Genomic DNA, 57,671 nt, shown 5'->3' on the forward strand with positions numbered 1-57,671 from the left:
CCCATCCGCGCGGTCGTCACCTGCGCCGGCATCCTGCGCGCCTTCCGCATCGCCGGACGGCCGGGCGCCGCGCAGACCGCCGACTTCCGACGCGTCATCGAGGTAAACCTCCTCGGCACCTTCAACACCGTCCAGCTCGCCGCCGAGCGAATGGCCGCCAACGTCCCCGACGAGGAGGAACGCGGGGTCATCATCACCACCGCCTCCGTCGCCGCCTTCGACGGGCAGATCGGTCAGACCGCTTACGCCGCCGCCAAGGCAGGCATCGCGGGCATGACCCTGCCGCTCGCCCGCGACCTCGCCGAACACCTGATCCGCGTCGTATCCATCGCTCCCGGGCTGTTCGCCACCCCGATGCTCGCCGGCCTCCCGGACAAGGCACGCGCCGCGCTCGCCGCCCAAGTCCTCCACCCTGCACGGCTCGGAGATGCTGCCGAGTACGCGGCGCTCGTGGAGCACATCATCGCCAACCCCATGCTCAACGGCGAAACCATCCGCCTCGATGGGGCGATCCGCATGGCCCTCCGCTGATTCCCCCTCCGCGCTCGTACGCCGCCGGCCGCTGCTGTGCCGCCCGTACCCGGGCCACGTCGAGCCTGGGCGAGCGGCGGCCCTGCGTCCACCCGGTGACCGAAGCCACGATCTCAAGTCCGAGGAGGCCCTTGCCGAGGACCCGGTAGCGGACCAGGTCGATGCTGCGCGGGTGCTCGCGTACAGGTGTGGTCGACCTCCACGGCAACGCCCGACCGAACCGGGACAGTGCAAGGAAATCAGCACCGGCCCAGCACGGGGCGGGTTCCCCAGGGTGATCACAGGTGCCTCCAGGTCAGCACACAGTCAGCACGGGTAGAGCGAGAGCCCCGGATTACTCCGGGGCTCTAACGCTTTGAGCTGCATGTTTGCCGTCAGGAACGATCGCTGCTAACACGGCGTCTCAGATACCGTCCGCACATACGTGCCAGACTGCCAGATTCCACGTCACCAGAGGGAGCCACCGCCGACAATGGACAGCACCGCAGCCACCTCGCTGTCAGGGGTCTGGGACCAGGTCTTCGGCAGCCAGCCGGACCCCGATCTGTGGGTGGTGATCGCCGCCCTCGCCGCGGCCCTCGCCGTGACCGTCCCGCACGGCGTCTGGCGGCTCTCCCGCAACGCCATCACCATCGCGCACGAGGGCGGCCACGGTCTGGTCGCCCTGCTCACCGGCCGCAGTCTCAGCGGCATCCGGCTGCACTCCGACACCAGCGGTCTCACCGTCAGCCGCGGCAAGCCCACCGGCCTCGGCATGATCCTCACCGCCTCCGCCGGCTACACCGCTCCCCCGCTGCTCGGCCTCGGCGGCGCGGCGCTGCTCGGCGCGAACCACATCACCGCGCTGCTCTGGCTGGCCACGGCCCTGCTGGTGGCGATGCTGGTGATGATCCGCAACGCGTACGGCGCGCTCACGGTGCTCGTCACCGGCGGCACCTTCGTGGCGGTGTCCTGGTTCGCCGGCCCTCAGGTCCAGGCGGCGTTCGCGTACGTGGTGGTGTGGTTCCTGCTGGTCGGCGGCGTCCGCCCGGCCTTCGAACTCCAGGCCAAGCGAAGCCGCGGCGGCGCGGGCGACTCGGACGCGGACCAGTTGTCCCGCCTCACGCACGTACCGGCGGGCCTGTGGCTGTTCCTGTTCCACGCGGTGTCGCTGTGCTCCCTGATAGGCGGCGGCCGGTGGCTGTTGAACCTGTGACACCGCAGAGGCTGCTTTTCGGTGCGCGACGGCCTGCCGGAGCCGTTCCCCGGCGAAACCCGGCACCGCCAACCCCCACTAAAGTGGGCGCATGACCGTTAACCCCGCCCACACCGACCTCTGGCCCGCCCCGCACGCGAGCGGAGCCGTCGACGCGACGGTCCACGTCCCGGGGTCCAAGTCGGTCACCAACCGCGCGCTGGTGCTCGCGGCGCTCGCCTCGGAGCCCGGCTGGCTGCGCCGCCCGCTCCGCTCCCGCGACACGCTGCTGATGGCGGGCGGGCTGCGCGCGATGGGCGTGGGCATCGAGGAGACGGTGTCGTCCAGTTCCACGGTCGCCGTGGGCCCGGACGCCTCGGGCGAGGCCTGGCGTGTCATCCCCTCGGGCCTGCACGGCCCGGCCACCGTCGACGTCGGCAACGCCGGCACGGTGATGCGTTTCCTGCCCCCGGTCGCGGCCCTGGCCGACGGCCCGATCCGCTTCGACGGCGACCCGCGTTCCTACGAGCGCCCGCTGAACGGCGTGATCGACGCGCTGCGCCTGCTCGGCGCCCGGATCGACGACGACGGCCGCGGCGCACTCCCGCTGACCGTGCACGGCGGGGGCGCACTGGACGGCGGCCCGGTGGAGATCGACGCGTCCTCGTCCTCGCAGTTCGTCTCCGCCCTGCTCCTGTCGGGACCGCGCTTCAACCAGGGTGTGGAGGTCCGCCACATCGGCTCCTCGCTGCCCTCCCTGCCGCACATCCGGATGACGGTCGACATGCTGCGCGCGGTCGGCGCCCAGGTGGACACCCCGGAGTCGGGCGGCGAGCCCAACGTCTGGCGGGTCACGCCGGGCGCCCTGCTCGGCCGCGACCTCACCGTCGAGCCGGACCTGTCCAACGCGCAGCCGTTCCTGGCGGCGGCCCTGGTGACCGGCGGCAAGGTCGTGGTCCCCGACTGGCCCGCGCACACCACCCAGCCGGGGGACAGGCTGCGGGAGATCTTCACCGAGATGGGTGGCTCCTGCGAACTGACCGAGGCGGGCCTGGAGTTCACCGGTTCGGGTTCGGTCCACGGCCTCGACGTGGACCTGAGCGAGGTCGGCGAGCTGACCCCCGGCATCGCGGCGGTGGCGGCACTCGCCGACTCCCCCTCCACGCTCCGTGGTGTGTCCCACCTCCGCCTGCACGAGACGGACCGGCTGGCGGCGCTCACCAAGGAGATCAACGAACTCGGCGGCGACGTCACGGAGACCGCCGACGGCCTGCACATCCGGCCGCGCCGACTGCACGGCGGCGTCTTCCACACCTACGACGACCACCGTATGGCGACCGCGGGCGCGATCATCGGCCTGGCGGTGGAGGGCGTACAGATCGAGAACGTGGCGACGACGGCGAAGACCCTCCCGGACTTCCCCGATCTCTGGACCGGAATGCTCGGGAACTGACGGGCGGATCACGATCATGCGCCGTTACGGCAAGAACCCCGACGAGGACGACATCCCCACCCGCCCCAACCGCAAGGGCAACCGTCCGCGTACGAACATCCGCCCCAAGCACGAGGACGCCTCGGAGGGCATGGTCCTCACCGTCGACCGGGGACGGCTCACCTGCCTCGTCGAGGACCGTGTGGTGATGGCCGTGAAGGCCCGCGAACTGGGCCGCAAGGCGGCGGTGGTCGGTGACCGTGTCGCCATCATCGGTGACCTGTCCGGCGCCAAGGACACCCTCGCCCGCATCGTCCGCATCGAGCCGCGCACCTCGGTCCTGCGCCGCACGGCCGACGACGACGACCCCTACGAGCGCGTGGTCGTCGCCAACGCCGACCAGCTCGCCATCGTCACGGCCCTCGCCGACCCCGAGCCGCGCCCGCGCCTGATCGACCGCTGCCTGGTGGCGGCGTACGACGGCGGCCTGGAACCCCTCCTCGTCCTGACGAAGTCGGACCTCGCCCCGCCGGACAAACTCCTCGAGCTGTACGGCGACCTGGACATCCCCTACGTCGTCACCACCCGCGAGGAGTTCGAGGACGGCCACGCGGTGGACCGGGTGCGCGAGCAACTGAACAACAAAATCACGGCGTTCATCGGACACTCAGGCGTCGGCAAGACGACCCTGGTCAACGCGCTGGTCGCACGGGACCGGCGGCGCATCACGGGCCATGTCAACGCCGTGACGGGCCGCGGCCGGCACACCACGACCTCGGCACGCGCGATCCCGCTGCCGGAAGCCGCGGGCTGGGTCGTCGACACCCCGGGCCTACGGTCCTTCGGCCTCCACCACGTGAACCCCTCCCGCGTCATCAAGGCCTTCCCCGACCTCGAACCCGGCACCGAGGGCTGCCCACGCGCGTGCAGTCACGACGAGCCGGACTGCGCACTGGACCAGTGGGTGGCCGACGGGCACGCGGACCCCGCCCGCCTGTACTCCCTGCGCCGGCTGCTCGCGACACGGGAGCGGAACGAGGGCGACTGACATCGTCCTCTCCGCCGCCTGACCTCCGCGTTGTTTGCGTCCGTACCGCGCCGGAAAATGCATAATCGCACCGAGTACCACCGGAAAGCCGCTGACCTGAACCACACACACCAGACCAAGCAGTCGACGTTCGGACGTGGGAGGACAAGCCATGGCATGGCTGCTGGTCGTTGTGGCGGGACTGCTCGAAACGGGCTTCGCCGTCTGTCTCAAGCTCTCGCACGGTTTCACCAGACTCTGGCCCACGGTCGCGTTCTGCGTCTTCGCCCTGGGCAGCTTCGGCCTGCTGACCCTCTCCCTCAAGAAGCTGGACGTGGGCCCCGCGTACGCGGTCTGGACAGGCATCGGCGCGGCAGGCACGGCGATCTACGGAATGATCTTCCTGGGCGACCTCGTGTCGACCCTGAAGATCGTCTCGATCAGCTTCGTCATCATGGGAGTGATCGGCCTGCAACTGTCAGGCTCGGCGCAGTAGGCACCCTCCTTTCCGGAGCCCTCTCCTTTCCGGAGCCCTCTCCTTCCTGCCGCCCTCCTCCTCCGCCCTAGACGCTGAGGCGATGGACGGACGGCAGGGCGGCTTTCACCAGGTCGGTCAGCCCGCCCTCCCCCGGAGGCGCCGACACACAGGACAGCGAGAGCCGCACGACCAACTCGCAGGAGCGGGCCAGCTCGGCCGCGTCCACCCGTCTGGAGGCCACCCCCCTGGGGGTGGAGAGCGAGGCGACGGCCTTGTCACGGACGAGCGCCACGAGGTCGGCGGGCGAGGGCAGCGGACCGTCGGCCCGCCGCTGCGCGGGCACGGCGGAGGACGAGGGCACCGCCGAGAGCGTCAGCGAAGGCAGACGCTCACTCCAGCACCCGGTCAGCATCGCCCGGACCAGCACATTGCTCCGGGCCGCCGACGCGGTCCACTCGGCGGCGGCGACCAACCGCTCCCGCGCGTCCGCGTGCGCGCCCAACGCCCGCTCGACCCCGGCGAGATAGGCATCGGCCTCCCGCCGTACGAGGGCACGCGCCAGCCCTTCCTTGCTCCCGAACTCGTTGTAGAGCGTCTGGCGCGACACCCCGGCCACGGCGGCCACATCGACCATCCGCACCGCGGACCACGCACGACGCGCGAGCGCCGTATAGGCGGCGTCCAAAAGGGATTCCCGAGCAGCAGGCATCATCGCCTCCCAGCGGCGATCGGCTCCGCAGCTCAGGTTTGACGCGCACAGGTCCACTGTCAAGAGTGCGCGACACCCCCAGAAGCGCACACCGCACCGCACGCCCCCGCCCGACGGAGAGAACGAGCCCCTTCACCTGCCGGAACCGGCGAGAAGGTCGAGCCGCCTAGCCCGGCGAACCCGTCACGGATGGCAAGCCCCTCACAGCGGCACCCGCGATGTCACCGAAGGGGACGCGCCGGAACGTCCGCCCGCAGCGGCTGGCGCGTCAACACCGTTCCCCTCCCAAGGCAACCGATTCCGCGCCAGACCGAGGACGGATGCTCCGGTGCGGCCCCGACCCACCCCCGGCGGACCCGCGACGAGGCCCACCCAGCCGCTGCCCCCCACACCACGAAGTTCTCCGGGGCCCGCGCAGCCCTCCCCACGAAGGCTCTCCCGGGCCCGCGCAGCCCTCTCCACGAAGATCTCCCAGGCCGTGTAGCCCTCCCCAGGACGGGCGGATACGGTTCCCCCATGCCCGACTACCACGATGACCTTCGCCTGGCCCACGTCCTCGCCGACGCCGCCGACGCCGCGACGATGGCCCGGTTCAAGGCCCTCGACCTCAAGGTCGAGACCAAGCCGGACCTGACGCCGGTGAGCGAGGCGGACAAGGCCGCCGAGGAACTCATCCGCGGGCAGCTCCAGCGGGCACGCCCTCGCGACGCGATCCTCGGCGAGGAGTACGGCATCGAGGGCACGGGCCCCCGCCGCTGGGTGATCGACCCGATCGACGGCACCAAGAACTACGTACGCGGCGTCCCCGTCTGGGCCACCCTCATCTCCCTGATGGAGGCGGCCGAGGGCGGCTACCAGCCGGTCGTCGGCGTGGTCTCCGCCCCCGCGCTCGGCCGCCGCTGGTGGGCCGCGAAGGGCGCCGGCGCGTTCACCGGCCGCAGCCTCACCTCGGCCTCCCCGCTCCACGTCTCGAAGGTCTCGCGCCTCACGGACGCCTCCTTCGCGTACTCCTCCCTCAGCGGCTGGGAGGACCAGGGCCTCCTGGACGGCTTCCTCGACCTCACGAAGGCCGTCTGGCGCACCCGCGGCTACGGCGACTTCTGGCCGTACATGATGGTCGCCGAGGGCTCCGTCGACATCTGCGCCGAACCCGAGCTCTCCCTCTGGGACATGGCGGCGAACGCGATCATCGTGACGGAGGCGGGCGGCTCCTTCACCGGCCTCGACGGCCGCCCCGGCCCGCACAGCGGCAACGCGGCCGCGTCGAACGGCATCCTGCACGACGAAATGCTGGGTTACCTGAATCAGCGGTACTGAAGCGAGGCTCCTGAGTAACCCCCGGGCGCCCCGAACTAGCCGCACGCGCCCCCTTGTTGACCCTCCTTTTACCTGCGACTCTGAGAGCTCCCCCACTTGTGAACTTGTGAATCACTTCTCTTGACGCCCCGCCGGGGACCCCGACGCCAACGCCCACCGATCGGCACCCAGCCGAAGAACCGGCGCTCCGCCAGGGAACCCGGCACCGCCAGGACAAGCGATTCACCAAGGAGGTGGCTCCAGCCCATGCTCGTCCGCGACGCCATGAGCACGGTGGTCCTCACCATCGGCCCGGCACACACCCTCCGCCAGGCGGCCCGCCTGATGTCCGCGCGCCGCATCGGCGCGGCCGTAGTCCTCGACGAGGACTCGAGCGGACTAGGAATCCTCACTGAGCGCGACATCCTGAACTCGGTGGCCCTGGGCCAGAGCCCGGACACCGAGACCGCAGGCAGCCACACCACCACCGACGTCGTCTTCGCCGCCCCCGGCTGGACCCTGGAGGAAGCCGCGACAGCCATGTCGCAGGGCGGCTTCCGGCACCTGATCGTGCTCGACGGAACAGGCCCCGTCGGCATCGTCTCGGTCCGGGACATCATCCGCTGCTGGGCCCCGACCCGCCGACGCGCACCCGCGCAGGTCTGATCCCCGGACGAACGGGCCGGACCCCCTGAAACCCAGGGGGTCCGGCCCACCGCGGAAGCTACCGCCCGTCAGCCACGCAGCCCCTGAACCGCGGCCTCCAGCCGCTTCCCGAAGTCCCCGTCAGCCCGGCGGAAGTTGTCGATCGCCCGCTCGGCGATGTCGTCCCGGGAGACCTTGGCGATGAACCCCGCCAGGTTATCGATCAGCCGGACCTTCTCCTCCTCGGAGAACAGCCGGTAGAGATTCCCCGCCTGCACGAAGTCGTCGTCCTCGGTGTGAACAGGAGCCTCGTGGTTGCCGGTTCCACCGGCGACAGGGGTCGACACCCACAGCGGACGGCCGGTCTGGACGGGCCCGCCGAACGAGTTGGGCTCGTAGTTCTTCGTACCCCTGTGGCGCCCGTCGTACAGGAACCCGTCACGCGAGTTGGTACGCGCCTCGGTGGCGTGCGGCCGGTTCACCGGCAGGTGGTCGGCGTTGACGCCGACCCGATAGCGGTGGGCGTCGCCGTAGGCGAACAGCCGCCCCTGGAGCATCTTGTCGGGCGAGGGCCCGATACCCGGCACGAAGTGCGCCGGCGAGAAGATGCTCTGCTCGACCTCGGCGAAGATGTTCTCCGGGTTGCGGTTGAGCTCGAGCCTGCCGATCTCGACCGGCGGATAGTCCTCGTGCGGCCACACCTTGGTGAGGTCGAACGGGTTGAAGCGGTAGTTCGCCGCCTCGGCCGCCGGCATGATCTGCACCTGCACGGTCCAGGACGGGAAGTCACCGCGCTCGATCGCCTCACGCAGGTCGCGCTGGTGCGAGTCGGGGTCCACACCGGAGAGCCGGACGGCCTCCTCGGTGGTCAGGTTCCTGATGCCCTGGTCGGTCTTGAAGTGGTACTTGACCCAGAAGACCTCGCCGGCCTCGTTGTTCCACTGGTAGGTGTGCGAGCCGTACCCGTTCATGTGCCGCAGCGTCGCCGGAATGCCACGGTCGCCGAAGAGCCAGGTCACCTGGTGCGTGGACTCGGGCGAAAGCCCCCAGAAGTCCCACACGTTGTCGGCTTCCTGCGATCCGGTGTACGGGTCGCGCTTCTGCGTGTGGATGAAGTCGGGGAACTTGATGGCGTCCTTGATGAAGAACACCGGGGTGTTGTTGCCGACGAGGTCGTAGTTGCCCTCCTCGGTGTAGAACTTCAGCGCGAAGCCGCGGGGGTCACGGACCGCGTCCGCGGAACCGAGGTTGCCGGCCACGGTCGAGAACCGCAGAAAGGTCTCGGTCCGCTTGCCGACCTCGGAGAGGAACCCGGCCCGGGTCCACTGCGAGACGTCCCGGGTGAGCGTGAAGGTGCCGTACGCACCGGCGCCCCGCGCGTGCACGATCCGCTCCGGGATCCGCTCACGGTTGAAGTGCGCGAGCTTCTCCAGCAACGCCTGGTCCTGCACGAGGACGGGCCCGCCGATGCCCGCGGTCTCGCTGTTCTGGTTGTCCGCGACCGGCGCACCGGCCTCCGTCGTAAGCGGTCCCTGCGTCACGTGCGCCTCCTGCGTCATTCGGGCAAGTCCTGACCCTCGCCCAGTACCGCAGCCGATCCTACATTAGACAAAATCCAAGTCAAGCAGAGCTCCAAAGTCACACCTGTTCGGGATCTGTTCCCCTTACTGTTAGGCTGGTTCGCATGAGTGACCTGCTGGAACGACTACGCGGACGCGGATGGCGGATGACCGCACAGCGGCGCGTCGTGGCCGAGGTCCTGGACGGCGATCACGTCCACCTGACGGCCGACGAGGTGCACTCACGTGCCGTCGTCAAGCTGCCGGAGATCTCCCGGGCGACCGTCTACAACACGCTGGGCGAGCTGGTCTCCCTCGGCGAGGTGCTGGAGGTCGCGACCGACAAGCGCGCCAAGCGGTACGACCCGAACGCGCACCGCCCGCACCACCACCTGGTCTGCGCTAAGTGCGGCTCGATCCGCGACGTCCACCCGGACGGCAACCCGCTCACCGATCTCCCCGACTCGGAGCGCTTCGGCTTCACGGTCTCGGACGTCGAGGTGACCTATCGCGGCCTCTGCCCGAACTGCGCGGCGGCCTGACCGGCCCCACGCCGACAGCAAACACACCGAAGGCCCGGAACCATTGGTTCCGGGCCTTCGGCCTTCAGTAGCGGGGACAGGATTTGAACCTGCGACCTCTGGGTTATGAGCCCAGCGAGCTACCGAGCTGCTCCACCCCGCGCCGTTGAAATGAACAGTACGTCACCCCTGCGGACCAGCGCAAATCACTTCCAGCCCGTCCGGCGCTTGAGGACGAGGCCGTCCAAGGCCGAAGCGGAGGTCTGGGGGGGCAGCCCCCGGATACGGGACGGGAAGGGGCGGAAGGGGCGAAAGACCCACCCACCCCCGACCACCCCTCACGCGGACAACTCCTCCCGCAACGCATCCCGCAACCGAGCCGCCCGCTCGGAAACCTCCGCGGGCCCAAGGGAGACGGCACGGTCGGCCCACCGCTTTCCCTCGGCAAGCTCCCCCCCACGCGCGTACACGAGCGCGAGCCGGAGCGCCGCCCGCCCGTGCCCCGCGTCAGCGGCCCGCTCCCACCACACAGCCGCCTCCGGCTCGCTGCCTTCGCGAGCGAGCAACAGCCCGAGATTGAACGCCCCGTTCCGCGACCCGGCCTCCGCCGCCTCGCGGTACCACCGTGCCGCCTCCACCACATCGCCCCGCGCGGCGGCCAGCATCCCGACCCGCACCTGCGCCCGGCGGTGCCCCTGGGAGGCCGCCCGCTCGTACCACTCCTCGCACTCGCTCTTCTCCTGCGCGGACTCGCCCAGCTCATGCGCGGGCACCGGCGGCTGCCGGGCGTCGAGAACGGCGGCGAGCCGGTAGGCGGCCTCGGCGCTGCCGCCTCCCGCCGCGCACCTCAGGTGCCGCTCGGCGTCCCGCTCGTCCCCCTCACGCAGCCGCGCGATGGCGACCTGAAGCGCCGCCTCGGTGTGTCCGGCCGCGGCGGCACGCTCGTACCACCGCAGGGCCGCCTCGTCCTCGTCCTCGGTCCCCCGTCCGGCGTGCAGAATCCCCAGATTGAACGCGGCGTCGACGCTCCCGGCCTCCGCGGCCTTCGAGAACCACGGCTGGGCCCCGGCCGCGTCGCCGACCTGGAGCAGCAGAATGGCGAGCGCGTTCGCCGCCTCGCGATGACCGGCGTACGCCGCACGCCGGTACCACTGCTCGGCCTGCGCGGTCCGGCCCTGCTCGGCACAGAGCAGCCCGAGGTTGTACGCCCCGTTCACGTCACCGGCGTCCATCGCGGCCCGGTACCACCGCTCGGCGGTCTGCGTCTCGCCGCGCTCGGCGTGCAGCGCGCCCAGGGCATTGGCCGCGTTCCCGTCACCGTCCTGGGCGGCTCGCAGCCACCACACGGCGGCGCTGTCGGGGTCGCCCGCGTCCCGCAGCAGGAACCCCAACGCGCACGCGGCCCGCGCCTCACCGTCCTTGGCGGACGTCAGATACCAGCGGCCCGCCTCCTTGAGCTGGCCGCGCTTCTCCAGGATCGCCCCGAGGTGCAGCGCGGCCCGCCGGTGCCCGCGCGCGGCGGCCTGGCGGTACCACTGCTCGGCCTCTGCACCGCCGGCACCGATGACGCCGCCGTCCGCCCTGGCCCCGCCCGAGTCCACCACCTTGCGGTCAAGGGTTCGCGCCAACCGGTACGCGGCCTCGCGGTGCCCGCGCTCGGCGGCGGCCCGCATCCACTGCTCCGCGCCGACATCGGCACGGTGCTCCAGCAGGTCCGCCAGCGCGTACGCGCCCAGCGCGTGCCCCTGCTCGGCGGACTGGCGCAGCCAGTACTCGGCGGCGGGTTCGTCGCCGCGCTCGCGGTGGTAGCGGCCGAGGGCGTGCGCGGCGGCGGCGGAGCCCGCGACGGCGGCGATCCGCCACCAGCCGGCGGCGTCGTCGCCGTATCCGCGCTGGTGCAGGAGGACACCAAGGTTGTTGGCGGCCGCGCGGTCACCGGCGGCCGTGGCCGCGCGCAGTTGAGGCTCGGCTCCGTCGAGATCACCGCGGCGCAGCAGCATCGCTCCGAGGACACTCATGGCCTCGACTTCGCCGGCTTCCGCGGCGAGCCGTTGGCGTGCCTCCTCGGCAGCCTCGCCGGTTTCGTCCCGATCGGTAGGCTGCACAAAACGCCCTGTATCCAACAGAGTTGCCTTGTCCCCCATAACGTCCATCGTCGCACCACCTGCAACCTGGGTACACCTGGTATACCGCAGCCAGTGAGGTCACTTCAGCGTTTTGTCGACTTGCCCACAGAGAGACAAGTCAAACACGGATTTCCCAACTCCCCACGTTTGGAGCAGCAGTTCACGCGAGTCGCCAGGCCACACGGAAGCGGCGCGCCGCCACACCGTCACACACGCCGAAGGCCCGGATCCTTGATCAGGATCCGGGCCTTCGACTTTCAGTAGCGGGGACAGGATTTGAACCTGCGACCTCTGGGTTATGAGCCCAGCGAGCTACCGAGCTGCTCCACCCCGCGCCGTTGTGTTGCAACCGTACCACGGCGCGGGGTGGCTCCTGACTCAGCCGTCGGCCGGGCTCTCACTGCCGCTCGGGGACGGGCTCGCACTCCCACTGGGGCTCGCACTGCTGCCGCTGCCACCACTGGGCTCGTCCGCCTTGGCCTGCGCCTCCTCGGCCCGCTTCAACGCGGACTCAAGATCCTTTTGCGCTTCGCCGTACGCCTCCCAGTCGCCCTTCGTGAGAGCTTCCTGGCCCTCGTCGAAGGCCTTCTGGGCGTCGTTCAGCGCCTCTTGGACCGTCGGGTTGTTCGAGGCCGGCGGTGGCTCCGTGGTGTCCTCGGGTGGTGGCTCGGTGGTCGAACCCTCGGATCCCAGGACCTTGTTGAGCGCCGCGTCGAGCGTGTTCTCGAAGGCCGTTCTGCCCCCGTAGCTCACCAACACCTTGCGCAGCAGCGGGTACTTGAGTCCACCGCCGCGTACGTAGACGGGCTCCACATAGAGCAGTCCTCCGTCGAGTGGCACCGTCAGCAGGTTGCCGTACTCGACTTCCGAGTCGCCGCCCTGGAGGAGTCTGATGGACTCGGCGATGTTCGGTTGGGAGTTGAACTGGCTCTGGACCTGTTTGGGCCCGTCGACCGGTTCGCTCGTCGGCAGTTTCAGGATTCTGATCTTGCCGTAGCCGGGGGTGCCCGCCTCGGCGTTGACCGACATGAAGGCGCTCAGGTTGTCCCGGCCGTTCGGCGTCAACGTCGTGGTCAACGAGAACGCCTGCGCCGTCTGTCCTGGCATCTCCATGCTCAGGTAGTACGGCGGGACCGCGTCGCCCGACTTGTTGGTCGGGTCGTCCGGCACCTGCCAGACCTCACTGCCGCTGAGGAAGGTGTCCGCGTCCTTCACGTGATAGCGGGTCAGCAGCTCGCGCTGGACCTTGAACAGGTCCTGCGGGTACCGCAGATGGGCCATCAGCGAGGACGAGATGTCACTCCGGGGCTCCACCGTGTTCGGGAACGCCTTCATCCAGGTCTTCAGGACCGGATCCTCGGTGTCCCACTGGTAGAGCTTGACCTCACCGGTGTACGCGTCGACGGTCGCCTTCACCGAGTTGCGGATGTAGTTGACCTGGTTCTGCTGGGCCACCACCGCACGCTGGTTGTTGGTCGCGGTCAGCGAGTCGGCCGTCGTGTCGCCCAGCGTGGTGCGGGAGGCGTACGGATAGCCGTTGGTGGTCGTGTACGCGTCGACGATCCACTGGATCTTCCCGTCGACCACGGCCGGGTAGGCGTCACCGTCGATGGTCAGCCAGGGCGCCACCGCCTCGACACGGTCCTTGGGCGTGCGGTTGTAGAGGATCCGCGAACCCTCACCGATCGCGCCCGAGTAGAGGATCTGCGGCTCGCTGAACGCCACCGCGTACGCGGCGCGGTTTATCGGGTTCGAGAGGTTGACGCCGCTCTTGCCCGTGTAGCTGGTGGTCTTCTCGCCGTTGTCGTCGGAGTAGTCGATCTCCTTCTGGGGACCGCCGACGATCGAGTACTGCGTGGTCTTCTCTCCGTAGTAGACCCGCTGCTCGTACGTACCGAGGTCGCCCTTGGACGGCAGGTCGGACTCGGTGAAGACCGGCTGGCCGCCGGAGGTCGCCGTGGTGCCCTTGGCGGCGACCACGCCGTATCCGTGCGTGTAACGGAAGTGGTCGTTGATCCAGTTGTTCTTCGGGATGCCGGCGAGGTTCAGCTCACGCAGACCGATGACCGTGTCCTGGTCGGTGCCGTCCGCGCTGTAGCGGTCGACGTCCAGGTTGGTCGGGAACGCGTAGTAGTTCTTCATCTGCTGCAACTGCTGGAACGCCGGGGAGACGATGTTCGGGTCCAGCAGGCGGATGCTCGCCGTGGTGTCGGCTTCCTCGCGCAGCTTGGTGGTGTCCTTGGTCTCGCTCGTGCCCGCGTACTCCGTGACGTCGGTGCCCTCGATCCCGTAGGCCTCCCGGGTCGCCTTGAGGTTCTTCGCGACGTACGGCGCTTCCTTGGCCTGTTCGTTCGGCTGGACCTGGAACTTCTGGACGATCGCCGGGTACAGGCCGCCGATGAGGATCGCGGAGAGCACCATCAGGCCGAAGCCGATGACGGGCAGCTGCCAGGTGCGCCGCCACAGGGTGGCGAAGAACAGCAGCGCGCAGATGACGGCGATGCAGAACAGGATCGTCTTGGCCGGCAGATACGCGTTGGCGTCGACGTACCTGAGGCCCGTCCAGCTGTCGGTCGCCTTGAAGTCGCTGGACTTCACCGCGAGCCCGTACCGGTCGAGCCAGTAGGCGACGGCCTTCAGCGCGACGAAGAGGCCCAGCAGCACCGACAGATGCCCGGTGGCGGCCGCCGTGGCACGCGCCCCCGGGCTGGTGATGCGCAGCCCGCCGTAGAGGTAGTGGGTGAGCGCGGCTGCGATCAGCGACAGCACGGTGGCGGCGAAGCCGAACCCGAGCAGGAAGCGGTACCAGGGCAGGTCGAAGGTGTAGAAGGAGATGTCGAGGTTGAACTGGGGGTCCTTCTGGTTGAAGGGAACCCCGTTCACCCACATCAGCCACGTACGCCACTGGCCCGAGGCGGACGCGCCGGCGATCAGCCCCACCAGTGAGGTGATGCCGAACAGCAGCCACCTCTTGTACGGCGCGATCCCCATCCGGTACCGGTCGAGGCTCTGCTGCTCCATCGACATGGCGCTCAGCGGCGGGCGCAGCCGGTGCGCCAGCCAGATGTTCACGCCGACGGAGACCGCCATGAGCAGGCCGAAGACGAAGAAGAGCCCGATCTTGGTCCACAGCGTGGTCGTGAACACGGACGAGTAGTGAACCGATCGGTACCAGAGCCAGTCCGTCCAGAACCCCGCGAACATGACGAAGGCCATAGCCAGTGCGGCCAGTACGCCCAATGTCATGAGCAGGGTCCGGACACGCCGGGACGGTCGGCCCACTCTGATCCGTGGCCCCGTCGGGCCTCCGCCGCGGTCCGGCATCTGGAAAGCCAAGGTGCGCACCTCGAAGTTCGCTGTTGGTCCGTCAGGTCCCCGTGATCGTGGACCATTCGTCAGGCTCCGTGATCGTGGAGCCTCATCTATGCAACTTACTCACGCTTTACTCGGTTCCCGTTTCCGGGGACTAACGAGGCAGGATTGTGACCATGTCCAACACTCCCATGGCAGCGAACCCGCTCACCCGGGCCGTACTCGAGATCGACGAGTACGCTTCCGGCCTCGGCTGGGACCAGCCCGCTCGCCTCTTCGCCCTCGTAGACACCGCACGGCTACGGACCCAGGAACCCGGCCTCGCGGCCCAGCTCGGCCTTCAGGACGAGCCGGAGACCACCGGTCTCACCCCCATCGAGCAGGACGAGATCCCTGCCGGCAAGGCCCTGGACGAGTTCCTCGGCACCATCGCCTGGCCGGACGCCGTGGTCGGCTGCGCGCTCACCGTGGAACGGCTGATGCTGCCGCCTTCCGCCGAGGCCTCCGTCCCGGAGGGCCTCAGCGAGAAGAAGCTCACGAAGTGGGTCGCCGAACACCCGGACCGTCAGGAGGTGCGCATGACGGTCGGCGTGCTGCGTGACGGCACCCGTGACTCCGCCCTGCGCCTGCGTGCGAAGGACGCCCCGGCGGAGGTGCTCACGGGTTCGGGCCTGGTGCCGGGACTGGCGGAGGCCCTGTCGGCGACGTTCGCGGAGTAGCTTCGCGAAGGGGTACGCCTGATCCGACGGCCCTTACCCGGTGGTGCACTTCGGCAGGTCGGCCGTCTTGCCGGAGCTGATGTCCTTGAGGGCGCTCATCGCGTCGTCGATGGTCTTCACCTTGACGAGCGTGAGCCCCTCGGGGGTGTCCTTGGCGGCGTCCGCGCAGTTGTCCGCGGGCGTCAGGAAGTACTGGGCGCCCTTCTGCCGCGCGCCGACCGTCTTCATCTCGATGCCGCCGATCGGGCCGACCTTGCCGGCGTCGTCGATGGTGCCGGTGCCGGCGATGAACTTGCCGCCGGTGAGGTTGCCCGGGGTGAGCTTGTCCACGATGCCGAGGGCGAACATCAGCCCCGCGCTCGGTCCGCCGACATCGGCGAGCTTGATGTCGATGGTGAACGGGAAGGTGTGGTCGGTTCCCGCGGAGATGCCGACGATGGCGCGCGGCTCACCGTCGTCGTCGGACTTCCTGGTGGTGACCGTGATGTCCTCGGTCCCGGTCGCCGTCTTGTTCTCCTTCTCGGCGGCGGCCTGGGCCTTGGCGGGCACGATGGTGAAGACGACCTTCTCGCCCGGCTTGTGCTTGGTGACCAGCTCCGCGACGTCGTCGGGCGCCTTCACCTCCGTACCGTCGACGGCCTTGATCACGTCTCCGGCGTGCAGCTCGCCCTCGGCCGGGGAGTCCTTGAGGACCGTGGAGACGATCACCCAGGACCGCACCGGGATGTCCAGCTCCTTGAGGGCCGCGACCTTCGCGCTCTCCTGGGACTGGCTGAACTCCTCGGCGTTCTCCTGCGTCGACTGCTCCTCCGTCTTGCCGTCGGGGTAGAGCGTGTCGTGCGGGACCACCTTGTTGTCGTGCGCCAGCCAGCCGTAGACCGCTTCCACGAGGTTCATGTTGTAGTCGGCGCTGGTGACCCGGACGGTCGTCATGTTGAGATTCCCGGTCGCCGGGTAGGTCTTGCGCCCGTTGATCTGCAGCACCGGCTCGCCGTCGTGGTCGCCCAGCGTGTTCACGGTCGGGCCCGGGGACATCTCCGAGTACGGCACTTTGATGAACACTCCCGCGCACAGGAGCGCGATCAGGATCAGGGTGGAGGCGAGCATCGTCGCGGTGCGGCGTGGCATGGCACGACAGTACGGGACGGTGCTGTCAAAGCACCGTCGGGGCCGTCCGTACGGGGTCCTGGCCTCGGCCTGAGGGCCCCTGGAGCGTCAGACGGCGTCGGAGGGGGACTTCTCCAGTGCCACGGCCCTCTTGGCCACGACAGGGCTCTTCACGACCTCGTACCGGTCCATGGCCCCGGGCCTTTCCATGGCCGCGCGAAAGCGCGCGTAACCGTCGAGCTCGATGCCGTCTCCCGCGGTCTTGCGGTTCCGGCTGGCCCAACTACCCCACAGTCCGGCGCCGATCGCGGCCAAAAGCGGAATCAGCAACCAGGCAAGCGCTGCCATGCCGACCTCCAACCTCATGAGCGACCGCAACTGACTGATCAGCAGATTAACCCTCAGCAGTGTCAACGCTCACGCCCGGGGGTCGGTTACGCAACCGGAGGGCGGGCGGGAGCCCTCAGCAGGCCCCGACCCATTCCTCCGTGCCGTCCGAGAACCTCTGGTGCTTCCAGATCGGCACCTCGTGCTTGAGGTCGTCGATGAGCTTGCGGCACGCCTCGAAAGCCTCACCCCGGTGCGGACACGACACGGCGACGACGACAGCGAGATCCCCGACGGCCAGGTCCCCGATCCGGTGGACGGCGGCCAGCGCACGCACCGGGTACTCGGCGACCACCTTCTCGGCGACCCGCCGCATCTCGGCCTCCGCACTCGGGTGACACGAATACGCCAGCTCATCGACGTCGGCCCCGCCGTCGTGATTCCGCACCGTCCCCACGAACAGCGCGATCCCCCCGGCGGCGTCGTCCCCCACGGCCCGGAAGACCTCGTCGAGAGACAGCGCTTCCTCACGAATCGCCAGCAGCCGAATGGGATCCCGCGCGCCCAGCTCACCAGGATGGTCATAGATAGGTGCCATGCGTCCATCGTGCCGCACCCCACTGACACCCGGACCTCCGGGCTCTTCCAGCCCGCCCGGCGTTCGAGGACGAGCCCTCCGGGTGATCGGCAGTCCGGGAGCGAACTCACCAGGCACGGGACGGGAAGGGGCGGAGGGGGCGAACCCGTTTGGACACCGGTGCCGACGCCGGGCGCAGGTTCGCCGGGCGCAGGTTCGCCGGGCGCAGGTTCGCCGGGCGCAGGTTCGCCGGGCGCAGGTTCGCCGGGCGCAGGTTTCAAGAGCCCGCGGCGCCGGCACTCAGATCCGCCGCCGAGCCTTCCGCGCCCGCCGCACCACCGCGGCCGCACCCAACAGCGCGACCGTCGCCCCCGCGGCCCCCGCCGCGGTCGCGTCCTTGCGCCCGAGCCGCCGCCCGGCAACGGTGTGCCGCCCGGCGACCCCCTCCAGCAGCTCCGCGAGGACCTCCTCGTTGCTCCACCGAGGCCGCCACCCGGCGTCATGCAGCCGGCTCCCGCTCACCACCCAGGGGTACATCGTGTACGCCAGATCCCCGGCGGGCGAAGGGGTGAGCCCGATCCGGTGCAGCCGGGCCGCCGCGCCCAGAGCGACCGCGGAAGGCAGCTCCATCCGCCGGATCCCGCTCAGCTCCTCGACCTCCTCCTGCTCCAGCCACCCGTCGCATCCGACGGCCAGCTCCCCCTCCACCTTCTCCACCACGGCGTACTCCAGAGCACTGCACAGGTCCTCGACGTGACAGAACTGCCACGCGGGCCGCGACCCCGCCACGACCAGCAGCCGCGGTGACTCGAAGTACCTGGTCAGCGCCGTATCGGTGCCGCCGCCGACCAGCACGGCGGGCCGTACGACGGTGACGTTGAGCCCCGGGTGCGCCCGAGGCGCCCGCCGGGCGAGCCGCTCGACCTCCAGCAGGTCGCCGACGCCCGTGGCCTCGGCCGTCGCCCGCAGTTCGGCGTCCTCGGAGAGGGGCAGTTCGTTGTCGGGCAGCGCCCCGTAGACCATCGCGGAGGTGCACAGCACCACCCGGTGCACCCCGGCCGCGGCGGCCGCCGTGAGCACGGTCTGCGTACCCCGGACGTTGTAGGCCGTCCGTGCCGCCGCGTCCGACTCCAGATCGAAGTCGAGCGCGAGGTGCACGACGACGTCCGCACCGCGCAGCTTCTCGGCGATCACCGGGTCGCGGACGTCCAGGATGTGCCACTGGGCGGCCGCACACTCGCCGCGCCGCTCGTCGATGGCGATGACCTGCTTGATCTCCTCGCTTGCGGCCAGCCGCTCGGTGAGCAGCGCACCCACACCTGACGCGGCGCCGGTGACCGCGACGACGGGCCCGCGCGCGGGCGGGCTGGTTGAGTGGTTTCGCGCTGCGCGAACCTGCGGATCTGGGGAACTCACCGGGCGTCTCCAGCGGTTGTCTTCAGTAACGGACGCGCGTGACGCGTGCGTACCAGGTGGCATCCATCCTGCCGCAGGCCGCGAGTCGGCGAAGCACCGAGGCCCGATCGGGCTTGGGTGTCTACGCTGGGTGGTGTTGTCGGGCAAGCCGCCGTCGGAGAGAACCGGCGGCCTTAGCAGCCGAGGAATCCCGTGAGTGACACCCCATTCGGATTCGGCCTTCCGCCGGAGGAGCCGGAGAACGGCGACGAGGGCAAGAAGAAGGACCAGGAGAGCGGCGGTGGCCAGGGACCGGCCAATCCGTTCGGTTACGGGGGTTTCCCCGGAGCCGGCGGCCCCGGCGCCGACAATCCGTTCGCAGCCATGTTCGGTTCCATGAACCCCAATGACCTGGGCGCCGCGTTCCAGCAGCTGGGCCAGATGCTCTCGTACGAGGGTGGTCCGGTGAACTGGGACATGGCCAAGCAGATCGCCCGCCAGACGGTCTCCCAGGGCACCTCTGACGGCGTCAAGGACGCGAGCGTCGGCCCCGCCGAGCGCACCGCGGTCCAGGAGGCCGTGCGCCTGGCCGACCTGTGGCTGGACGACGCGACGTCCCTCCCGTCCGGTGCGAACACCGCCGTGGCCTGGAGCCGCGCGGAGTGGGTCGAGGCGACCCAGCCCGCGTGGAAGGAGCTCGTCGACCCGGTCGCCGAGCGTGTCGGCGCGGCCATGGGCGATGTCCTGCCTGAGGAGATGCAGGCCATGGCGGGCCCGCTCATCGGCATGATGCGCTCCATGGGCGGCGCCATGTTCGGTACGCAGATCGGGCAGGCCGTGGGCGTGCTCGCGGGCGAGGTGTTCGGTTCGAGCGACGTGGGACTGCCGCTCGGCCCGGCCGGCAAGGCCGCGCTGCTGCCGCTGAACATCGAGTCGTTCGGCAAGGACCTGGGCATCCCCCAGGAGGAGGTGCGGCTCTATCTCGCCCTGCGCGAGGCCGCCCACCAGCGCCTCTTCGCCCACGTGCCGTGGCTCCGCTCGCACCTGTTCGGTGCGGTCGAGGGCTACGCGCGCGGGATCAAGGTCGACACGGCCAAGCTGGAGGACGTGGTCGGCCAGTTCGACCCGCAGAACCCCGAGGAGCTGCAGAACGCGCTCCAGCAGGGCATGTTCCAGCCGGAGGACACCCCGGAGCAGAAGGCGGCGCTGGCCCGGCTCGAGACGGCTCTGGCGCTCGTCGAGGGCTGGGTGGACGCGGTCGTGCACACCGCCGCCAAGCCGCGTCTGACCTCCGCCGACGCGCTGCGCGAGACGCTGCGCCGCCGTCGTGCCTCGGGCGGTCCCGCCGAGCAGACCTTCGCCACGCTGATCGGTCTGGAGCTGCGTCCGCGGCGCCTTCGGGACGCCTCGCGCCTGTGGGCCTCGCTCACCGACGCGCGCGGTGTCGACGGCCGCGACGCCCTGTGGGCGCACCCGGACATGCTCCCCACCGCCTCCGACCTGGACGACCCGGACGGCTTCGTGCACCGGGAGCAGCTGGACTTCTCCGAGCTCGACAAGATGCTCGGCGAGGCGGCGGACGGTTCGGGCTCCGGCTCCGGCGAGAAGCCGAACCTGAAGAAGGACGACGACAAGGGCGACGACACCGAGTGAGCCTGTACGACGACGCGGTCCTCGTGCTCAAGAGCCACGAGGGCCAGGAAGAACTGCGCCAGGCGTACCTGGACCATCTGGACGCACATCCGGACGCCATGTGGAAGTCCTGCACGGCCGGCCACATCACGGCGAGTGGCCTGGTGATCGACCCCGAGCACGGTCGCGTACTGCTGACCCTCCACAAGAAGCTGCGCATGTGGCTCCAGACGGGCGGTCACTGCGAACCGGAGGACGCCACGCTGGCGGCCGCGGCCCTTCGCGAGGCCACGGAGGAGTCGGGCATCACGGCTCTCGAACTGCTCCCAGGCGGTCCGGTGCGGCTCGACAGCCACCCGATCCCGTCACCGTGCCGCTGGCACTTCGACGTCCAGTACGCGGTGGTGGCCGCGCCGGGAGCCGTGCAGGAGATCAGCGACGAGTCCCTCGACCTGCGCTGGTTCGCCTACGACGAGATCGCGGACGTGGCCGACGAGTCGGTCGTACGACTACTGGAAGCCACCCGCGCACGGCTGTGAACCGGGAAAACGGTAAGGGGCGACCGCCGTTGCGATCGCCCCTTACACGCGCCTGCTGTCACGGGTGCTGCCGGAAGGCTCAGCTCCAGGCGTTGCCCTGGTTCTGAGCGTGCGCACCCTGCTGGCCCATGCCGTACTGGGCGCGCACCCCCTGGCCGATCACGGCGTTCTGCGGCGGCAGCAGCTCGCTGGGCTGGACGAGTGCGTAACCCTGCCCCAGGAAGCTGAGCTCCCAGCCCTCACCCGTGCTGCCACGGCGCCGCCACACTCCCGAGGAGTGGGTCTGGGCCTGCATCTGCACACGCAGGCTCGTGGACCACGCCACGATCGCGTCGGCGTCGCAGTTGACGTACTTGTCCGGTGTGACCTGCATCAGCAACGGCATCCCGGAGGTCATCAGCGCGACCTTGCCGTGCCCCGTGATGTTGAGCTGGTACTTGCCGGAGCCGGAGATACCGTACTGGCTGTCCACGGCGATGACCTCGTGGTGCAGCGAGGAGTCCATCGCCAGCACGTAGCTGCTGTCCACGGTGAGACCGTCCTGGTCCACGTCGACCACGTGCACGTGCTGGGCGAGGTTCGCCAGGTAGACCGTCCCCTGCCCGTGGCAGCGCATCAGGTCGAGACCCTCGCCGGTGTACGCGCGCGACCGCTGCTGACCGTTGTTCTGGTACTCGGCGTCGAACTCGACGAGCCCCTGGTACGCGACCATGGTGCCCTTGCGCGCGAGGATGTCGTCGTGTCCCGCCAGGACGACGCGCAGCATCTGCGAGTTCTGCAGGCTGTAGCGCTCCTGGGTCTGCTGTTCGTTGTAGCCGAAAAGCGGGCTCTGCATGATGTCCTGCTCCCCCTCAGCCCCGGACTCGGAGACGGTCGGTGCTGTCCTCGCTGGGCTGGACGACGACGATGCCCTGCCCGGAGAACGCCATCTGGAACGCCTCGCCGCTGCCGCGGCCGATCAGCGACTGCGCCTTGAAGCTGCGCTTCCCCTTCACCTTGAGGTTCGGGGACCAGGCGACGAGCGCGTCCGGATCGACGTAGGTCTCGTCCTCACCGCCGCCGCAGTCGACGACGATCGGCTTGCCCCGGGAGGTCAGCGCGACCCAGCCCTGCCCGGAGATCTTGGTGTTCCACAGGCCCTGTCCGGCGAACTTGGCGAGCCCTTTGACGCGCTCGACGCCCCACGTCAGGTGGGCGTCGAAGGCGAGCAGGTTCGTGGCGTTGACGGAGATCGCGTCGCCGTTGAGGTTGATGACGACGACGTTCGCCCCGTAGTCGGCGAGGTAGAGCAGGCCGTCGCCCGAGGCCTTCATCAGAGGCGCGCCCTCACCGGTGGCCCAGTCGCGGGCGATCTGGCGGACGGCGGGCGGGTTGGGCTCGTACTGGACGAACCCTTCGTAGGCGACCATCGACCCCACGCGCGCGAGGAGGTCGTTTCCGGTCTGCATGGCGACCTTCAGCATGTGGTTGCCGTGGTTCTCCATGCGGGCGGTGACGGGTGCCGGGGCGAAGCCCGAGAGTGGCTGGTTCATGACGGGCTCCCTCAGACCTCGTACGGCTGGACGACGATGAAATTGCCGGGCGCGCCGCGGAACTGGAGGTTCACGCTCTCTCCGCTGTCGCCGGGGTAGGCGTTCCGGCGCATTCGTACCTGGCTGGAGACGATCACCTGGGAGGCCGCGGACCAGGCGACGACCGCGTTGCAGTCGGCGAACGTCGTCGGCGTGACGGGCAGCACGACAGGCGCGCCGTGGGTCTTCACGACGATCGTGCCGGTCCCCTGGAACTGCATCGTGAAGAGCGCGCCCCCGGGGATGCCGTGCCCCTCGATCCTGCGGACCTCGTACTGGAGCGTTTCGTCGAAGGCGAGGACGCTTTCGGCGGACACACAGATTCCGTCGCCCTGGAGTTCGATGGGGTGGACGTGGGAGCCGTTGTCGGCGAGGAACACCTGGCCACGGCCCGAACAGCGCATCAGCTGCATCTCCTGGCCGGTCGCGTTGCCCACGATCCGGCCGGCGAAGCCCGCGCCCTTGTAGCTGAAGTCGACCTTGCCCTGGTAGAGCACCATGCTGCCCTGACGCGCCAGCACGGGCTGGTCACCGCCCGCCCCGAGGTCGACGCGGACCAGCTTCTTGTTCTGCTGGGTCCAGCGCTGGCCGGTGGGCTTCTCCTTGAAGGCCTGCAGCGCGGCGGTCACACCGGCACCGCCCTGCGGAGCTCCCTGGGGAACGCCGTACTGGGAAGGGGCACCCGGCTGCCCGGGAATCTGCCCGGGGACCTGGCCGTAGCCGGGGGGTGCGGGCGGAGTCTGCCCGCCGTAACCCGGAGGCGCGGGCGGGGCCTGCTGCCCGTAGCCGGGTGGCAGCGGAGCGGTCTGGCCGGAGGGCTGCTGACCGTAGCCCGGCGGCGGACCGGGCTGCCCCGGCGGCTGGACGTACGGCGCGGGGCCCGGCGGCGGTACGTTTCCGCCCGGCGGAGTGTGCAGGGGGGCGATGATCGTCGGCGCGGCGTGCACCGACGGTGCGGGTGCCGGGGCGGACGGCGGTGTGGCTCCCGGTGGCGGCGCGAAACCCTGTGCGGCGGGCTGCGGCGCTGACGCGGGTGCACTCGGCACGCCGAACGAGGGGGACGCGCCGGCCTGGGCCGGCGGCGCGAAGGACGGCGCGGCGGCGGCCTGCGGCTGCTCGGCCGACTGCTCCTCCTCGGCGACCTCGCCGCCGAAGTTCTTCAGCAGCGCGTCCAGCCCGCCGTCGAAGCCCTGTCCCACGGCGGCGAACCGCCAGACGTCCTTGAGGTAGAAGTCGCCCAGCATCACGGCACGCTCCGTGGAGAACTCCGTGCCGTTGAACGAGTACCGGGCCACTTCCTCGCCGCCCGCGACGATACGGAGGTATCCGGGGGCGATCTGGGACATCTGCCCGGTGCCGTCGAGGGTCGCCGTGAAGGAGAGTTTCTGGATCTTCGGCGGGATCCGGTCCAGCGTGACGCGGAAGGACTCCGTGTCACCCGCCTGGTTGCCGAGAAGCTGGATGGACTCCTCAGGGGACTTCGGCTGGTTGAAGAAGATGAAGTACTGGTCGTCCGAGAGCCGTTCGTCGGCATCCAGACCGAAGCAACTGATGTCGAAGGTCAGCCCGGGGCCGGCGATCTGCACACCTACGTACAGATCGGTGCCCGCGGTGAGGTCACTGATCTTGGCCTTGTGGCCGCGTTGAAATTCCCTGGCCATGCGAAACGACCGTCCCCCATCCCGATGCGAGTGCGTCGCGTCAGGCTAACGGCAAACGCCGACAGTGAAAGAGGCCGGTACAGACCCGGTACACAACCGACCCCTCGGCGTGGGCGGACCGGCCCTACTCGTCGCGGGTGGAGGGCGAGTGGGGCAGCCGGTCGGCGGCCACCACCCCTTCGAGGTAGCCGCGGGCACGCTCGGTACGCGGATACGCCTCCAGGAGCCGCCAGAAGCGGGGCCCGTGACCCGGCACGAGGAGGTGGGCGAGCTCATGGACGAGGACGTAGTCGACGACGTACTCGGGCATGCCCTGCAACCGGTGCGACAGGCGGATACTGCCCTCGGCCGGTGTGCACGAGCCCCAGCGCGTGTTCTGGTTGGTGACCCAGCGAACCGTCGACGGCCGGGCCCGGCCGTCGAAGTACTGGTCCGACAGACGCGCGGCACGCTCGGTCAGCTCGGCGTCGCCGGGCGCCCTTCTCTTCTCCTGCGCGGCCAGCTTGTCGAGCATGACGGTCACCCAGCGCTGTTCCTCCGCCTCGGACATCCGGGCGGGAATGAGCACGACGGTGCGATCGCCCTCGCGGTACGCGGAAACCGTTCTGCGCCTTCGCGCGCTCCTGCGGACCTCGATCGCGCTCGCCCCCGAGCCGCTCGGCGGCGGGCTCGTCGTACTGCGCTGTGGTTTTCCGGCGCGGTGCAGTGGGTCGGCGGGCACGCCCCGACGTTACCCGCTGCACATGGGGGAAGTCCCGTCCCTGGGCCGGTTCGATGCCGATCCGCACCCCGTGTGCTTGATTCGTGCGACGAATACCACCGCCTGTGGATAACTTTCGGCGCCCTCGGGCCGCGAGGGGCATCCTGGCTTTCGGTCGGCGAAGCGGGACCCACACCCGCCGACACACGGGGACGTTCCACGGAGTACGGGGGTAGGTCATGCATCCGATCGTGAAGCCGGCGCTGCGGCGTGGCTGGCGAGATCTCAACACCGTCCAGTTCGGCATGGCACCCGCGCACGCGATAATCCTCGGCCCGGTGGACACGGCGACGGGCAGTTTCCTCGATCTCCTCAACGGGACACGCGGGCTGCCGCTCCTTCGCGAAGAGGGACGCGCGATGGGGCTGCCCGACGGCCATGTGGACGCTCTTCTGGACCGGCTCGCCCGGTCCGGCCTGCTGGACGACGCCACGGGAGGCGGCCCGGCCGCGGACGCCCTGCGCAAGAAGAAAGCGGTCCTCGACCGGCTGCGCCCCGACCTCGCGTCCCTCTCCCTCGTCGCTCCCGAACCGGGCGAGGGTATGAAACGCCTGGCAGCCCGCCGCTCACTGCGCGTGCAGGTGAGGGGTGCCGGGCGTGTGGGAGTGATCCTGGCCTCGCTGCTCGCCGGCGCGGGCGTCGGCGAGGTCGACGTCCGCGACAGCGGATGCGTCGAACCGTGGGACGTCGCGCCAGGCGGACTGCCCGCCGAGTCCATCGGCGAACGCCGGGAGGAGGCCGCGCGTCGGGCGGTGCGCCGAGCGGCACCGCAGCGTCCACCGCGGACATCCCCGCGCGGGGCGGAGCTGGGGCTGTCACTGGTGATCCTCGCCCCGCGGGACGGTCTCGCCGTCCACGCGCCCGACCCGGTGGCCGCCGAATCGTTGATCACCTCGGGAACACCACATCTGTACGCGGGCGTCGTGGAGGCCACGGGAGTCGTCGGCCCGCTGGTCCTGCCGGGTGACACGGGCTGCGCGGGCTGTCTGGACCAGCGTCGCGCCGACCGGGATCCGACCTGGCCACGCCTGGTGGCGCAGTGGCGCTCCGGGCAGCCGCGCCAGGTCCCGGCCTGCGATCTGGCGCTGGCGGCCGGTGTCGCCGGAATGGCCGCGAGTCACGCGCTGGCCTTCCTCGACGGAGAGCTGCCCTCCACTTCGGGGGCACGCTGGGAGACGTCCGTACCGGGATTCGACTGGCACGCGAAACCGGTCTGGCCGCATCCCGCATGCGCGTGCGCCGCCGCGGAGAAAGGTAAGAAGGGGGAGCGCGCCTCGGAAGACGGGGAGCCGCACGAGACAATGGCAGGGCAACAGCCGTACGCGGCTCGGCTGTCCGGCTAATTGGAGGGCGCATGTCTGATCTTCCGCGGAAGGCAGTCACCCGTACGGCCAAACTCGCCGCACTGCCAATCGGCTTCGCCGGGCGGGCCACCTGGGGGCTCGGCAAACGGATCGGTGGGAAGTCCGCGGAGATCGTCGGCCGCGAACTGCAGCAGCGCACCGCCGAGCAGTTGTTCAAGGTGCTCGGGGAGCTCAAGGGCGGTGCGATGAAGTTCGGGCAGGCACTGTCCGTCTTCGAATCGGCGCTGCCCGAAGAGGTCGCGGGGCCGTATCGCGCGGCGCTGACGAAGCTCCAGGAGGCGGCGCCCCCGATGCCGACGCGCACCGTGCACGGGGTGCTGGAGGAACGGCTCGGCAAGGAGTGGCCCGAGCTGTTCCTCGAATTCGAGGACAAGCCGTCCGCGGCGGCCTCCATCGGCCAGGTCCACCACGCGGTGTGGCATGACGGCCGAGAGGTCGCGGTGAAGGTGCAGTACCCCGGAGCGGGCGAGGCACTGCTGGCCGACCTGACCCAGCTCAGCCGGTTCGCCCGGCTGCTGGGCCCCCTGATCCCGGGGATGGACATCAAGCCGCTCATCGCGGAACTGCGCGACCGGGTCTCCGAGGAACTCGACTACGGGCTGGAGGCGCAGGCCCAGCAGGCGCATGCCGACGAGTTCGCGGGCGACCCGGATGTCCTCGTACCGGCGGTGGTCCATCAGTGCGACCAGGTTCTGGTGACCGAATGGATCGACGGCATCCCCATGTCGGAGGTGATCGCCGACGGCACCCAGGAACAGCGGGACCGTGCCGGCCAGCTGCTGGCCCGCTTCCTCTTCTCGGGCCCGGCCCGCACCAGACTGCTGCACGCCGACCCGCACCCGGGCAACTTCCGTCTCCTGCCCGATGAGAAGGGTGGCTGGCGGCTGGGCGTCCTGGACTTCGGCACCGTGGACCGGCTCCCCGGCGGCCTGCCCTCGACGATCGGTGCGTCGCTCCGCATGACGCTCGACGGCGAAGCCGAGGCGGTCTACGAGATGCTCTGTGAGGAGGGCTTCGTCAAGGAGTCGATAGAGCTCGAACCCGAAGCGGTCCTGGACTACCTCCTGCCGATCATCGAACCGGCCCAGGCCGACGAGTTCACCTTCTCCCGGGGCTGGATGCGCAGCCAGGCCGCCCGGGTCGGCGACCCCCGCTCTCCCGCCTACCAGTTGGGCAAGCGGCTCAACCTGCCCCCGGCGTATCTCCTGATCCACCGCGTGACCCTGAGCACCATCGGTGTCCTGTGTCAGCTGGGTGCGACGGTCCGCCTGCGCGACGAGCTGGAGGAATGGCTGCCGGGATTCCTGCCGGAGGAGGAGTCGACGGAAGAGGGGGAGCAGGCCTCCGAAGCCTGACGAGCGGGTGGTTCACCACCACGCGGAGTCCAGCCGTCCCTCGATCGCCCTCAGATGGGTTCGGGCGCAGCTGTCACAGAAGTAGTGGCGGGCGCCGTTCTCCACGGAACAGGTCCAGGTCGGCCGGGGGCCGTGGGCCGGGGTGCCACAGCGGGCGCACACGATCTGCCGGGCTTCGGCGCCGTCGGGTCGCTGAGCTGAACCGCTGCTGTCACTGCCCCCGGGAAGACTCGTCACACGGCGACGATATCGCCGCGATCGCCGGTTCGCCGGACACAACGCACCGCGCGGGCCGGTCCGGACGTGGCGCGGGGGCCGGTCCGTCCGGACCGGCCCCCGCGAGGAATTACTGCTTCTTCTACCGCCGACGACTGATGTCGGCTACTGCATGACCGCCATGGCCAGCGCACGCCGGGCACGCATCGAAGCGCGCTCGGCACGGCGCTGCATCCGGCGGGCGGTCGCCAGGCGCATGGCCCGGCGTTCCCGCTCTGCCTCGTGCAGTCGCTCGTGCATATGCGCACGAGCCAGGGCTTCTGGAATGAGTTGCATCTCTCGGGTCCTGTTCTGACGCGAGTCCTTCGCGTCGGTGATGGTGAAGTCTGGGGTCGCGGAGCCGGCGGGCTCGCTGGTGGACGCCTTCATCGGGGCCTGTTTCTTGGGGTCGTTCGTCAGGGGGCGGTCGATCGTTCCTCGGATGTTCATGCCGCGACCGGGTTCTTGCGCGGGCGGCCACGGGGCCGCTTGCGGGCCACGACAACACCCTGGACGAAGAGCTCGCCACCCCAGACACCCCAGGGCTCACGCCGCTCCTTGGCACCGGCGAGGCAGGCCTCGACCAGCGGGCAGGTGCGGCAGAGGGACTTGGCGTACTCGACATCGGCCGGCGACTCGGCGAAGAAGACCTCCGGGTCGTAGGAACGGCAGGGGACGGGTACGCCGAGGCTCTCGATGGCGTCGTCGAGCGCGGTGAGCGCAGTGAGCGGGATCAAGGTGGAGTCCTCCGTGAGGCCGGGCGGGGAGATCGTTTCGGAAGGCGGTACGGACGGGGCGTGCGCTTCGAGTTGCACGGTTGGTCTTCCTCGTCTGGTCGTGCCGGCCGGTTGGCCGGTTGGCGGCTGGTACCGGGTTCATTACCTGTCCCGAGGCCCCTTCGCTCCGCCGTCCCCGGTCGGGGACAAACAGAAGGGCCGCGGATCCCGGGTGGGGTTCCGCGGCCCTGAAGGCGCCGGCCTGATCGAGAATCAGGCTGGATCACTCCAGGGTTCAGGCCCACGGAAGGCCCACATCGTGTGGTGCTGCTCGCTCTGCTTCAGGGATCCGGCACTGGCCGCCGCAGCGGCGTAGGCACGCGCCTCTGCCACTACTGCTGCTTCCAGTGCCTGAATCGGTCGCTCATTGCGCTCACGGATGGGAAGACCCGAGAGAGACACGGAGGACGCCGGCCGGACGGCAGGAACGCCGGACAGACCGGTGCCCAGGTACGAGACGCCGAGCAGGCACGTGGAGACGACCGAGGGATCGGTCATTTTGGCGGTGTTGACGAAGCTGGCGTTGATGCTGATCACTGGAATCGCCTCCTCTCGGCGTCTAGGGGAACCGGGGGTGAGCCGGTCCGACGGTTGTTAAGTACAGCACGGAACCCTGGCCTCGGAGAAGGCCGCCGTTCCGTGTTTAGAACCTATGGGGATTGCCGGGGCATGCGCAAACTATTTTTTCGACGAGTTTGGGTCAGTCACCTTCTTCGCCCCCAGGAACGTCTTGGCCTGCACAGATGGCCAGAACATCGGTGCCGAAGCGGTTCAGCTTGCGGACTCCGACGCCAGGGATCCTTGCCAGCTCGCCCGAGTCGTCGGGCACGGTCTCGGCGATCGCCATCAGTGTCTTGTCGGTGAAGACGCAGAACGCGGGCTGCCCACTGCGCTGCGCCTGCACCTCTCGCCACTCCCGCAGCCGCTCGTAGAGGCCCTCGTCCATGTCGGACGGGCATTCCTCACAGCGCATCAGTTTCATCTCACCGGCGTCGGTCAGAGTGCGGCCGCAGACCCGGCAGCGGGCAGGGGTGCGCACCGATCTCCGAACGACCGTGCCACCACTGCTTCCGATACCGCGCTCGATGCCTCCCGGACCACCGCCACCGCTGCGGCCCGCCGTCGTGACCGAGCCGGGGCGCAGCCCGTCGAGGAAGCGGCTGGGCCGGCGGTTGGCCCGTCCGCCGGGTGAGCGGGACAGGGCCCAGGAGACACAGAGGTGCTCTCTGGCTCGGGTGACGCCGACGTAGAGGAGGCGGCGTTCCTCCTCGATCTGCTCGTCGGTCTTTGCGTAGGTGATCGGCATCATGCCCTCGGCGACGCCGACCAGGAAGACGACGTCCCACTCCAGCCCCTTGGCGGAGTGCAGGGAGGCGAGGGTGACGCCCTGGACGGTCGGCGCGTGCTGGGCGCTCGCGCGTTCGTCGAGTTCCGCGACCAGGTCACCGAGGGTGGCGCCCTCCTTGGCCGCGGCGAAGTCGTGGGCGAGGTGGACGAGGGCGGCCAGCGATTCCCAGCGCTCTCTGACCGCGCCGGAGCCGGCGGGGGGCTGGTTGGTCCATCCTTCGCCCGACAGCACCGCACGGACCTGTGAGGGCAGGTCGATGACGTCGTCGAGGAGGGAGTCGTTGCCTCCGAACCGGGCCGCAGCGCGCAGGGCGGCGCCCGCCTTGCGTACTTCGGGGCGGTCGAAGAACCGCTCGGCGCCACGCAGCTGGTAGGGCACCCCGACGTCCGCGAGCGCCTGTTCGTGCAGCTCGGACTGGGAGTTCGTTCGGAACAGGATCGCGATCTCGCCCGCGGGGACGCCGGAGGCGATGAGGTCGCGGATGCGGCGGGCGGCGCCCTCGGCCTCGGCGGGTTCGTCCGTGTACTCGGCGTAGACGGGTTCGGGGCCGGCGGCCCGCTGGGAGATCAGCTCCAAGCGGTGTTCGGCGGCCCGGCCGTGTGCCTGTGCGAGCAGGCCGTTGGCGAGGTGGACCACCTGGGGCGAGGAGCGGTAGTCGCGCACGAGCTTGACGACGGTGGCTCCGGGGTGGCGGTTACGGAAGTCGAGAAGGTGGTCAGGAGTTGCACCAGTGAACGAGTAGATCGTCTGGCTGGCGTCTCCGACGACGCAGAGGTTGTCGCGCTCACCGAGCCACAGGTCCAGCAGTCGCTGCTGGAGGGGGCTGACGTCCTGGTACTCGTCGACCACGAAGTGCTGGTACTGGGCTCGGACCTGCTCCGCGATGTCGTGGCGGTCCTGAAGCACGGCGACCGTCAGCAACAGGACGTCTTCGAAGTCGATGACCCCGCGGTCACGCTTGAGGTCTTCGTAGGTCCCGTAGAGCTGGGCGATCTCAGCAGGGTTCCGGGGGGCCTCGCGGCCGACCTTGGCGGCGACGGCCGCGTAGTCGGCGGGGATCGTCTGGGTGACCTTGGACCACTCGATCTCGGCGGTGACATCTCGCAGTTCGCCCCGGTCCAGGCGGATGCGGCAGGCGGCCGCCGCGTCGGCGACGAGCTGGATCTTGCGGTCGACGAGCCGGGGCAGGCTGCCGCCGACCGCTTTCGGCCAGAAGTACTGGAGCTGGCGCAGCGCGGCCGAGTGGAAGGTGCGGGCCTGGACGCCACCGGCGCCGAGCTGCCGGAGGCGGCCGCGCATCTCGCCCGCGGCGCGGTTGGTGAACGTGACGGCCAGCACGCTGGAGGGCTGGAGGATCCCGGCGCGCACTCCGTAGGCGATGCGGTGGGTGATCGCCCGGGTCTTGCCCGTGCCGGCGCCCGCCAGCACGCACACCGGTCCGTGCAGAGCGGTGGCGACCTCGCGCTGCTCGGGGTCGAGCCCGTCGAGCACCGCGTCGGCCGTGTCCGGAACCTGCGGGAAGAGGGTGGAGTGCGTTGCTGCTGTCACCCCGCCATGCTGCCAGGTCGCCAGGGACAGGTGAGCCGGTTGTCCACAGGGGAGCACTCGTAGTCGTACTAACGCGGCAGGCGTCACCTCCCGCGGGCCACGGCAGGCGTCGCGCTCGCGACGTACTCACACGGGAATGGCTGCCAGGCCACGTACGTTCCACAGACGCGACCACGCACCCCCGACGCCGTGAAGGAGCGCATTCGACATGCCGGGCACTGTGACGATGTACAGCACCACGTGGTGCGGCTACTGCCGCCGGCTGAAGAGCCAGATGGACCGCGAGGGCATCACGTACGACGAGATCAACATCGAGCAGGACCCGCAGTCCGCGGCGTTCGTGGAGAAGGCGAACGGCGGAAACCAGACGGTTCCCACCGTTCTCTTCCCGGACGGTTCGACGCTGACGAACCCGTCCCTGGCCCAGGTCAAGCAGAAGATCGGCGCCTAGTCCGCGTCAGGCGGTCGCCCCCCGGGTCGGCAGGGGCTTGCCGTACCAGAGCTCGATCAGGCGGGCCGCAATCGAGATTCCGTAGGGAGGCAGCACCTCCCCGGACTCGAAGGCGGCCCGCAGGTCTTCGCGGGAGAACCAGCGGGCCTCTTCGATCTCCTCGCCGTCGACGTTGATCTCGGACGAGACTGCACGGGCCATGAAGCCCAGCATGAGGCTGGAGGGGAAAGGCCAGGGCTGGCTGGCGACGTACTCGACCTCGCCGACCGTGATGCCTGCCTCCTCGAAGACCTCGCGGCGCACCGACTGCTCGATGGACTCACCGGGCTCGACGAAGCCGGCGAGCGTGGAGAAGCGCCCCTCCGGCCAGTGCACCTGGCGGCCGAGCAGGATGCGGTCCTCGTCGTCCGTGACCGCCATGATCACGGCCGGGTCGGTGCGCGGATAGTGCTCGGCACCGCAGGCCGGGCAGCGGCGGATGTGGCCGGCTGCCGCGATGACGGTGCGTTCGCCGCAGCGCGAGCAGAAGCGGTGGAGCCGCTGCCAGTTCTCCAGGGCGACCGCGTGCACCATGAGGCCGGCGTCGCGGGGAGAGAGCAGAAGTCCCGCTTCGCGCAGGCCCGCCGGGCGGGCCGACTGGTCGATGCGGCCGGGGAGCGTGTCCTTCTGGAGTGCGAAGTAGCTCACACCGTCGTCGTCCGTGCCCAGGAAGTAGCGGTGTGCCTCGGTGAGCGGTGCCTCGAAGGAGGGGGTCATCAGCAGTTCGGTGGCGCCCTCCGCCGTCTCGTCTATCAGGACCTGGCCGCCGGAGACCACGAAGGCGCGGGTGGTGGGGTGGCTCCACGCCGCGGCGAGCCAGGCCTCGTCGAGCCGGTGGTGGGCGGCCCGGTCGATGCCGCTCGGCGCGGTGAGCGAGATGGGACGGTCGGCGGTGTGGTCGGTCCAGGTGGTCACGGGTGCTTCCAACTCCCCCGGTGTAACGGTTGTTTCGGCGGGCGATTCAGCAGGGCGGGTGCGGAGGGGGCTGTTCAGGGCGTTGATCGCCTTCTTCGGGGATGCCTTCTTCAGTGTGCCTCGCGCCAGCTCTCGGCCAGATCGCCCCACAGGTAGGCGGCGGTTTCGACGCCCTTCAGAAGGAGATCGAGTTCGACCTTCTCGTTGGGGGCGTGCCAGCCGTCGGACGGGACGGAGATGCCCAGGAAGAGCACGGGAGCGCCAAGGACTTCCTGAAGGTCGGCCGCGGGCCCCGAGCCGCCCTCACGCGTGAAGCGGACGGGCTGTTCGAAGGCGCGGCTCATGGCACGTACGACGGACTTCAGGGCGGGGTGCTCCAGGGGCGTCAGACAGGGGCGGGTGGCCGCTCCGAACGTGATCTCGTGCCGGATACCCGCGGGCACCTGCTCGGCGACCCACTCCCGTACGGCCTTCTCGATGTGGTCGGGGTCCTGTCCCGCGACCAGCCGGAAGGAGAGCTTCACCATCGCCGACGCCGGGATGATCGTCTTGCTGCCGGGGCCCTGGTAACCGCCGCCGATGCCGTTGACCTCGGCGGTCGGACGGGCCCAGACGCGCTCCAGAGTGGTGTGTCCGGCCTCCCCGTAGGAGGCCGTCGACCTGGCCGTGCGCAGCCACTGGGACTCGTCGAAGGGCAGCTCGGCGAAGAGTTCGCGCTCCTGGTCGGTGAGTTCGGTGATGCCTTCGTAGAAGCCGGGTACGGCCACGCGCGCGTGCTCGTCGTGCAGGGCGGCGACGAGGCGGGCGACGGCGGTGGCCGGGTTGGGCACGGCGCCGCCGAAGGATCCGGAGTGGATGTCCTGGTCGGGCCCGTACAGCTCGATCTCGCACTCCGCGAGGCCGCGCATGCCGGTGCACACCGTGGGGGTGTCCTCGGACCACATACCGGTGTCGGAGACGATCACGGCGTCGGCCGCGAGGCGCTCCGCACGCGCCTCGACGAGGTCACGGAAGTGCGGGGAGCCGGATTCTTCCTCGCCCTCGATGAGGAGCTTGAGGTGGACGGCGGGAGCGGTGCGCCCGGTCGCGGCGAGGTGGGCACGGACTCCGAGTGTGTGGAAGAACACCTGGCCCTTGTCATCGGCCGCCCCGCGCGCGTGGAGGCGTTTTCCGCGAATCACCGGCTCGAAGGGCTCGGTGTCCCAGCCGTCCTCCCGGGCGGCCGGCTGCACGTCGTGGTGGCCGTAGACCAAAACGGTCGGGGCTTCCGGGTCCTCGGAGGGCCAGTGGGCGAATACGGCCGGGGCGCCGTCGGTGGCCCAGACCTCGACGGTGGGAAAGCCGGTCTCCCGGAGTTTGGCGGCAAGCCAGTCGGCGCTGCGCCGTACGTCCGCGGCGTGGTCGGGCTGAGCCGACACCGAGGGGATGCGCAGCCACTCCGCGAGATCGTCGAGAAAGGCGGCGCGGTGGTTCTGGATGTACGTACGGACGGTGCTGACGGCGTTGTCAACGGGCTTGCTCATGCTCACGAGCCTAGCCGCCCACGGAGGCGTGTTCGTCCGGCGGTTCCCCGGACGCCTCTTCCTGTGGACCCTCCATGAGCAGCCGCTCCAGTGCGGCCCGGTCCGGGAGGCCGTCCGGTCTGACGACCTCCCCGCTGCGGACGTACAGGAACGCCGCTCCGACCGACTCCAGGGGCACACCGCGCTGCTCCGCCCAGGCGAGGCGGTAGACGGCGAGCTGGAGGGGGTCCGCGGTGCGACCGCGGCTGGTCTTCCAGTCCACGATCTCGTACGTGTGGCCGTCACCGTCCTGCCCGGGGACAGTTTCGTCGGCCTCCCTGTAGACCGCGTCGATACGGCCGCGTACGACGCGTCCGGCGATGGCGAGCTGGAAGGGAACCTCGACGCGGTAGGGAGTGCGGTGTGCGTACGGACTGCGTTCGAAGGCGTCCTTCAGACCCTCCAGGTCGCGTTCGTCGGCGATCTCGGCCTCACTCCCCGGCAGGTCCTCTGGCTCCAGCATGGGCAGCCGCAGCTCCTCGAAGCGGGATTCCACCCACGCGTGGAACCGGGTTCCGCGGCGTGCGGCGGGTTGCGGCGGGCGCGGCATGGGGCGGGCCAGTTCCTGCGCGAAGCCGTCCGGGTCGGCGGCCAGGCGCAGCACCTGCGACGCGGTGAGCGACGAGGGCAGGGGGACGTCCGTGACGCCGGCCCGGGCGCGCAGGAGCTCCCCGGTGAGCGCGTCCAGGTCGCGGTCCCAGGAGGCGAGCGTGCGGGATTCCTCGGGGGTGAGGCGCGCCGGGTCCTCGGGGTGGGGACGGGCCTCGGGGGGCGGTGCCTGGTGCGGAACCGTCGGGCGGTCCGCGGTCCAGGCGTCCCAGTCGGAGCCGTTGTCCTCCGCGAGGTCCGGGGGTTCGTCGTCCTCGGGCGGAGGCGGCCACTCGGGGTCTTCGTACGAGGACGAGAGCGAGGTCGAGGACGAGGACGGGGACACGGCCAGGGCCGAGCCGTGGACGGCCCCTGGGTGGGCCTCGTCGTGGGACGCGACCCGCTCCAGGTGGGCGAGTACGGTCTCCGCGGCCGCGCGGCGGCGCCGGAGTGCCGCGTCGTCGAGCGGGAGCGGCCAGGCGTGGTCGGCGGACGCCTCGTGGAGGGCGGGGTTCTCGTCGTCCTCGGCGGGCTCGTCGGCCCAGGCCTCGATCTCTCCGTGTCCGGCCGCGCAGTGCTCGTACAGGGCGTGCAGGAAGTCCGAAGGGCCGCGTGGCTTCTTCTGGGAGGGACCCCACCAGTGGCCGGAGCCGATCAGGAGCGAGCGGGGGCGGGTGAAGGTGACGTAGCCGAGGCGGAGTTCCTCGGTGTGCTGGTGGTCCTTCATGGCCTCGTGGAAGGCCTTCATGCTCCTGGCGTCCCAGGTGTCGATGTCGGGCAGGGTGTCGGCGTCCCCGCGCAGCTCGTGCGGAAGGACCTTGCCCTGGGCCGTCCATTTCTCGCGGCCCTGGGTGCTGGGGAAGGTGCCGGTGACGAGGCCGGGGACCACGACGACGTCCCATTCCAGGCCCTTGGACTTGTGCGCGGTGAGGACCTTGACGGTGTTCTCGCCGCCGGGGAGGGCGTTGTCGAGGCCTTTCTCGTACTGCGCGGCGGTCCTCAGGAAGCCGAGGAAGGCCAACAGGGTCGCCTCTCCGTCGCCCGCGGCGAAGGACGCGGCGACGTCCAGGAAGTTCGACAGTGTTTCGCGTCGCCGGGCGGCCAGCGCGTGCGGGGACGCGGAGAGTTCGACCTCCAGGCCGGTGACGGCGAGCACCCGGTGCAGGACGTCCATCAGCGGATCGGCGAGCGAACGGCGCAAATCGCGCAGCTCGGCGGCGAGACGGGCGAACCGCACCCGCGCGTCCGGTGAGAAGGGCAGTCCGTCGTCGTCACCTCCGGTCTCCATGGGCGTCTCCAGGAACGTGTCGAGCGCGTCCGCGAGCGATATCACCTCGGCCGGGTCGACCCCCTCGACGGCCGCGGCGAGCCGGCGGTCCGGGTCGTCGTCGGCGCCCACGCGCGCGTGGGTCACGAGAAGGCGGGCGCGCCTGCCCAGGAGGGCCAGGTCGCGCGGGCCGATGCGCCAGCGCGGTCCGGTGAGCAGGCGTACGAGGGAGGCGTTGGCGCCGGGGTCCTGGAGGACCTCGCAGACGGCGACGAGGTCGGCGACCTCGGGGAGGTGCAGCAGCCCGGAGAGGCCCACCACCTCGACGGGGATGTCGCGGGCGACGAGCGCGCCCTGGATCTCGGCGAAGTCGGTCGCGGTGCGGCACAGGACCGCGATCTCGCCGGGCGCCTTTCCGGTGCGTACGAGATGGGCGATCGAGTCGGCGAGCCAGTCGAGCTCCTCGGCGTGGGTGCTCAGCAGCGCGCAGCGGACCAGGCCGTCGCGCTCGGCTCCGGGGGCGGGGCGGAGGGCCTCCACGCCCGCGTGCATGGCGCGCAGGGGCACGGCGAGGCCGTTGGCGAGGTCCAGGAGGCGGCCACCGCTGCGGCGGTTCTCGCTGAGTGCCTGGCGGGCCGCGAGGCGGCCGTCGGGGTGCGCGAAGTGCTCGGGGAAGTCGTCGAGGTTGGCGACGGAGGCTCCCCGCCAGCCGTAGATGGCCTGGCAGGGGTCGCCGACCGCGGTCACCGGGTGGCCGGTGCCCCCGCCGAAGAGACCGGCGAGCAGGACGCGCTGGGCCACGGAGGTGTCCTGATACTCGTCCAGCAGGACCACTCGGAACTCGTCGCGCAGGATCGTTCCGACTTCGGGGCGGGTGCGGGCCAGCGTGGCGGACAGGGCGATCTGGTCGCCGAAGTCGAGGAGGTCGCGTTCGCGCTTGGCCGCCCGGTAGCGGCCCACCAGCTCGGCGAGTTCACGTCGGGCCGCGGCCGCGTCGGGGACCTTGCGCAGCTCCGCGTTGGTGAGTTTGCCGCTCTCCAGGGACCGCAGCAGTTCGGCGTCGTACGCGCGCAGGTCCTCGGGGCGTACGAGGTGTTCGGCGAGCTCCGAGTCGAGCGTGAGGAGGTCGCCGACCAGGTCGGGGAAGGAGCGGGTGAGCGACGGGTAGGGTCCCGGCGCCTCGCGCAGCACGCGCGCGGCGAGCTGGTAGCGGGTGGCGTCGGCCAGCAGGCGGGACGTCGGTTCGAGGCCGATACGCAGGCCGTGGTCGGTCAGCAGACGGCCCGCGAAGGCGTGGTACGTGGAGATGACCGGCTCGCCCGGCGGGTTGTCCGGGTCGATCACGTCGGGGTCGGTGACGCCGGCCCTGATCAGCGCCTTCCGGACCCGCTCGGCGAGTTCGCCGGCCGCCTTGTTCGTGAACGTCAGGCCGAGGACCTGCTCGGGGGCGACCTGTCCGGTGCCGACCAGCCACACGACTCGTGCCGCCATCACCGTGGTCTTGCCCGAACCGGCTCCGGCCACGATCACCTGCGGGGCGGGCGGTGCGGTGATGCAGGCCGTCTGCTCCGGGGTGAACGGGATGCCCAGGAGCTCTTTGAGCTGCTCGGGGTCGGTGATACGGGCTGGCACGTGAGAGAGGCTAGCGGCGCGCACTGACAACGGGGGCCATATCGGCCGTGGGGCCGGAGGATGCGCTGGTCACCAGGGGTGGTGCGATACGTCACGCACGTCGCAGCAGTCTCCGCGCCGGCGTCACTCGGCTCGGACGCCCGCCCGAGTCACTCGACCACCTGCCGCCCTTCGGGCCGCGCGCTGCACGACGCCCGGAACGCGCAGTGCGTACAGTGCTGACCGGTCGACGGTGAGAACCGCTCGTCGAGGACCTTGCCAGCCGCGGTGGCGAGCAGGTCGCCGACCCACTCGCCCTCCAGCGGCGCCTGCGCCTGCACCTTGGGAAGGGTCTCGCCGCCGTTCTTCTTGGCGGCACCCTGGCGCAGCTGGACGAGTTCGGCGCCGCCCGGGTCGGGCCGTACGCCGTCGAAGGCGTCATCGGCGGCGCCCTCGCTGATGGCGAGCTGGTAGACGGCGAGTTGCGGGTGGTGCGCCACCTCGGCGGCGCTCGGCGCCTGCTTGCCGGTCTTGAAGTCGACCACGTAGGCGCGGCCTTCGGTGTCCGTCTCGACGCGGTCCATGGAACCGCGGATGCGTACTTCGTAGTCGCCCGCTTCGAGGGTCACGTCGAAGTCGTGCTCGCTGGCCACCGGCGTGCGCCCGGTGCGGTCCATCACATGCCACTTCAGGAAGCGTTCGAGTGCCACGCGCGCGTGCTCCTTCTCCTGCGTGGACTTCCAGGGCGCGTCGAAGGCGAGCGCGTTCCACACGGAGTCGAGGCGCTCCATGAGGACGGCGAGATCGGCCGGGGTACGTCCGGAGGCGACCTCGTCGGCGAGGACGTGCACCACGTTGCCGAAGCCCTGGGCCGCGGTCGCGGGCGCGTCGGCCTTCACCTCGCGCCCGAGGAACCACTGGAGGGCGCAGGTGTTGGCGAGCTGGTCGAGAGCGCTTCCGGAGAGCACGACGGGCTGGTCGCGGTCGCGCAGCGGGATCTTGCTCTCGGTCGGCTCGTACAGGCCCCACCAGCGGTAGGGGTGCGCGGACGGGACCAGGGGGCGGCCGTCCTCGTCGCCGAGCGCGGCGAGTTTGGCCAGGCGGCGGGCCGCGGCCTGCCTGAGGGTGTCGGAGACGCGCGGATCCACGGTCGTGGCGCGCAGCTCGGCGACCAGCGCGGCGACGGACAGCGGGCGGCGCGGGCGGCCGGTGACGTCCTTGGGCTCCACGCCGAGTTCGGTGAGGAAGCGGGAGGGCTGGTCACCGTCGTCGGCTGGGGCCTTCACCGCGGTGACGACGAGGCGTTCACGCGCGCGCGTGGCGGCCACGTAGAACAAGCGGCGCTCTTCGGAGAGGAGCGCTCCGGGCGTGAGGGGTTCGGCGAGGCCGTCGCGTCCGATGCGGTCGGCCTCCAGCAGGGAGCCGCGGCGGCGCAGGTCCGGCCACAGACCTTCCTGGACGCCCGCCACGACGACGAGGCGCCACTCCAGGCCCTTGGAACGGTGCGCGGTCATCAGACGCACGGCGTCGGGGCGTACGGCCCTGCGGGTGAGCGTGTCGGCGGCGATGTCCTGGGCCTCGATCTCCTCCAGGAAGTTGAGGGCGCCGCGGCCGCCGATGCGTTCCTCGGCGCGGGTCGCGGTCGCGAAGAGCGCGCACACGGCGTCGAGATCGCGGTCGGCGTTGCGCCCGGCCGCGCCGCCGCGCCGGGCGGCCCGCTCCAGACGCTGTGGCCACGGTGTGCCCTCCCACAGGTCCCAGAGCGCCTCCTCGGCAGTCCCGCCGCCCGCGAGGCGCTCCCGCGCCTTCCGCAGCAGCGCGCCGAGTCGCTGGGCGCCGCGGGCGTACACCGGATCGTGCGCGACGAGCCGCTCCGGCTCGGCCAGCGCGCGGGCGAGCAGTACGTCGGAGGGCGCCGGCACGTGGTTTCCCCCGGCGCGCTCCTCCTCGCGCAGCGCGCGGCCCAGGCGCCGCAGGTCGGCGGCGTCCATGCTCGCGAGGGGCGAGGCGAGCAGAGACAGGGCGGTCTCGGTGTCGAGCCAGGGGGTCTCCGGCTCCGGGTCCGACTCAGCCGATCCAGCCGGCTCGTGCGGCTCGTGCGGCTCGTGCGGCTCGTGCGGCTCGTGCGGCTCGTGCGGCTCGTGCGGCTCGTGCGAGTCTGCGCTGTCGGCTTGATCCGGCGATGCGTCTTCTCGGGGTGCGGCTACCTGGGATGCAGCTTCCGGTGATGCGTCTTCTTCGGCAGGCACGTCTCCCGCGGCGTCCTCGCCGGGTACGTCTCCTGCCGCGTCCTCGCCGGGTACGTCCATACCGGCACCGGAGTCGGCATCGACATCCGCGCCCCGCTCCGCCCGCGCCACCGCCCGCAGCGCCGTCAGCAACGGTGCGACCGCCGGTTCGTGCCGCAGCGGCAGATCGTCGCCGTCGATGTCGAGCGGCACTCCGGCCGCGGTGAGCGTCCGTCGGATCGTCGGAATCGTGCGGGAACCGGCACGCACCAGGACGGCCATCTCGCCCCAGGGGACGCCGTCCTCCAGGTGGGCTCGGCGCAGGATGTCGGCGATGTTGTCCAGTTCCGTGCCGGGGGTCGGGTAGGTGCAGACCTCGATCTCGCCCCCGCCCCGCACCGGGGACAGCTCCCGGTGGGCCCGGACCTTCTCCGACGGAAGGCGGGTCAGCGGCATGCGCTGGGTGAGCAGCCGGGTGGCGCCCAGCAGGGTGGCGCCCGAGCGGCGGGACGTCCTGAGGACCTCGACCGGCGCCGGGCCGCCGTCCACGCGCGGGAAGGCGTCGGGGAAGTCCAGGATGCCGTTCACGTCGGCGCCCCGGAAGGTGTAGATCGACTGGTCGGGGTCGCCGAAGGCCACGAGGGTACGGCCACCGCCCGCGAGGGCCCGCAGCAGTCGTACCTGCGCCGGGTCGGTGTCCTGGTACTCGTCGACGTAGACGGCGTCGTACTGCGCGGCCAGGCGTTCGGCGACACCGGAGCGGCCGGCGAGCAGCACCGCGCGGTGGACGAGTTCCGCGTAGTCGAGCACTCCCTGCATGTCGAGAACGTCGAGGTACTCGGCGAGGAAGGCCGCGGCGGCGCCCCAGTCGGGGCGGCCGATGCGCGCGGCGAAGGCGTCCAGGGCGTCGGGACTCAGGCCCAGCTCGCGGCTGCGGGCGAGGACCGCGCGGACCTCGTCGGCGAAGCCGCGTGTGGTCAGACAGGCACGCAGGTCGTCCGGCCAGCGCACATGCGCGAGACCGAGGCGCTCCAGGTTGGGCTGGCCCGCGAGCAGCTCGCGCACGGCGACGTCCTGTTCAGGACCCGACAACAGCCGGAGGGGCTCCACGAACAGGTCGCTGTCCTGGTGGGCGCGGACAAGGGCGTAGCAGAAGGAGTGGAAAGTGGTCGCCTGGGGGGCGCGTGCGGCGCCTATGCGCAGCGCCATGCGGTCGCGCAGCTCGACGGCGGCCTTCCTGCTGAAGGTCAGCACCAGGATCCGCTCCGGGTCGCCGCCCCGTGCGATCCGGCCGGCCACGGACTCGACCAGGGTGGTCGTCTTTCCCGTGCCCGGACCTGCGAGGACGAGCAACGGGCCGTCCTCGTGGTCAACCACCGAGCGCTGTCCCGCGTCAAGACGAGGGGGATCCACCCGGACCGGCGGGGTACGCACCAGTCGGTACGCGCCACGGGTCCCCTGTCGCACCTGGGGGTGCGACAGGCGCCTGGTGGAGGAAGAGGAGCTCACGTGGTTCGCCGGTCCTGGTGGTTGTGCTGGGGATCGTCACTGTCGGCGCTGAGCACCGTCGTCGCGGGAGTGGTGGTCGGGCGGCAAGTCCCTGACGTGTCGCGCGTTCGGGGCGGTGGCCGTGGGGTGAGAGAGATGGGCGTCGTCGACGCTACGCCGGTGAGCACCGTGGAAGGAGGACTTCCCCTTCTTCCCGCAGGCCCCGTGCGTCCCCCGTTCCTCGAACGTACGGCATGTCGGGGACGTGCCGTACTTCCCCCGTACGGGCCACAGGTTCCCCCCGCGCCCGTCGAATACCGGAAGCTGTCAGGTGTGACCCTCCGCACGTTCGCCGCCGTCCCATCGCGCCCGTCTCATGTCGACGCGCGGCAGATGTCCCTGGGAGGCTCTGCTCGCCTCCTTCAAGGGCGTGCCCTCCGCGCGGTAGCGGGCCAAGGCCTCGAGTTCGTGGCCCGGGAGAAGCACACCGTCCGACCGTGTGACGCGCCACCACGGAACCGCTCCTCCGTAGAGGGCCATCACCCGGCCCACCTGGCGCGGCCCGCCCTCCTCCAGCCATTCGGCGACATCCCCGTACGTCATCACGCGCCCGGACGGGATCAGCTCGGCGACCTCAAGGACCCGCTCCGCGTACTCCGGCAGGTCGTCGGCCGGAAGGCTCTCCTCGCTCATCCGCCCCATCCTGCACCACCCCACCGACAATGCGACGGGGTGACGACTGTGCGTATTCCTCGCCCCGAGGCGACGCTTGGGGCAGACTGTGCGCCCCCGCATTTGCACCCTGATGCCCCCGTGTGTCGGTGGAGCATGCCACCATCGTGCAGGCGGTGACCGGTGATACGAGATCAAGAAGAGTCGATGAGGCAGCAGGACGTGCACCCCGAAGACACGGAGGGCACCTCCGAGGCCCCGTCGCGCCCTGACACCGCCGAAGCCGACGAGAAGAAGCGGGACGAACAGGCCGGCGACTGCACGGACGAGGTCCACAGCGACGAGGTCGAGGGCGACGAACCGCTGCTCCCCGCGCGCGTGCACCGTCCGTCGGATCTGATGCGCCTGCTGGTCGGGGTCCTCGCGATCGTGCTGCTGCTGGCCATCGCCGCGTTCGCGCACGGCACCACGTCGGGGCTCGAACAGGACATCAACAAGGGCACGGGCCAGGCACCCGATCTGCTGATCAAGATCGCTGGTCTGGCGTCGAGTATCGCGATCCTCCTGGTGCCGGTCGCGTTCGCGATCGAGCGGCTGATCAAGCGTGACGGGCTGCGCATCGCCGACGGCGTCCTCGCCGCGGTCCTCGCGCACGGAGTGACGCTCGCCACCGATCTGTGGGTCGCGAAGGGGGCCCCGGACTCCATCCAGGAAGCGCTCACCCAGCCCTCACCGGGCGACATCCACGCCCTCACCGACCCGGTGCACGGCTATCTCGCACCGGTCATCGCGTACATGACTGCCGTAGGCATGTCCCGCAGACCGCGCTGGCGTGCGGTGCTGTGGGTGGTACTGCTCCTCGACGCCTTCTCGATGCTTGTCACCGGCTACACGACGCCGTTCTCCATCATCCTGACGGTGCTGATCGGCTGGGCCGTCGCCTACGGGACGCTGTACGCGGTCGGCTCGCCGAACGTGCGGCCCACCGGGCGGACGCTGATGGCGGGCCTGCGGCATGTCGGCTTCCACCCGGTGACGGCGGCCCGCGAGGAGACTCATGAGGCCGCCACGGAGAACGGCGACCGCGGCCGGCGCTACTTCGTCACCCTGGAGGACGGCCCACCCCTGGACGTCACGGTGGTCGACCGCGAGCAGCAGGCGCAGGGCTTCTTCTACCGCGTGTGGCGGCGGCTCACGCTGCGCGGCATCACCACCCGACGCAGCCTCCAGTCCCTGCGCCAGGCCCTCGAACAGGAGGCGCTCCTCGCCTACGCGGCCATCGCCGCCGGGGCCAACGCGCCCAAGCTGATCGCGACCTCGGAACTCGGCCCGGACGCCGTGATGCTCGTCTACGAGCACACCGGTGGCAACACCCTCGACTCGCTGCCCGACGAGCTCATCACCGACGAGCTCCTGCGCGACACCTGGCATCAGGTGCAGGCGCTTCAGTCGCGGCGCATCGCTCACCGCAGGCTCGCGGGTGACGCGATTCTGGTGGATCGTTCCGGCACGGTGATCCTCACCGATCTGCGCGGCGGCGAGATCGCCGCCGGAGACCTGTTGCTGCGCGTGGACATCGCCCAGCTGGTCACCACGCTGGGGCTGCGCGTGGGCGCCGAGCGCGCGGTGGCCTCGGCGGTCGGCGTACTCGGCCCGGACACGGTCGCCGACTGTCTGCCGATGCTCCAGCCCATCGCCCTGACGCGCTCCACGCGCGCGACGTTGCGCAAACTCGCCAGGGAACGCGCCCAGCGCGAGCGCGAGGCGGTGCTGGAGGCCTCCCGGCAGGACAGACTCGCCCGCGCCGAGGAAACCAAGGAAGACACCGCGCCCGTACTTGAAAAGCCGGACAAGAAGGCCGTGCGCGCGGAGCAGCGGGCCGAGAAGCGCGCGATCGACGATGCGCTGGACGAGGCGCGCGAGGAGGATCTGCTCACCCAGATCCGCCACCAGGTGCTGCTGATCAGGCCGCAGGCGCCGGTCGAACCGGTCCGCCTCGAACGCGTCCGGCCGCGCACGCTGCTCAGTTTCATCGCCGGCGCGTTCGGCGCGTACTTCCTGCTGACGCAGCTCACCCATATCGAGTTCGGCACCCTCTTCGACGACGCCGAATGGGGCTGGGTCGCCGCGGCGGTGCTGTTCTCGGCGCTGAGCTACTTCGCGGCCGCGATGAGCCTGCTCGGCTTCGTGCCCGAGCGGGTGCCCTTCCTGCGCACCGTGGCGGCGCAGGTGGCGGGCTCCTTCGTGAAGATCGTGGCACCCGCCGCGGTCGGCGGTGTGGCCCTGAACACGCGCTTCCTGCAGCGCTCCGGGGTGCGGCCCGGCCTCGCGGTGGCGAGCGTCGGCGCCTCACAGCTGTTCGGACTCGGTTGCCACATCCTGATGCTGCTCTCCTTCGGTTATCTGACCGGCACCGAGAAGACACCCTCCCTCTCGCCCTCCCGAACGGTCATCGCCGGGCTGCTCACCGTCGCCGTACTGGTCCTCGTGGTGACGTCGGTGCCTTTCCTGCGCAAATTCGTCTCCACGCGCGTGAGGTCACTGTTCGCGGGTGTCGTGCCGCGCATGCTCGACGTGCTTCAGCGGCCGCAGAAGCTGATCACCGGCATCGGCGGCATGCTGCTGCTCACCGCCTGTTTCGTGATGTGTCTGGACGCGTCGATCCGCGCGTTCGGCCACGAGGAGACCGCCAGCCTCAGCCTCGCAAGCGTCGCCGTCGTCTTCCTCGCCGGCAACGCGCTCGGCTCCGCCGCGCCGACCCCCGGAGGCGTCGGCGCGGTCGAGGCGACCCTCACGGTAGGTCTGATCGCCGTCGGCCTCCCGAAGGAGGTCGCGGCACCCGCCGTACTCCTGTACCGACTGCTGACACTGTGGATTCCGGTCCTGCCGGGATGGCTTTTCTTCAACCACCTGACACGCAAGGGCGCGCTCTAGTCCGGGCCTGCGGGCCCCTCGTACGCGACGCATCACACCGTGCGGGGGCATCCGGTACACGGCTCGTCACACCCCTCAGGCCCCCTCGTACGCGGTACAGCGCGGCCTCACCCACACGGCTCGCGCCCCGAGCGCCGCGCCCCGCACGACCGCAGGATGGGAAGCATGCCGAACCCTCCCCAGCTGCGTGCCGCTGCCCTGACCGTCACCGCCGTCCTGTTGTCCTCCTTGATGACGGGCTGCGGCGACGACTCCAAGGACGAGGATCTGACGGCCCAGAAGCTGAGCTGGAAGGACTGCCCGGCGCCGTCCGAGTCCGAGGGCGGCGGGGGCGCTCCCTCACCTCTTCCCGGCGGTACGCAGTGGCAGTGCGCCACCCTGAAGGCACCCCTCGACTGGGCCGAGCCCAAGGGCGACACGATCGGGCTCGCACTGATCCGGGCGACGACGAGCGGCGACCAGAGCAGACGTGTCGGTTCGCTCGTGTTCAACTTCGGTGGCCCCGGCGGCTCCGGCGTCACCACGCTGCCCGCTTTCGGCGAGGACTACGCGAAGCTGCGCACCCGCTACGACCTGGTGAGCTTCGATCCGCGCGGCGTCGGCCGCAGCGCCGGTGTGAAGTGCGAGAGCGACGACCAGCTCGACGAGTACTTCCAGCAGGACGCCACGCCGGACGACACCGCCGAGCAGGAGAAGCTGCTGGAAAACACCAGGGGTTTCAACTCGGCCTGCGACAAGAACTCCGGCAAGACCCTCCCGCACCTGCGCACCACCGACGCGGCGCGCGACATGGACCTGATGCGCCAGGTCCTCGGCGACGACAAGCTGCACTACTTCGGTATCTCCTACGGCACCGAACTCGGCGGCGTCTACGCACACTTGTTCCCCAAGAACGTGGGGCGGGCGGTGTTCGACGCGGTCGTCGACCCGACGCAGAACCCGGAGCAGGGCTCGCTCGGGCAGGCCGAGGGCTTCCAGCTCGCGCTCGACAACTTCGCCGAGGACTGCACCTCGAAGACCGAGGACTGCCCCATCGGCGACACCTCTCAGGACGTCAAGGACCGCATCGCGAAGCTGCTGGCGGACCTCGACAGCAAGCCGATCCCCGGCTCCTTCCCGCGGCAGCTCACCCAGACCGCCGCGACCAACGGCATCGCGCAGGCCCTGTACTCCAAGGATTTCTGGGAGTACCTGACGGAAGGACTCGAGCAGGCGTACGACGGTGACGGCAAGGTGCTGATGCTGCTGTCGGACTCGATGAACGGGCGCAACCAGAACGGGCGGTACAGCAACATCACCGCGGCGAACATCTCCATCAACTGCGCCGACGACAAGCCGCGCTACACCGCCGACTACGTGGAATCGAAGCTTCCGGAGTTCCGGGCCGCCTCACCGCTGTTCGGTGACTATCTGGCCTGGGGCATGGTCAGTTGCACCGACTGGGCGGTGGGGGGTGCCGCCGACCACCCCGACGTGAGCGCTTCCGGCGCGGCGCCGATCCTCGTCGTCGGAAACACCGGCGACCCGGCGACGCCGTACGAGGGGGCGAAGAAGATGGTGGACGCGCTGGGCGAGGGAGTCGGTGTCGAGCTGACCTACAAAGGCCAGGGACACGGCGCGTACGACAGCGGGAACAAGTGCGTGCAGGACGCGGTCAACGGCTATCTGCTGGAGGGCTCCGTGCCCTCGGCCGGGACCGTCTGCTCGTAGAAAGCCGCAGGTCAAACGGTTATCCACAGGGCGCGACGGGGGCGGACGGCGGACGCCTAGTATGGCGTGCATGTGATCCGCGACTTCCGGCGGACCACGGGCGAGGGGGGAAGTTCATGACGCGATTCACCCGGTGGACGGCCGCGGCCGCCGCCGCGTTGCTGGTGGCCGGCTGCGGCGGAGGCTCGTCCGACGACGGCGAGGACGAGGGGAAGAACAGCGACAGCCCCTCGGCCGCCGCGCCCTCTTCCACAACGTCCTCCGGCCTGCCCGCCTCACTCACCTCGCAGAAGCTCGACTGGGGCCGCTGCAAGGCCACTTCCGACTCCCCCACGCCGGGCGACGGCTGGCAGTGCGCGACGCTCAAGGTGCCCCTCGACTACGCGAAGCCGGCCGGCGAGACCATCGGCCTCGCGCTGATCCGCTCGAAGACGAGCGGGGACCAGAGCGACCGCATCGGCTCGCTTCTGTTCAACTTCGGCGGCCCCGGCGGCTCGGGCGTCTCCTCGATGCCCTCGTACGAGAGTGCCGTCGGCCAGCTCCACGAGCGGTACGACCTGGTGAGCTGGGACCCACGCGGAGTCGCCGCCAGTGAAGGGGTGCGCTGCCGCAGCGACAAGAACATCCAGGCCGCCGAGTCGGTGGACGCCACACCGGACGACGCGGCCGAGGAGACAGCCTTCCTCAAGGACGCCACCGACTTCGGCAAGGGCTGCGAGAAGGCCGCCGGCAAGCTGCTGTCGCACGTCTCGACGACCGACACGGCCCGCGACATGGACCTGATGCGCCAGGTGCTCGGCGACCGGAAGATGCACTACTTCGGCATTTCGTACGGGACCGAACTCGGCGGTGTGTACGCCCACTTGTTCCCGAAGAACGTGGGACGCCTGGTGCTGGACGCCGTCGTCGACCCGAGCGCCGACACCGTGGGCCATGCCAAGAACCAGACGCTGGGCTTCCAGCGCGCCCTGGACAACTACCTCAAGTCCACGGGCCAGGACCCCAAGCGGGGCTCCCAGAAGATCGCGGACCTGCTGGATGGGATCGACTCGAAACCGCTGCCGACCTCCTCCGGACGCAAGCTCACCCAGACGCTGGCCCTGACCGGGATCGTCCTGCCGCTCTACAGCGAGCAGGGCTGGCCGACGCTGACCAGCGCGCTGAACGCGGCCGAGGACGGGGACGGTTCGGAGCTGCTGTCGCTGGCCGACGGATACAACGACCGTGACTCCTCGGGGAACTACGGCACGACGACGCATTCCCAACGGGTCATATCGTGCTTGGACGACAAGCAGCGGCCGACTCCCGAGGAGACGAAGAAGCTGCTGACCGAGTTCGAGAAGATCTCACCCGTCTTCGGCGACTTCCTGGGCTGGGACACGGCGGGCTGGTGCCACGACTGGCCGGTGGCGGGTCAGTACGACAACCCGGAGGTAAGTGCCCCGGGGGCCGAGCCCGTCCTGGTCGTCGGCAACACCGGGGACCCGGCGACGCCGTACGAGGGCGCCCGCAAGATGGCCGACGAGCTGGGCAAGGGTGTCGGCGTGGAGCTCACCTGGAAGGGCGAGGGACACGGGGCCTACGGGAGCGGGAGCGACTGTGTCGACTCCACGGTGAACGGCTATCTGCTGAACGGCACGGTGCCGAAGGACGGCAAGGTCTGTTCATGACGATGGCGGGGGTTCCGGACACACTCGGTGCCCGGAACCCCCGCCATCGGCGGAGCGACTGCTCAGTACACCGGCTTGTCCGGCTCGATCTGGTTGACCCAGCCGATCACACCGCCGCCGACGTGCACCGCGTCGGCGAAGCCCGCGGACTTCAGGACAGCGAGGACTTCCGCACTGCGGACACCCGTCTTGCAGTGCAGGACGATCTTCTTGTCCTGCGGAAGGGTCGCCAGGGCGGTGCCCATGAGGAACTCGTTCTTCGGGATCAGTTTGGCGCCGGGGATCGAGACGATCTCGTACTCGTTGATCTCGCGGACGTCGATGATCTCGATGTTCTCGCCGTCGTCGATCCACTCCTTGAGCTGCTTGGGAGTGATCGTCGAGCCGGCGGCCGCCTCCTGGGCCTCTTCGGACACGACGCCGCAGAAGGCCTCGTAGTCGATGAGCTCGGTGACGGTCGGGTTCTCGCCGCAGACCGCGCAGTCCGGGTCCTTGCGGACCTTGACCTGGCGGTACTGCATCTCCAGGGCGTCGTAGATCATCAGGCGGCCGACCAGCGGCTCACCGATGCCCGCGAGCAGCTTGATCGCCTCGTTGACCTGGATGGAGCCGATGGACGCGCACAGCACGCCAAGGACGCCGCCCTCGGCGCAGGAGGGAACCATGCCGGGCGGCGGGGGCTCCGGGTAGAGGCAGCGGTAGCAGGGGCCGTGCTCCGACCAGAACACGGACGCCTGACCGTCGAAGCGGTAGATCGAACCCCACACGTAGGGCTTGTTGAGGAGCACGGCCGCGTCGTTGACCAGGTAGCGGGTCGCGAAGTTGTCCGTGCCGTCGACGATCAGGTCGTACTGGCTGAAGATGTCCATCACGTTCTCGGCTTCGAGCCGCTCTTCGTGCAGGACGACGTTCACGTACGGGTTGATGCCGAGTACGGAGTCGCGGGCCGACTGGGCCTTGGAGCGGCCGATGTCCGCCTGGCTGTGGATGATCTGGCGCTGCAGGTTCGACTCGTCGACCTCGTCGAACTCCACGATGCCGAGCGTGCCCACGCCCGCCGCGGCCAGGTACATCAGCGCCGGCGATCCGAGGCCGCCGGCGCCCACACAGAGCACCTTGGCGTTCTTCAGCCGCTTCTGCCCGTCCATGCCCACGTCGGGGATGATCAGGTGGCGGGAGTACCTGCGGACCTCGTCTACGGTGAGCTCGCCGGCGGGCTCGACCAGGGGTGGCAGCGACACGGGGACTCCGTTGGTCGGTCAATCACTACAGTTGTTCTCCCCGTAACACTGCCACGCCCTTCTTCATTCCGAGACACCCGTTCCGATCCGCGAGACGATCTCGTCCCAGTAGCCGGGCATGGTCTCCCAGGGATCTGCTCGTCCGCCGCGGTCCGTGCGATCGGTGAAGTAGATCGTCGAGGCGCCCTGCCAGCGGGCGATGCGCAGCGCCTCGTCGAGATGACCGCGCGGTACGCCGTGCACGAAGTGGCAGAAGCGCTCGGGCGGATGGTCGGCGGTCCACTCGGCGACCTGCGACCAGCGGTAGTCGCTCCAGGAGCCGGAGAAGGTCACCAACTGGTCGGCGTTCTCCGCATATCCGGGGTAGGGGTGGCTGCCATGGCCCAACACGATGTGCGCGCCGTCGCGGAGCGCGCGGAGTGTGATGACCGTACGGCGGACCTCGGGGAGTCTGGCGCGCTCGGTGGGGCAGCGGTCCAGCAGGAACCCGTCGACCTGGTACCAGTCGAGATACCGGTGCGCGTCGGAGACCTGCTCGCCGAAGGGGCGCGCGCCGTATCCGGTGTCCAGGCTCCCGAGCACCCGGATCCCCGCGTTGCGCAGCCGTCCGGCGGCCTCCAGGCAGTGCGGGTCGGGGCGGGTGCCGGGGCCGTTGCCCACGTTCAGGACGACCCAGTGCAAGGGAGTGCCAGGGCGGGTGAGTTCGGCCCATTCGACTGGAGCGACGAGGGGGTGCGCATAGCCGGGGATGCCGAAGCCGAGGCCCAGGTCGGTGCTCGCGGTGCCCGTCGCGGTACTGGTCAGATACGGCATGCCGCCTCCATCCAGATGTCGGCGAGGGATTCCTCGAGGTTGATCCGGGGACGCCAGCCGAGCCGGTCGCGTGCGGTGCGCACATCGGCCTGCTGCCAGCTGCCGCAGCCGTCCGGATAGGGATACGCGACCGGGGCCGCGTGGTCCGGTTCGCTGCGGGGGTGGCCGATGACTGGCCTGACGGGGCTCGGAGGTCCGTCGAGTTCGTGCAGCGCGCCGCCGTAGCCGGCGACGCGGGCGAGTACGGCGGCGGCGTCACGGAGGCGTACGGCGCGGCCGGAGCCGATGTTGATGACGCCCTGGGCGGCGGAGAGCGAGGCGGCGTGGACGGCTCGGGCGACATCGCGTACGTCGATGAAGTCGCGCTGGACGCCGAGTCCGCCGAGTTTGAGTTCGCCGTCGCCGGACTGCATGGCGCGGCGCAGGGCCTCGGCGAGCCGGCCGAGCGGGGAGCCTGCCGGGGTGCTGGGCCCCGCGGGCGAGAACACCCGTAGGACGACGGCGTCCAGGCCGGACCCGAGGACGAGTTCGGTGGCGGCGAGCTTGCTCACGCCGTACGGGCCGCCCGGGCGCGGCACGGCGTCCTCGGCCGTGGAGGAGCCGGGCTGACTGGGTCCGTACTCGGCGCCGCAGCCGATCTGCACGAGGCGTGCTCCGCAGCCGCTGCGGCGAAGGGCCTCGCAGACGGTGGCGACGGCGACGGTGTTGTGCCGGGTGAGTTCGCGTGCGCCGCCCCGGGTGGCGCCGGCGCAGTTGACGACGACTCCGGGGTGCACCGCGTCCAGGAAACGGGTGAGCGCGCCGGGGCTGCCGGAGGCGAGGTCGAACCGTACGTCGGCGTCGTCGCCCCGGCCGAGCGCGGTGAGCTGCACGGCCGGGTCGGCGAGCAGCCTGTCGGCGACGAATCGGCCGAGGTATCCGTTGGCTCCGATCAGCAGGACCCTCATCGGGCGGCTCCCGGGGCGGATTCTCCGGTTCGGGAGGTGATCATCTGGCGTTCTCCTTCGGGTGATGCCGTGGGTCAGGGGGAGGGCCCGCGGTGTCGGCCCCGCGGGAGCGATGTGCCGGGGACGGGGGGTGGACCCCGGCCTCCGGGCGTGGTCCACGGCGGTGGGGGACACCGTGAGCCAGGTCTCGGGTCGTGGCGCGCGGCGCCGTTTTCGGCGGGCGAGGCCCCGGGTCGGCTCGTGGACCGAGGCGGGGAACGGTCCACGGACCAGGGCATCCGGTGCCCGGGCCGCTCCGGGCACCGGCACCGCCACTGGCACCACCGCCACCGCCACCGGCACTCGGAGCAGGACACTCACCGCCCCGCCGGCCGCACTCACCGCCCCGCCGTCGGCACTCGCCACTCCACCGGCGGCGCGCACCAGCCCACCGGCGGCAAGGACCACTCCGTCGGGAGCACGCACCGCTGCTCCCCCGTCGACGCGCGGCACTCCGCCGGTGGCACTCGCCGACCCGTTGCCGGCTCATGCCGTCCCGCCGGGGAGGGCGTGGGCCGAGGCGCGGGTCAGGGTGCGGGTGGAGTGGATCAGGAGGACGAGGGTGGCGGCGCCGCACACCAGGGCCGGGACGGCGCCCGGCCCCCACGCGGCGACGACGGTGTCGACGGGCACGGAAAGGAAGGCACAGCCGGGGAGGCGGCCCGCGAAGACCGTGGCAAGAGAGATGGCCTCGGCCACGCCCGCGGTGGCGAGGACGACGGCCGGTGCGTGGGTGAAACCGCGTGCCGCGAGCAGCCGGGCGAGCAGGAGAAGCGTGCCGAGGGCAGCGGCTCCGGCGTAGGGGACGGGTTCGCCGAGCGCCGCCCCGCACACGGCGAGCAATCCGATGAGGGTGCACAGGAAGAGCCCGAGCACCCCGAGGAGCAGGGGCTTTACGGAGGAGGCGAACTCCTCCAGACCGCGGCTGGCGGCCAGTTTGCGGCGGGCTCGGACGGCGAAGAGGCGGGCGCACCAGGCCGCCGGGGCGCAGGCCAGGGCAAGGGCGAGTACTGGGGCGGTGGCCAGGGGCCATGGGCCGTCGGGGCCACCTTCGACGCCCGCTCTCAGCAGTCCGTCGCCGAGGAGGGCGTACGCGATCAGCCAGCACGTCCACGCGCGCGTGCCGCTCGTCATGTGGTGGGTGACGTTCAGGGGGCCGCGGCGGAAAGCGATGCGCAGGCCGAGGGCCACGGCGAGGGCGCCGAGCACGGCGATCGCCAGGCGCGGTCGCCCTTCGGTGAGACGCAGCCCCGTGACGGTTGCCGCGCACAGGGCGCCCGGCAGCAGAGCGAGCACGGCCCAGACGGCGCGCTCTCCTGGGCGCGCCGGGGACACCGAGCGCTGTACGGGCTCCCCGTCACGGGGCACGCGGGCGTACAGCTCCTCGGCGAGCGAGAACACGTCCCGGTGCCGGAACCGCGCGGCGGTCCGGTCGGTCACCCCGTGCGCCTCAAGGCCCGCCGCGATCTCCAGCGGGTCCACGGCCCGCTCGCAGAGCTCCCGGTGCCGGTGCATCAGGGCTTTCACCGGGTCCACGCCGCCGCGTCGGCTGCCGGACTTGCGCGCGGCGCCGGCCGCACCGCCCCCCGCACCGTCGCGCGCCCCGCCAAACGCCTCCCGAACCCCGTCAACAGGCTCAACCGCCGAACCCGCACCCCCGCGCACGCCCCGCACGCCCACGCCTGTGTCCGCGTCCGCGTCCGCGTCCACGCCGGAACCGTCCACACCCTCGTGCGCCCCAAGCGCCCCGCCTGGCCCCCCGGTCACCTCACCGGCGCCCGAGCCGGATCCGTCAGCCAGCTCGGCCACCGCGTCCACACCCGCCAACACGTCCGCCACCGCGTCCGCCACCGCACCCGAACCCACACCCGCCGCGGCGTCCACACTCGCCACCGCACCTGCCTCCGGCGCCGGCTCCCCCGCATCCCTCTCAGCCCGAACGTCCATCTCGCCAACCCCCGTCACAAGCCACTCCTCCGACCGCGCGTCCCAGGCGCCAGGGCTGCTGGGGCGTCCCGGCCGGTTCAGCTCTCCGAGTTCGTTCATCAGGCGCCCTCCCCGGCGGGGACGGGGACCGTCGCGCGCACCGGAGCGCCCGCCGCCCAGCGCGGTCGGCCCGTGGGCATCAGGCGGGCCTCGGCCCAGCGGCCCGGCACGTGGGCCTCCGCCGGGACGCCGAAGGGAAGCGGCTCGCCCGCCGCGTCCACGACCACGCGCCGTAGCGGTGAGTGCGAAACGATGTCCAGGTAGATGCCGTGAAATGCCGTGATGTTCTGCTCGACGGTGAACAGTTCGAGGGCGCGTGCGCGGGCGGCCGCGCCGAGGCGCCCACGGCGCTCGGGGTCGCGCAGCAGGGCCACGCACGCCTCGGCGAGCGCCCGCGGATTGCGCGGCGGCACCACAAGTCCCGTACCGCCGATGACCTCGACGACCGCGCCCACGTCGGTGGAGACGGTGGCGCGACCGCAGAACATGGCCTCCACGAGACTGATCGGGAAGCCTTCCACGACGCTGGACAGGACGATCACGGCTCCGGAGGCGTATGCCTCCGGGAGGCTGGGGACCTCCGGGCCGCCGATCTCCTCGAACGACACCGGGTTGTCGCCGACGGCGTGTACGCCGGTCGCCTCGTCGGGGAAGAGCTGCGCGGCCAGTGCCTTGCAGTGGGCGAGGTAGGTCGCGCCCTCCGGCCCGTCGGCGGGCGCTCCGACGATCCGCAGCCGCGTCTTCGGCTCGTCCTTGCGGATCTCCGCGAAGGAGTGCAGCAGCGAGATCAGGTCCTTGGCGGGTTCGATGCGGCCGACCCACACCAGCGTTTCCGGGTCCGCGTATCCGGCGGTCTCCGGGCTCTCGCCCACCTCCGCGAAGCGGGAGGCCTCCATGCCGGGATAGACGGTGCGCAGTTTGGCGCGGTCGGCGCCGCACCGCTCCTGCCAGCGCCGGGCATGCGTGTTCCCGGGCGTGATGACCGCTGCCGCGCGGTAGACCTCGCTGGTGAGCCTGCCGTGGAACGCGGCGAGCAGGGCCCGTACGGCGGGGACGTCGCCGACGGCGGCGGACTCGAGGTAGTGCGCCCGCAGCTGCACGCCGTACTCCGTGACGAGGAGGGGCACTCCGGAGAAGTGCCGCGCGAGGAGGCCGGGCAGGGCCGCCGTGCCGCCGGCCGTCGCGTGGCACAGGTCGACCGAGTCGAGCCCGTCGCCCTCGTACCAGTCGAGGGACAGGGGACGCAGTGCCCGTTCGACATGGGCGGCGACCGTGAGCAGGTCGGGCACACGGGCGGCGCGTGCGGCACGGAGTGCGCCGGGCGCACGACAGGCGCACTCCAGCGCACGTACGGCGCCTTCGGAGCGGAGTGCTCCGATCAGACCGCCCTCGTCGCGGGCGAGTTCGGCGAGCTCGTACAGCGCACTGCCGAAACGGTCCGCCTCAGCGGCGCCGGCGTTCCCCGAGCCGTCGGCGGCCCTCGCGGAACCGGAAGTCGCCGTGCCGACGGCCGCCGCCTCCGACCCCTCGCACAGCGCCGCGGCCAACTCCCCGTACGCCTCGGCGAACCGCCGCCGCGCCCTCCGCCCGTACACCGCGCCGTCGTCCTCGGCCATCCACAGCGGCGCCGTCCGCACCCTGCTGACCTGCGGCGGGAGTTGGATCCAGCCCTCGTCCTCCTGGCGCTCGCTACGGCTGAGCGCGTAGATGTCGAACTCGTGCTGCCCGAGCCCGCGTACGAGCCGGTCGCACCAGAGCCTGGCGTCACCGCTCACATACGGATAGCCACCCTCCGTAAGCAGTCCAATGCGCACAAGTGCACCCCCGATCTCCCTTGTGGGGAGCCGCCGTTGACCCGGCGGCTCGCAGCGGGACGAACGTATGCGGACATGACGGTGGCGCGACGGACGGTTGTCCATCGCGCCACCAGAAGGGGTGAACGGTCGTAACTTTCCCGCGCAGATCGCGTTCGCTCGCGCTAAGGGATCAAGCAGTTACGTTTCGCTGGGCAACGGCCAGTGCCCGGCGGGCGGTGCGGCGCCGCGCCGCGACCTCCGGATCGAGTGCCGGTACGGCGGCCAGCAGCTGCTTCGTGTACGGGTCCCGCGGGGACTCGTACACCTCGTCGGTGGGCCCGTATTCGACGATCCGCCCGCGTCGCATCACGGCCACGCGGTCGCTGACCTGGCGTACGACGGCGAGGTCGTGGGCCACGAAGACCAGGGCGAGACCGAGTTCGCGTTGCAGTTCGGCGAGCAGGGCGACCACCTGGGCCTGGGTGGTGACGTCGAGCGCGGAGACCGGTTCGTCGCACACGATGGCGTGCGGCTCGGCCGCGAGCGCCCGCGCGATGCCGACGCGCTGGCGCTGCCCGCCGCTGAACTCGTGCGGGTACCGGTCGTAGTGCGCCCCTTCGAGCCCCACGCGCTCCAGCAACTCCCGTACGCGCCCCCGAATGCGCCCCTCGTCGCGTTCCCCACCCGCGCGCAGCGGGTCGGCGATGGACTCCCCCACACCGCGTCGGGGGTTGAGCGAGGAGACCGGGTCCTGGAAGACCATCTGCACGGCGGGACTCACCCCGGCCTGTTCACGGCCCTCGTACCGGACCGCGCCGGCCGTCGGCTCGAGGAGCCCCACCAGCATCCGCCCCAGCGTCGTCTTGCCACTGCCGCTCTCCCCCACGACGCCGAGCGTCTCGCCCCGGCGGATGGTGAGCGACACGTCGTCCACGGCCGTGAACCGCCGCTTCCCGCGGCCGAATTCGCGCCGCAGTCCGACGGCTTCGAGCACGGCACCGTCCGAGTCCGGTGTCCGCCGCAGCGACTGCTCCGCGCCCGGTTCCGCACCCGACTCGGCCCTCTCCCTCACCCGCACCACGTCCACGCTCGGCACCGCCGCCAGCAGTTCCCGCGTGTACGCCTCCTGTGGAGCGCCGAGCAGCGCGCCGACCGCCCCGTGCTCGACGGCCCGCCCGTGCCGCATCACCAGCACGTCGTCGACGCTCTCGGCGGCGACGCCCACGTCGTGGGTGACCAGGAGCAGCCCCATGCCTGTCTCCTCCCGCAGGGTGTGCAGGAGGTCGAGGATCTGGGCCTGCACGGTCACGTCGAGGGCTGTGGTCGGCTCGTCCGCGATGAGCAGCTCCGGCTCGCAGGCCAGCGCCATCGCGATGAGGGCGCGTTGGCGCATCCCACCGCTGAACTCGTGCGGCCGGGAACGGGCCCTGCGCGCGGCGTCCGGGATGCCGACCCGGTCGAGCACCTCGACGGCACGCGCGCGTGCCGCACGCCGCGAGGCCTTCACGTGCACCCGGTACACCTCGGCGATCTGGGCGCCGACCGCGTAGTACGGGTCCAGGGACGACAGCGGATCCTGGAAGACCATGGCGGCCTTGCCACCGCGCAGCCGCCGCAGTTCGTCGTCGGAGGCGGCCTGGACGTCCAGGCCGGCCACCCGCACCGTTCCCCCGACGCGCGCCCCGGTACCCCGGTGCAGCGCCAGCAGGGCGGACGCGACCGTGGACTTGCCGGAGCCGGACTCACCCACAAGTCCGAGCGCGGCGCCCTTCTCCAGCCGGAAGGAAAGCCCGTCGACGGCACGCAGGCCCCCGAACTCGACGGTGAGACCGCGGACTTCCACCAGGCTTTCACCAGCACTGCCGCCAGAATTGCCGCCAGAACTGTCGTCAGGATTGACACGAGGGCTGTCACCGGGGTCCACGGCAGGACTCACGACAGGACTCATGACAGCACCACCCGTCGGTCGG

Annotated in this window: 45 protein-coding genes, 2 tRNA genes and 1 pseudogene (2 of these 48 only partly in view); 17 read left to right on the plus strand and 31 right to left on the minus strand. The window is 70.6% G+C overall.

The genetic code is table 11. The features are described 5' to 3' along the window. From ACIBLC_RS18595 to ACIBLC_RS18615, 5 genes are all read left to right on the plus strand, one after another. A protein-coding gene (locus ACIBLC_RS18595; RefSeq protein ID WP_399212046.1) for an SDR family NAD(P)-dependent oxidoreductase crosses the window boundary here: on the plus strand, positions 1-531 show its 3' portion. Its footprint begins 231 nt before the window's first position; the window shows 531 of its 762 coding nt (coding positions 232-762); the start codon falls outside the window, past its left edge; it ends in the stop codon at positions 529-531. Between the two features lie 472 nt (positions 532-1,003). Then, the gene (locus ACIBLC_RS18600) at positions 1,004-1,726 is read left to right on the plus strand and encodes a M50 family metallopeptidase (RefSeq protein WP_399212047.1); all 723 of its coding nucleotides are present in this window, start codon (positions 1,004-1,006) and stop codon (positions 1,724-1,726) included. Positions 1,727-1,817: 91 nt separating this feature from the next. Continuing rightward, positions 1,818-3,158, plus strand: coding sequence for a 3-phosphoshikimate 1-carboxyvinyltransferase (aroA, locus tag ACIBLC_RS18605; RefSeq protein ID WP_399212048.1), 1,341 nt, complete (start codon positions 1,818-1,820; stop codon positions 3,156-3,158). A 16-nt stretch (positions 3,159-3,174) separates the two neighbouring features. Next, positions 3,175-4,185, plus strand: coding sequence for a ribosome small subunit-dependent GTPase A (gene rsgA, locus ACIBLC_RS18610; RefSeq protein WP_399212049.1), 1,011 nt, complete (start codon positions 3,175-3,177; stop codon positions 4,183-4,185). A gap of 151 nt (positions 4,186-4,336) precedes the next feature. Then, positions 4,337-4,660, plus strand: a complete 324-nt coding sequence (locus tag ACIBLC_RS18615; RefSeq protein ID WP_399212050.1) for a DMT family transporter — start codon at positions 4,337-4,339, stop codon at positions 4,658-4,660. Positions 4,661-4,727: 67 nt separating this feature from the next. Here ACIBLC_RS18615 and ACIBLC_RS18620 read toward each other — a convergent pair whose 3' ends face one another. Continuing rightward, entirely contained in the window at positions 4,728-5,351 is a 624-nt protein-coding gene (locus ACIBLC_RS18620; protein WP_399212051.1) for a TetR/AcrR family transcriptional regulator, read from the minus strand. 516 nt (positions 5,352-5,867) lie between these two features. Here ACIBLC_RS18620 and hisN point away from each other — a divergent pair. Together hisN and ACIBLC_RS18630 are read left to right on the plus strand one after the other, a co-directional pair. Then, complete coding sequence (gene hisN / locus ACIBLC_RS18625) at positions 5,868-6,668, plus strand: histidinol-phosphatase (protein WP_399212052.1); 801 nt, start codon at positions 5,868-5,870, stop codon at positions 6,666-6,668. 246 nt (positions 6,669-6,914) lie between these two features. Beyond that, positions 6,915-7,313, plus strand: coding sequence for a cyclic nucleotide-binding/CBS domain-containing protein (locus ACIBLC_RS18630; protein ID WP_399212054.1), 399 nt, complete (start codon positions 6,915-6,917; stop codon positions 7,311-7,313). Positions 7,314-7,381: 68 nt separating this feature from the next. Here the strand turns inward: ACIBLC_RS18630 and ACIBLC_RS18635 are convergent, their stop codons facing one another. Then, positions 7,382-8,851 (minus strand): catalase, encoded by a 1,470-nt coding sequence (locus ACIBLC_RS18635; RefSeq protein ID WP_399212055.1) that lies wholly within the window; start codon positions 8,849-8,851, stop codon positions 7,382-7,384. A gap of 125 nt (positions 8,852-8,976) precedes the next feature. On the opposite strand from ACIBLC_RS18635, the gene ACIBLC_RS18640 reads away from it, so the two are divergent. Continuing rightward, on the plus strand, positions 8,977-9,393 hold the full coding sequence (locus ACIBLC_RS18640) for a Fur family transcriptional regulator (protein WP_399212056.1): 417 nt from the start codon (positions 8,977-8,979) through the stop codon (positions 9,391-9,393). A gap of 68 nt (positions 9,394-9,461) precedes the next feature. On the opposite strand, the gene ACIBLC_RS18645 is transcribed toward ACIBLC_RS18640, so the two are convergent. The 4 genes from ACIBLC_RS18645 to ACIBLC_RS18660 all read right to left on the minus strand — a co-directional run bounded on the left by ACIBLC_RS18645 (position 9,462) and on the right by ACIBLC_RS18660 (position 14,822). Beyond that, a tRNA-Met gene (locus ACIBLC_RS18645) sits at positions 9,462-9,535 on the minus strand. A gap of 175 nt (positions 9,536-9,710) precedes the next feature. Next, positions 9,711-11,525 (minus strand): sel1 repeat family protein, encoded by a 1,815-nt coding sequence (locus tag ACIBLC_RS18650; protein WP_399212057.1) that lies wholly within the window; start codon positions 11,523-11,525, stop codon positions 9,711-9,713. Between the two features lie 234 nt (positions 11,526-11,759). Further along, positions 11,760-11,833, minus strand: a tRNA-Met gene (locus ACIBLC_RS18655). 43 nt (positions 11,834-11,876) lie between these two features. Continuing rightward, positions 11,877-14,822, minus strand: coding sequence for a UPF0182 family protein (locus tag ACIBLC_RS18660; RefSeq protein ID WP_399212201.1), 2,946 nt, complete (start codon positions 14,820-14,822; stop codon positions 11,877-11,879). Between the two features lie 164 nt (positions 14,823-14,986). Here ACIBLC_RS18660 and ACIBLC_RS18665 point away from each other — a divergent pair, with 164 nt between their 5' ends. After that, positions 14,987-15,529: a PPA1309 family protein gene (locus tag ACIBLC_RS18665; protein ID WP_399212058.1), complete on the plus strand. Its 543-nt coding sequence runs from the start codon at positions 14,987-14,989 to the stop codon at positions 15,527-15,529. Positions 15,530-15,562: 33 nt separating this feature from the next. Here ACIBLC_RS18665 and ACIBLC_RS18670 read toward each other — a convergent pair whose 3' ends face one another. The 4 genes from ACIBLC_RS18670 to ACIBLC_RS18685 all read right to left on the minus strand — a co-directional run bounded on the left by ACIBLC_RS18670 (position 15,563) and on the right by ACIBLC_RS18685 (position 18,956). After that, positions 15,563-16,657: a PDZ domain-containing protein gene (locus ACIBLC_RS18670; RefSeq protein ID WP_399212060.1), complete on the minus strand. Its 1,095-nt coding sequence runs from the start codon at positions 16,655-16,657 to the stop codon at positions 15,563-15,565. Between the two features lie 87 nt (positions 16,658-16,744). Continuing rightward, positions 16,745-16,984 carry a hypothetical protein gene (locus ACIBLC_RS18675; RefSeq protein WP_399212061.1) on the minus strand — a complete coding sequence of 80 codons (240 nt, stop codon included), beginning with the start codon at positions 16,982-16,984 and terminating at the stop codon, positions 16,745-16,747. Between the two features lie 115 nt (positions 16,985-17,099). Next, positions 17,100-17,561 carry a molybdenum cofactor biosynthesis protein MoaE gene (locus ACIBLC_RS18680; RefSeq protein ID WP_399212062.1) on the minus strand — a complete coding sequence of 154 codons (462 nt, stop codon included), beginning with the start codon at positions 17,559-17,561 and terminating at the stop codon, positions 17,100-17,102. 279 nt (positions 17,562-17,840) lie between these two features. Next, a complete protein-coding gene (locus ACIBLC_RS18685; protein WP_399212064.1) occupies positions 17,841-18,956 on the minus strand; it encodes an SDR family oxidoreductase in 1,116 nt (371 codons plus the stop codon). 192 nt (positions 18,957-19,148) lie between these two features. Between ACIBLC_RS18685 and ACIBLC_RS18690 the strand changes: the two genes are divergently transcribed. Further along, the gene (locus tag ACIBLC_RS18690; RefSeq protein WP_399212065.1) at positions 19,149-20,588 is read left to right on the plus strand and encodes a zinc-dependent metalloprotease; all 1,440 of its coding nucleotides are present in this window, start codon (positions 19,149-19,151) and stop codon (positions 20,586-20,588) included. Continuing rightward, positions 20,585-21,106, plus strand: a complete 522-nt coding sequence (locus ACIBLC_RS18695) for an NUDIX hydrolase (protein ID WP_399212067.1) — start codon at positions 20,585-20,587, stop codon at positions 21,104-21,106. Before ACIBLC_RS18690 ends, ACIBLC_RS18695 begins: the two co-directional genes overlap by 4 nt. 79 nt (positions 21,107-21,185) lie before the next feature. On the opposite strand, the gene ACIBLC_RS18700 is transcribed toward ACIBLC_RS18695, so the two are convergent. The 4 genes from ACIBLC_RS18700 to ACIBLC_RS18715 form a co-directional block, all read right to left on the minus strand. After that, positions 21,186-21,941 (minus strand): AIM24 family protein, encoded by a 756-nt coding sequence (locus ACIBLC_RS18700; RefSeq protein WP_399212068.1) that lies wholly within the window; start codon positions 21,939-21,941, stop codon positions 21,186-21,188. A 16-nt stretch (positions 21,942-21,957) separates the two neighbouring features. Next, positions 21,958-22,638, minus strand: coding sequence for an AIM24 family protein (locus tag ACIBLC_RS18705; protein WP_266832316.1), 681 nt, complete (start codon positions 22,636-22,638; stop codon positions 21,958-21,960). An 11-nt stretch (positions 22,639-22,649) separates the two neighbouring features. After that, positions 22,650-24,338, minus strand: a complete 1,689-nt coding sequence (locus ACIBLC_RS18710; RefSeq protein WP_399212070.1) for a TerD family protein — start codon at positions 24,336-24,338, stop codon at positions 22,650-22,652. A gap of 124 nt (positions 24,339-24,462) precedes the next feature. Further along, positions 24,463-25,059 (minus strand): M48 family metallopeptidase, encoded by a 597-nt coding sequence (locus ACIBLC_RS18715; RefSeq protein WP_399212071.1) that lies wholly within the window; start codon positions 25,057-25,059, stop codon positions 24,463-24,465. Positions 25,060-25,277: 218 nt separating this feature from the next. Here ACIBLC_RS18715 and ACIBLC_RS18720 point away from each other — a divergent pair. Together ACIBLC_RS18720 and ACIBLC_RS18725 are read left to right on the plus strand one after the other, a co-directional pair. Next, a pseudogene (locus ACIBLC_RS18720) lies at positions 25,278-26,460 on the plus strand (TOMM precursor leader peptide-binding protein). Then, a complete protein-coding gene (locus tag ACIBLC_RS18725; RefSeq protein WP_399212072.1) occupies positions 26,453-27,817 on the plus strand; it encodes an ABC1 kinase family protein in 1,365 nt (454 codons plus the stop codon). The pseudogene ACIBLC_RS18720 and the gene ACIBLC_RS18725 overlap by 8 nt, the downstream one beginning before the upstream one ends. A 12-nt stretch (positions 27,818-27,829) precedes the next feature. Here ACIBLC_RS18725 and ACIBLC_RS18730 read toward each other — a convergent pair whose 3' ends face one another. The 5 genes from ACIBLC_RS18730 to ACIBLC_RS18750 form a co-directional block, all read right to left on the minus strand. Beyond that, positions 27,830-28,054: a hypothetical protein gene (locus tag ACIBLC_RS18730; protein WP_399212074.1), complete on the minus strand. Its 225-nt coding sequence runs from the start codon at positions 28,052-28,054 to the stop codon at positions 27,830-27,832. Between the two features lie 144 nt (positions 28,055-28,198). Then, entirely contained in the window at positions 28,199-28,522 is a 324-nt protein-coding gene (locus ACIBLC_RS18735) for a hypothetical protein (protein WP_399212075.1), read from the minus strand. Continuing rightward, the gene (locus ACIBLC_RS18740; RefSeq protein WP_399212077.1) at positions 28,519-28,887 is read right to left on the minus strand and encodes a WhiB family transcriptional regulator; all 369 of its coding nucleotides are present in this window, start codon (positions 28,885-28,887) and stop codon (positions 28,519-28,521) included. Before ACIBLC_RS18740 ends, ACIBLC_RS18735 begins: the two co-directional genes overlap by 4 nt. A 174-nt stretch (positions 28,888-29,061) precedes the next feature. Next, complete coding sequence (locus tag ACIBLC_RS18745; protein WP_399212079.1) at positions 29,062-29,385, minus strand: hypothetical protein; 324 nt, start codon at positions 29,383-29,385, stop codon at positions 29,062-29,064. A 163-nt stretch (positions 29,386-29,548) separates the two neighbouring features. Further along, positions 29,549-31,744 (minus strand): ATP-dependent DNA helicase UvrD2, encoded by a 2,196-nt coding sequence (locus ACIBLC_RS18750; RefSeq protein WP_399212080.1) that lies wholly within the window; start codon positions 31,742-31,744, stop codon positions 29,549-29,551. A gap of 208 nt (positions 31,745-31,952) precedes the next feature. Here ACIBLC_RS18750 and ACIBLC_RS18755 point away from each other — a divergent pair, with 208 nt between their 5' ends. After that, the gene (locus ACIBLC_RS18755) at positions 31,953-32,195 is read left to right on the plus strand and encodes a mycoredoxin (protein WP_383683293.1); all 243 of its coding nucleotides are present in this window, start codon (positions 31,953-31,955) and stop codon (positions 32,193-32,195) included. Positions 32,196-32,201: 6 nt separating this feature from the next. Here the strand turns inward: ACIBLC_RS18755 and nudC are convergent, their stop codons facing one another. From nudC to ACIBLC_RS18780, 5 genes are all read right to left on the minus strand, one after another. Continuing rightward, positions 32,202-33,149 (minus strand): NAD(+) diphosphatase, encoded by a 948-nt coding sequence (nudC, locus tag ACIBLC_RS18760; RefSeq protein ID WP_399212081.1) that lies wholly within the window; start codon positions 33,147-33,149, stop codon positions 32,202-32,204. 110 nt (positions 33,150-33,259) lie between these two features. Next, complete coding sequence (locus tag ACIBLC_RS18765; protein WP_399212082.1) at positions 33,260-34,672, minus strand: dipeptidase; 1,413 nt, start codon at positions 34,670-34,672, stop codon at positions 33,260-33,262. Positions 34,673-34,682: 10 nt separating this feature from the next. After that, positions 34,683-38,198, minus strand: a complete 3,516-nt coding sequence (locus ACIBLC_RS18770; RefSeq protein ID WP_399212084.1) for a UvrD-helicase domain-containing protein — start codon at positions 38,196-38,198, stop codon at positions 34,683-34,685. A gap of 149 nt (positions 38,199-38,347) precedes the next feature. Next, positions 38,348-41,914: an ATP-dependent helicase gene (locus ACIBLC_RS18775; protein ID WP_399212085.1), complete on the minus strand. Its 3,567-nt coding sequence runs from the start codon at positions 41,912-41,914 to the stop codon at positions 38,348-38,350. Between the two features lie 306 nt (positions 41,915-42,220). Beyond that, complete coding sequence (locus ACIBLC_RS18780; RefSeq protein WP_399212087.1) at positions 42,221-42,586, minus strand: MGMT family protein; 366 nt, start codon at positions 42,584-42,586, stop codon at positions 42,221-42,223. 186 nt (positions 42,587-42,772) lie between these two features. Here ACIBLC_RS18780 and ACIBLC_RS18785 point away from each other — a divergent pair, with 186 nt between their 5' ends. The 3 genes from ACIBLC_RS18785 to ACIBLC_RS18795 all read left to right on the plus strand — a co-directional run bounded on the left by ACIBLC_RS18785 (position 42,773) and on the right by ACIBLC_RS18795 (position 48,879). After that, positions 42,773-45,499: a lysylphosphatidylglycerol synthase domain-containing protein gene (locus tag ACIBLC_RS18785; RefSeq protein ID WP_399212089.1), complete on the plus strand. Its 2,727-nt coding sequence runs from the start codon at positions 42,773-42,775 to the stop codon at positions 45,497-45,499. 165 nt (positions 45,500-45,664) lie between these two features. Continuing rightward, positions 45,665-47,209, plus strand: coding sequence for an alpha/beta hydrolase (locus ACIBLC_RS18790; RefSeq protein WP_399212090.1), 1,545 nt, complete (start codon positions 45,665-45,667; stop codon positions 47,207-47,209). Between the two features lie 116 nt (positions 47,210-47,325). After that, positions 47,326-48,879 (plus strand): alpha/beta hydrolase, encoded by a 1,554-nt coding sequence (locus ACIBLC_RS18795; RefSeq protein WP_399212091.1) that lies wholly within the window; start codon positions 47,326-47,328, stop codon positions 48,877-48,879. Positions 48,880-48,941: 62 nt separating this feature from the next. Here the strand turns inward: ACIBLC_RS18795 and moeZ are convergent, their stop codons facing one another. The 7 genes from moeZ to ACIBLC_RS18830 all read right to left on the minus strand — a co-directional run. Then, a complete protein-coding gene (gene moeZ / locus ACIBLC_RS18800) occupies positions 48,942-50,120 on the minus strand; it encodes an adenylyltransferase/sulfurtransferase MoeZ (protein ID WP_399212092.1) in 1,179 nt (392 codons plus the stop codon). 63 nt (positions 50,121-50,183) lie between these two features. Continuing rightward, positions 50,184-50,933, minus strand: a complete 750-nt coding sequence (locus ACIBLC_RS18805; RefSeq protein ID WP_399212093.1) for a spherulation-specific family 4 protein — start codon at positions 50,931-50,933, stop codon at positions 50,184-50,186. Then, a complete protein-coding gene (locus ACIBLC_RS18810; RefSeq protein WP_399212094.1) occupies positions 50,921-51,880 on the minus strand; it encodes an NAD-dependent epimerase/dehydratase family protein in 960 nt (319 codons plus the stop codon). Before ACIBLC_RS18810 ends, ACIBLC_RS18805 begins: the two co-directional genes overlap by 13 nt. A gap of 525 nt (positions 51,881-52,405) precedes the next feature. Then, positions 52,406-53,812: a hypothetical protein gene (locus tag ACIBLC_RS18815; RefSeq protein WP_399212095.1), complete on the minus strand. Its 1,407-nt coding sequence runs from the start codon at positions 53,810-53,812 to the stop codon at positions 52,406-52,408. Between the two features lie 152 nt (positions 53,813-53,964). After that, a complete protein-coding gene (locus ACIBLC_RS18820) occupies positions 53,965-55,719 on the minus strand; it encodes a DUF3492 domain-containing protein (RefSeq protein ID WP_399212096.1) in 1,755 nt (584 codons plus the stop codon). A gap of 172 nt (positions 55,720-55,891) precedes the next feature. Next, the gene (locus ACIBLC_RS18825) at positions 55,892-57,544 is read right to left on the minus strand and encodes a dipeptide ABC transporter ATP-binding protein (RefSeq protein ID WP_399212097.1); all 1,653 of its coding nucleotides are present in this window, start codon (positions 57,542-57,544) and stop codon (positions 55,892-55,894) included. A 101-nt stretch (positions 57,545-57,645) separates the two neighbouring features. Next, a protein-coding gene (locus ACIBLC_RS18830) for an ABC transporter permease (protein ID WP_399212202.1) crosses the window boundary here: on the minus strand, positions 57,646-57,671 show its 3' end. The gene runs 973 nt beyond the window's last position; 26 of the gene's 999 nt are visible here — the last part of the coding sequence; its start codon lies beyond the right edge, outside the window; its stop codon occupies positions 57,646-57,648.

The organism is Streptomyces sp. NPDC050535 (genome assembly GCF_044457665.1).
Taxonomy (GTDB): Bacteria; Actinomycetota; Actinomycetes; order Streptomycetales; family Streptomycetaceae; genus Streptomyces.

Coding starts and splice junctions, on each gene's coding strand:
- ACIBLC_RS18670 (WP_399212060.1), bottom strand. CDS start 16,657: ATGCCACGCCGCACCGCGACGATGCTCGCCTCCACCCTGATCCTGATC.
- ACIBLC_RS18660 (WP_399212201.1), bottom strand. CDS start 14,822: ATGCCGGACCGCGGCGGAGGCCCGACGGGGCCACGGATCAGAGTGGGC.
- ACIBLC_RS18675 (WP_399212061.1), bottom strand. CDS start 16,984: ATGGCAGCGCTTGCCTGGTTGCTGATTCCGCTTTTGGCCGCGATCGGC.
- ACIBLC_RS18600 (WP_399212047.1), top strand. CDS start 1,004: ATGGACAGCACCGCAGCCACCTCGCTGTCAGGGGTCTGGGACCAGGTC.
- ACIBLC_RS18650 (WP_399212057.1), bottom strand. CDS start 11,525: ATGGACGTTATGGGGGACAAGGCAACTCTGTTGGATACAGGGCGTTTT.
- ACIBLC_RS18805 (WP_399212093.1), bottom strand. CDS start 50,933: ATGCCGTATCTGACCAGTACCGCGACGGGCACCGCGAGCACCGACCTG.
- ACIBLC_RS18615 (WP_399212050.1), top strand. CDS start 4,337: ATGGCATGGCTGCTGGTCGTTGTGGCGGGACTGCTCGAAACGGGCTTC.
- ACIBLC_RS18635 (WP_399212055.1), bottom strand. CDS start 8,851: ATGACGCAGGAGGCGCACGTGACGCAGGGACCGCTTACGACGGAGGCC.
- ACIBLC_RS18790 (WP_399212090.1), top strand. CDS start 45,665: ATGCCGAACCCTCCCCAGCTGCGTGCCGCTGCCCTGACCGTCACCGCC.
- ACIBLC_RS18630 (WP_399212054.1), top strand. CDS start 6,915: ATGCTCGTCCGCGACGCCATGAGCACGGTGGTCCTCACCATCGGCCCG.
- ACIBLC_RS18780 (WP_399212087.1), bottom strand. CDS start 42,586: ATGAGCGAGGAGAGCCTTCCGGCCGACGACCTGCCGGAGTACGCGGAG.
- aroA (WP_399212048.1), top strand. CDS start 1,818: ATGACCGTTAACCCCGCCCACACCGACCTCTGGCCCGCCCCGCACGCG.
- ACIBLC_RS18785 (WP_399212089.1), top strand. CDS start 42,773: ATGAGGCAGCAGGACGTGCACCCCGAAGACACGGAGGGCACCTCCGAG.
- ACIBLC_RS18640 (WP_399212056.1), top strand. CDS start 8,977: ATGAGTGACCTGCTGGAACGACTACGCGGACGCGGATGGCGGATGACC.
- ACIBLC_RS18735 (WP_399212075.1), bottom strand. CDS start 28,522: ATGAACATCCGAGGAACGATCGACCGCCCCCTGACGAACGACCCCAAG.
- ACIBLC_RS18665 (WP_399212058.1), top strand. CDS start 14,987: ATGTCCAACACTCCCATGGCAGCGAACCCGCTCACCCGGGCCGTACTC.
- rsgA (WP_399212049.1), top strand. CDS start 3,175: ATGCGCCGTTACGGCAAGAACCCCGACGAGGACGACATCCCCACCCGC.
- ACIBLC_RS18810 (WP_399212094.1), bottom strand. CDS start 51,880: ATGAGGGTCCTGCTGATCGGAGCCAACGGATACCTCGGCCGATTCGTC.
- ACIBLC_RS18620 (WP_399212051.1), bottom strand. CDS start 5,351: ATGCCTGCTGCTCGGGAATCCCTTTTGGACGCCGCCTATACGGCGCTC.
- ACIBLC_RS18725 (WP_399212072.1), top strand. CDS start 26,453: ATGTCTGATCTTCCGCGGAAGGCAGTCACCCGTACGGCCAAACTCGCC.
- ACIBLC_RS18700 (WP_399212068.1), bottom strand. CDS start 21,941: ATGCAGAGCCCGCTTTTCGGCTACAACGAACAGCAGACCCAGGAGCGC.
- hisN (WP_399212052.1), top strand. CDS start 5,868: ATGCCCGACTACCACGATGACCTTCGCCTGGCCCACGTCCTCGCCGAC.
- ACIBLC_RS18795 (WP_399212091.1), top strand. CDS start 47,326: ATGACGCGATTCACCCGGTGGACGGCCGCGGCCGCCGCCGCGTTGCTG.
- ACIBLC_RS18755 (WP_383683293.1), top strand. CDS start 31,953: ATGCCGGGCACTGTGACGATGTACAGCACCACGTGGTGCGGCTACTGC.
- ACIBLC_RS18705 (WP_266832316.1), bottom strand. CDS start 22,638: ATGAACCAGCCACTCTCGGGCTTCGCCCCGGCACCCGTCACCGCCCGC.
- ACIBLC_RS18680 (WP_399212062.1), bottom strand. CDS start 17,561: ATGGCACCTATCTATGACCATCCTGGTGAGCTGGGCGCGCGGGATCCC.
- ACIBLC_RS18710 (WP_399212070.1), bottom strand. CDS start 24,338: ATGGCCAGGGAATTTCAACGCGGCCACAAGGCCAAGATCAGTGACCTC.
- ACIBLC_RS18765 (WP_399212082.1), bottom strand. CDS start 34,672: ATGAGCAAGCCCGTTGACAACGCCGTCAGCACCGTCCGTACGTACATC.